41 protein-coding genes, 2 tRNA genes, 1 pseudogene and 2 CRISPR repeat arrays (1 of these 46 running past the window's edge) are annotated in these 57,671 nt (G+C 47.9%); of the genes and pseudogenes, 18 read left to right on the forward strand and 26 right to left on the reverse strand.

From position 1 onward, the window contains the following. Positions 1-165 precede the first annotated feature (165 nt). Positions 166-951 carry a fumarylacetoacetate hydrolase family protein gene (locus SPI9445_RS0112040; protein ID WP_017305002.1) on the forward strand — a complete coding sequence of 262 codons (786 nt, stop codon included), beginning with the start codon at positions 166-168 and terminating at the stop codon, positions 949-951. Here the strand turns inward: SPI9445_RS0112040 and SPI9445_RS0112045 are convergent. Then, a complete protein-coding gene (locus tag SPI9445_RS0112045) occupies positions 948-1,775 on the reverse strand; it encodes an ABC transporter permease (protein ID WP_017305003.1) in 828 nt (275 codons plus the stop codon). The genes SPI9445_RS0112040 and SPI9445_RS0112045 overlap by 4 nt on opposite strands. A 232-nt stretch (positions 1,776-2,007) precedes the next feature. On the opposite strand from SPI9445_RS0112045, the gene SPI9445_RS0112050 reads away from it, so the two are divergent. Then, positions 2,008-3,447 carry an adenylate/guanylate cyclase domain-containing protein gene (locus SPI9445_RS0112050; protein WP_033373995.1) on the forward strand — a complete coding sequence of 480 codons (1,440 nt, stop codon included), beginning with the start codon at positions 2,008-2,010 and terminating at the stop codon, positions 3,445-3,447. 77 nt (positions 3,448-3,524) lie between these two features. After that, a tRNA-Phe gene (locus SPI9445_RS0112055) sits at positions 3,525-3,597 on the forward strand. Between the two features lie 202 nt (positions 3,598-3,799). Here the strand turns inward: SPI9445_RS0112055 and SPI9445_RS0112060 are convergent. From SPI9445_RS0112060 to SPI9445_RS0112080, 5 genes are all read right to left on the reverse strand, one after another. Beyond that, entirely contained in the window at positions 3,800-4,102 is a 303-nt protein-coding gene (locus SPI9445_RS0112060; RefSeq protein ID WP_017305005.1) for a helix-turn-helix domain-containing protein, read from the reverse strand. Between the two features lie 250 nt (positions 4,103-4,352). Then, positions 4,353-4,435 (reverse strand) — tRNA-Leu (locus tag SPI9445_RS0112065). Continuing rightward, complete coding sequence (locus SPI9445_RS28510; RefSeq protein ID WP_026079739.1) at positions 4,414-5,295, reverse strand: M48 family metallopeptidase; 882 nt, start codon at positions 5,293-5,295, stop codon at positions 4,414-4,416. Before SPI9445_RS28510 ends, SPI9445_RS0112065 begins: the two co-directional genes overlap by 22 nt. Before the next feature lie 24 nt (positions 5,296-5,319). Next, positions 5,320-5,739 (reverse strand): tetratricopeptide repeat protein, encoded by a 420-nt coding sequence (locus SPI9445_RS0112075; RefSeq protein WP_017305006.1) that lies wholly within the window; start codon positions 5,737-5,739, stop codon positions 5,320-5,322. 199 nt (positions 5,740-5,938) lie between these two features. Then, complete coding sequence (locus SPI9445_RS0112080; RefSeq protein ID WP_017305007.1) at positions 5,939-6,295, reverse strand: HesB/IscA family protein; 357 nt, start codon at positions 6,293-6,295, stop codon at positions 5,939-5,941. Positions 6,296-6,571: 276 nt separating this feature from the next. Between SPI9445_RS0112080 and SPI9445_RS0112085 the strand changes: the two genes are divergently transcribed. Next, entirely contained in the window at positions 6,572-8,269 is a 1,698-nt protein-coding gene (locus SPI9445_RS0112085; RefSeq protein WP_017305008.1) for a DUF6930 domain-containing protein, read from the forward strand. A gap of 197 nt (positions 8,270-8,466) precedes the next feature. On the opposite strand, the gene SPI9445_RS30555 is transcribed toward SPI9445_RS0112085, so the two are convergent. Beyond that, the gene (locus SPI9445_RS30555) at positions 8,467-8,619 is read right to left on the reverse strand and encodes a hypothetical protein (protein ID WP_017305009.1); all 153 of its coding nucleotides are present in this window, start codon (positions 8,617-8,619) and stop codon (positions 8,467-8,469) included. Positions 8,620-8,982: 363 nt separating this feature from the next. On the opposite strand from SPI9445_RS30555, the gene SPI9445_RS0112095 reads away from it, so the two are divergent. Then, positions 8,983-10,317 carry a sensor histidine kinase gene (locus SPI9445_RS0112095; RefSeq protein ID WP_017305010.1) on the forward strand — a complete coding sequence of 445 codons (1,335 nt, stop codon included), beginning with the start codon at positions 8,983-8,985 and terminating at the stop codon, positions 10,315-10,317. A 31-nt stretch (positions 10,318-10,348) separates the two neighbouring features. Next, a complete protein-coding gene (gene mgsA / locus SPI9445_RS0112100) occupies positions 10,349-11,632 on the forward strand; it encodes a methylglyoxal synthase (RefSeq protein ID WP_017305011.1) in 1,284 nt (427 codons plus the stop codon). On the opposite strand, the gene aroA is transcribed toward mgsA, so the two are convergent. The 5 genes from aroA to upp form a co-directional block, all read right to left on the reverse strand. Further along, positions 11,618-12,973, reverse strand: a complete 1,356-nt coding sequence (gene aroA, locus SPI9445_RS0112105) for a 3-phosphoshikimate 1-carboxyvinyltransferase (protein WP_017305012.1) — start codon at positions 12,971-12,973, stop codon at positions 11,618-11,620. The genes mgsA and aroA overlap by 15 nt on opposite strands. A gap of 124 nt (positions 12,974-13,097) precedes the next feature. Then, complete coding sequence (locus SPI9445_RS0112110; protein WP_017305013.1) at positions 13,098-13,853, reverse strand: Uma2 family endonuclease; 756 nt, start codon at positions 13,851-13,853, stop codon at positions 13,098-13,100. Between the two features lie 39 nt (positions 13,854-13,892). Further along, positions 13,893-14,585 carry a Uma2 family endonuclease gene (locus SPI9445_RS0112115; RefSeq protein WP_017305014.1) on the reverse strand — a complete coding sequence of 231 codons (693 nt, stop codon included), beginning with the start codon at positions 14,583-14,585 and terminating at the stop codon, positions 13,893-13,895. 321 nt (positions 14,586-14,906) lie between these two features. Then, positions 14,907-16,341: a CRISPR direct-repeat array (repeat unit 37 nt; unit sequence GTTTCAATACCTCATAGGCATTATAGGTGATTTCAAG). 467 nt (positions 16,342-16,808) lie between these two features. After that, positions 16,809-17,117, reverse strand: coding sequence for a ssl2009 family thylakoid membrane protein (locus tag SPI9445_RS0112120; RefSeq protein ID WP_017305015.1), 309 nt, complete (start codon positions 17,115-17,117; stop codon positions 16,809-16,811). 51 nt (positions 17,118-17,168) lie between these two features. Continuing rightward, positions 17,169-17,822 (reverse strand): uracil phosphoribosyltransferase, encoded by a 654-nt coding sequence (upp, locus tag SPI9445_RS0112125; protein ID WP_017305016.1) that lies wholly within the window; start codon positions 17,820-17,822, stop codon positions 17,169-17,171. A gap of 411 nt (positions 17,823-18,233) precedes the next feature. Between upp and ilvA the strand changes: the two genes are divergently transcribed. From ilvA to SPI9445_RS0112145, 5 genes and pseudogenes are all read left to right on the forward strand, one after another. Continuing rightward, positions 18,234-19,745, forward strand: a complete 1,512-nt coding sequence (gene ilvA / locus SPI9445_RS0112130; RefSeq protein ID WP_017305017.1) for a threonine ammonia-lyase, biosynthetic — start codon at positions 18,234-18,236, stop codon at positions 19,743-19,745. A gap of 204 nt (positions 19,746-19,949) precedes the next feature. Next, positions 19,950-22,532: a PAS domain S-box protein gene (locus SPI9445_RS27595; RefSeq protein ID WP_017305018.1), complete on the forward strand. Its 2,583-nt coding sequence runs from the start codon at positions 19,950-19,952 to the stop codon at positions 22,530-22,532. Positions 22,533-22,677: 145 nt separating this feature from the next. Beyond that, positions 22,678-22,767: pseudogene (locus tag SPI9445_RS32105) on the forward strand (cytochrome ubiquinol oxidase subunit I); the annotation flags it as partial. 47 nt (positions 22,768-22,814) lie between these two features. After that, on the forward strand, positions 22,815-23,675 hold the full coding sequence (gene rsmH, locus SPI9445_RS0112140) for a 16S rRNA (cytosine(1402)-N(4))-methyltransferase RsmH (RefSeq protein WP_017305019.1): 861 nt from the start codon (positions 22,815-22,817) through the stop codon (positions 23,673-23,675). 734 nt (positions 23,676-24,409) lie between these two features. After that, positions 24,410-25,639 carry a zinc ribbon domain-containing protein gene (locus SPI9445_RS0112145; protein ID WP_017305020.1) on the forward strand — a complete coding sequence of 410 codons (1,230 nt, stop codon included), beginning with the start codon at positions 24,410-24,412 and terminating at the stop codon, positions 25,637-25,639. Positions 25,640-25,777: 138 nt separating this feature from the next. Here SPI9445_RS0112145 and SPI9445_RS25325 read toward each other — a convergent pair whose 3' ends face one another. Then, on the reverse strand, positions 25,778-25,930 hold the full coding sequence (locus SPI9445_RS25325; protein WP_017305021.1) for a chlorophyll a/b-binding protein: 153 nt from the start codon (positions 25,928-25,930) through the stop codon (positions 25,778-25,780). A 337-nt stretch (positions 25,931-26,267) separates the two neighbouring features. On the opposite strand from SPI9445_RS25325, the gene SPI9445_RS0112155 reads away from it, so the two are divergent. Next, on the forward strand, positions 26,268-27,008 hold the full coding sequence (locus SPI9445_RS0112155) for a cytochrome c biogenesis protein CcdA (RefSeq protein WP_017305022.1): 741 nt from the start codon (positions 26,268-26,270) through the stop codon (positions 27,006-27,008). A 1-nt stretch (position 27,009) separates the two neighbouring features. After that, positions 27,010-28,353, forward strand: coding sequence for a cytochrome c biogenesis protein (locus tag SPI9445_RS0112160; RefSeq protein WP_017305023.1), 1,344 nt, complete (start codon positions 27,010-27,012; stop codon positions 28,351-28,353). A gap of 56 nt (positions 28,354-28,409) precedes the next feature. On the opposite strand, the gene gatB is transcribed toward SPI9445_RS0112160, so the two are convergent. Both gatB and SPI9445_RS0112170 read right to left on the reverse strand, forming a co-directional pair. Further along, positions 28,410-29,912: an Asp-tRNA(Asn)/Glu-tRNA(Gln) amidotransferase subunit GatB gene (gene gatB, locus SPI9445_RS0112165; RefSeq protein ID WP_017305024.1), complete on the reverse strand. Its 1,503-nt coding sequence runs from the start codon at positions 29,910-29,912 to the stop codon at positions 28,410-28,412. A 141-nt stretch (positions 29,913-30,053) separates the two neighbouring features. Further along, positions 30,054-31,991 carry an FAD-dependent oxidoreductase gene (locus tag SPI9445_RS0112170; RefSeq protein WP_026079740.1) on the reverse strand — a complete coding sequence of 646 codons (1,938 nt, stop codon included), beginning with the start codon at positions 31,989-31,991 and terminating at the stop codon, positions 30,054-30,056. A gap of 807 nt (positions 31,992-32,798) precedes the next feature. On the opposite strand from SPI9445_RS0112170, the gene SPI9445_RS0112175 reads away from it, so the two are divergent. The 4 genes from SPI9445_RS0112175 (at position 32,799) to SPI9445_RS25330 (ending at position 39,942) form a co-directional block, all read left to right on the forward strand. Then, a complete protein-coding gene (locus tag SPI9445_RS0112175; RefSeq protein ID WP_017305026.1) occupies positions 32,799-34,319 on the forward strand; it encodes a sensor histidine kinase in 1,521 nt (506 codons plus the stop codon). 42 nt (positions 34,320-34,361) lie between these two features. Next, the gene (locus SPI9445_RS0112180) at positions 34,362-34,733 is read left to right on the forward strand and encodes a response regulator (RefSeq protein ID WP_026079741.1); all 372 of its coding nucleotides are present in this window, start codon (positions 34,362-34,364) and stop codon (positions 34,731-34,733) included. Between the two features lie 31 nt (positions 34,734-34,764). Further along, positions 34,765-36,921 (forward strand): EAL domain-containing protein, encoded by a 2,157-nt coding sequence (locus tag SPI9445_RS0112185; protein WP_017305028.1) that lies wholly within the window; start codon positions 34,765-34,767, stop codon positions 36,919-36,921. An 87-nt stretch (positions 36,922-37,008) separates the two neighbouring features. Next, entirely contained in the window at positions 37,009-39,942 is a 2,934-nt protein-coding gene (locus SPI9445_RS25330; RefSeq protein WP_202803688.1) for a response regulator, read from the forward strand. An 83-nt stretch (positions 39,943-40,025) separates the two neighbouring features. Here the strand turns inward: SPI9445_RS25330 and pruA are convergent, their stop codons facing one another. Further along, complete coding sequence (pruA, locus tag SPI9445_RS0112195; protein WP_017305030.1) at positions 40,026-42,995, reverse strand: L-glutamate gamma-semialdehyde dehydrogenase; 2,970 nt, start codon at positions 42,993-42,995, stop codon at positions 40,026-40,028. A gap of 276 nt (positions 42,996-43,271) precedes the next feature. Further along, positions 43,272-43,556, reverse strand: coding sequence for a YiaA/YiaB family inner membrane protein (locus SPI9445_RS0112200; protein WP_017305031.1), 285 nt, complete (start codon positions 43,554-43,556; stop codon positions 43,272-43,274). Between the two features lie 407 nt (positions 43,557-43,963). Here SPI9445_RS0112200 and SPI9445_RS0112205 point away from each other — a divergent pair, with 407 nt between their 5' ends. Beyond that, positions 43,964-44,173 (forward strand): hypothetical protein, encoded by a 210-nt coding sequence (locus tag SPI9445_RS0112205; protein ID WP_026079742.1) that lies wholly within the window; start codon positions 43,964-43,966, stop codon positions 44,171-44,173. Positions 44,174-44,189: 16 nt separating this feature from the next. On the opposite strand, the gene SPI9445_RS0112210 is transcribed toward SPI9445_RS0112205, so the two are convergent. From SPI9445_RS0112210 to SPI9445_RS0112255, 9 genes are all read right to left on the reverse strand, one after another. Beyond that, positions 44,190-45,092, reverse strand: a complete 903-nt coding sequence (locus tag SPI9445_RS0112210; RefSeq protein ID WP_017305033.1) for an alpha/beta fold hydrolase — start codon at positions 45,090-45,092, stop codon at positions 44,190-44,192. A gap of 136 nt (positions 45,093-45,228) precedes the next feature. After that, positions 45,229-48,311: direct repeats of the CRISPR family, unit length 37 nt; unit sequence GTGATCAACGCCTAACGGCGATCTAAGGTTAACTCAC. Between the two features lie 351 nt (positions 48,312-48,662). After that, a complete protein-coding gene (locus SPI9445_RS0112215; RefSeq protein ID WP_017305034.1) occupies positions 48,663-50,087 on the reverse strand; it encodes a Ni/Fe hydrogenase subunit alpha in 1,425 nt (474 codons plus the stop codon). A gap of 51 nt (positions 50,088-50,138) precedes the next feature. Beyond that, a complete protein-coding gene (locus SPI9445_RS0112220; RefSeq protein WP_017305035.1) occupies positions 50,139-50,687 on the reverse strand; it encodes an NADH-quinone oxidoreductase subunit B family protein in 549 nt (182 codons plus the stop codon). Between the two features lie 62 nt (positions 50,688-50,749). Next, positions 50,750-51,466 (reverse strand): bidirectional hydrogenase complex protein HoxU, encoded by a 717-nt coding sequence (gene hoxU, locus SPI9445_RS0112225; RefSeq protein WP_017305036.1) that lies wholly within the window; start codon positions 51,464-51,466, stop codon positions 50,750-50,752. A gap of 210 nt (positions 51,467-51,676) precedes the next feature. Continuing rightward, complete coding sequence (locus tag SPI9445_RS0112230) at positions 51,677-52,738, reverse strand: Acg family FMN-binding oxidoreductase (RefSeq protein WP_017305037.1); 1,062 nt, start codon at positions 52,736-52,738, stop codon at positions 51,677-51,679. Positions 52,739-52,751: 13 nt separating this feature from the next. Further along, complete coding sequence (locus SPI9445_RS0112235; RefSeq protein WP_017305038.1) at positions 52,752-54,362, reverse strand: NuoF family protein; 1,611 nt, start codon at positions 54,360-54,362, stop codon at positions 52,752-52,754. 108 nt (positions 54,363-54,470) lie between these two features. Next, positions 54,471-54,995, reverse strand: a complete 525-nt coding sequence (gene hoxE / locus SPI9445_RS0112240; protein ID WP_017305039.1) for a bidirectional hydrogenase complex protein HoxE — start codon at positions 54,993-54,995, stop codon at positions 54,471-54,473. A gap of 659 nt (positions 54,996-55,654) precedes the next feature. Beyond that, the gene (locus tag SPI9445_RS28520; protein WP_202803689.1) at positions 55,655-56,566 is read right to left on the reverse strand and encodes a peptidoglycan-binding domain-containing protein; all 912 of its coding nucleotides are present in this window, start codon (positions 56,564-56,566) and stop codon (positions 55,655-55,657) included. Positions 56,567-56,616: 50 nt separating this feature from the next. Further along, positions 56,617-57,671, reverse strand: partial view of a hypothetical protein gene (locus SPI9445_RS0112255; protein WP_164674435.1) — the 3' end only. 1,078 nt of this gene lie beyond the right edge of the window; 1,055 of the gene's 2,133 nt are visible here — the last part of the coding sequence; its start codon lies beyond the right edge, outside the window; the stop codon is at positions 56,617-56,619.

Raw genomic sequence — 57,671 nt, forward strand, 5'->3', positions numbered from 1 at the left:
GGATTGGTGCTGTTCCTCCAATTGAATGGGTGGGGCAACAAGCCGGATCTTATCCTAACATTTTTTGGCGGCTTATGCCCTCGCTCAAACTTCCCCTGAGTGAAAGTAGCCTAGGCGAGACTGTTCTATAATTATCCTTTAAATTTACAGGCAGTTTCTAGACTTATGGCGCAACGCTACGTTCGAGTGAGTAGTTCTCAAGGACAAACCTTTTATGGTTTGCTTCAACTCAACCGCAGTGTTCAGGTATTGGATGCTCCGCCTTGGTTGGGAGGGAGGGCGACGGAGTTAATTTTAGAGGTGGATGATTATACCCTCTTGGCTCCCTGTGCGCCGTCTAAAATTGTGGCGGTGGGGAAGAATTACGCTGCTCACGCGGCGGAAATGGGAACCCCGGTGCCGACGGAACCTCTGTTGTTTTTGAAGCCACCTACGGCGATTATTGCGGTGGGGAAGCCGATTATTTATCCTCCCCAATCGCAACAGGTGGAATATGAGGGGGAGTTGGCTTTAGTGATTGGCGATCGCACTTCTCAATGTTCTCCCGAACAGGCTCAGAGTCGGATCTGGGGCTATACCATCGCCAATGATGTCACAGCGCGGGATTTACAGCGCAAGGATGGCCAGTGGACTCGGGCGAAGGGGTTTGATACGTTCTGCCCTCTGGGGCCTTGGATTGTGCGAGAATTGAGCGCTGGGGCGCGTCTGCAAACCTTTGTCAATCAAGAAACCAGCCCCCGTCAATCGGTTTCTACAGAACAGATGGTTTTTGCCCCCCATATTTTGGTGTCCTATATTTCCCAGATTATGACGCTCTTGCCGGGGGATGTGATTCTCACGGGAACGCCTGAAGGGGTGGGCCCCTTGGAGGTAGGCGATCGCGTGCGGGTGGAAATTGAGGGCATTGGGGAACTAGAGAACCCCCTACAGGGGAGTCCTCGTGGGGTTTAGTCCTGTTGGTGGGAGAACCGATAGGCCCCCCAAAACGCCAAGGCAATGGCTACGGCTAACAAAATGGGGAAGGAATACCAAGGAAACTGGTTGAGGGGCATATAGGCGGCGGCTCTTAAACTAATACTGGTATAGGTGAGGGGGAGGCAGTAGACAATCACTTTGAGGACGGCGGGGAGGGTGCTGGGATCAAAAAAGGTGGCTCCGAGGAAGGACATGGGAACAATGAGGAAGTTGTTATAGAGACCCACACTTTCTAGAGATTTGACGCTTAATCCGGTAATCACCCCTAATCCGGCAAAAACGGCGCAATTTAGGATGAGAATGCCTAAAAATAGGGGATTAAGGAAGCTAAAAATTTTCCCAGTAAACAAAATCGCAATGATTAACACCGAAGCTGAGGTCATTAAGCCCCGGACAATCCCCGCCAACATTTTCCCTAAGTATAAAGCGAGGGGATGAACGGGCATGAGCAGTAATTCTTCAAAGGTTTTGGTAAAAAGGCGATCGCCACAAATAGAGAAAGTTGTTCCCCCAAAACTAATGGTCATGGACGATAAGGCCACCATACCGGGTAAGATAAACTCCAAATAAGAATCCCCGGCCGGAGGGGCCATCGCCCGATCTAGCGCACTGCCTAGCCCCAAACCAAAGCCGATAATATAGATTAGGGGGGAAATTAAGCCCGTCGCAGCAACTTGGGCAATGCGTACCCGTAAATCTAGCCAGTCTCCCCAGAAAATGGTCAGGGTATCAGACCAGAGGGTTTGTAGTTGGGAGCGTTGGGGGAGGGATTGCAGAGGGAGAGAGAGTTGAGCTTTCACCTGTTTTTGTTCAATCTGAGGTTGTCTTCATATTAATTTACAAGTTCCGCCCCGTTGGGGCAATGGAAATTTAGGTTTTCCGACCGTTGCCCCCCATCCAAGCCCTAGGGATGGGGCTAGAAAAGGTCATATCATTTCCCCGGATAGACTTGCGATCGCTGTCCTCCCTGTAATAATTAAGAATCAAGGGTGCTATGAGAATATCTGATTGCCAAGTAGGGGGAGAACCGTTGTGTCGAGAGAAGATCAGCCAGACTCGCTCAGTGTAGATTCGGCTTTGACTGCCTTTTTTGAACTTTCCCCGGATCTTCTTTGTATGCGGAATGACAAGGGATATTTTACCCGCCTTAATCCCCTGTGGACGAAAATCCTCGGCTGGAGTTTGGAGGAGTTGCGATCGCGCCCTTGGGTCGATTTTCTGCACCCCGATGATCTCGTAGCCACCCTAGAAATTGAGGACCGTTGTCATCACACGGCTACACCGATCAAACATCAAAACCGCTATCTGTCCAAAAATGGCGGCTATCGTTGGTTATCTTGGCGTTTATCTCCCTATCAACAAGGCCAGAGTGTGGGGATTGCCGAAGATGTCACCGAAAACTACTGGCAAAGCCGTGAACTCTACCGCGCTGGGATACAAGAAGCCCTCAAACTACGAGATCAGGCCATTGCCGCCAGTAGTGTGGGGATTGTCATTGCCCATACTCGTTTGCCCGATATGCCCTTAATTTACGTTAACCCGGCCTTTGAGCGCATTACTGGGTACAGTGCCGAAGAAGTCTTAGGCCTCAACTGTCGTTTTCTTCAATGTCCAGAAACCGATCCAAATGAATTGCAACGACTGCGGGAGGCCATTAAGGCGGGAAAACACTGTACCGTTACCCTACTCAATCGGCGCAAAGATGGCACCCCCTTCTGGAACGAGTTAACCATTTCCCCGATTTATAACTCTCAGCAAGAACTCACCCACTTTGTTGGAGTCCAAACTGATATTAGCGATCGCATTAACGCTGAACAAGCTCTGCGCCTAGAAAAAGCCAAATCTGAACGCCTCCTGCTCAATGTTCTCCCCCGTTCCATTGTCCAAGAGCTTAAACAGTGTCAAGGAACTCTCGCCCAACAATTCCCCGAAGTCAGCATCTTATTTGCGGATATTGTGGGATTTACCACCTTAGCCGCCCAGATGCAGCCTCTGGAATTAATTAGTCTGCTCAATCAAATTTTTTCCGCCTTTGATGAACTCGCCGATCGTCATGGGGTGGAAAAAATCAAAACCATTGGGGATGCTTATATGGTAGCCAGTGGTTTACCTGTAGCACGGGATGATCACGCGGAGGCGATCGCAGAAATGGCACTAGATATGATCACCGCCCTCCAATCCTTCCGCACCCGCCAAGGAGTCCCCCTCCATATTCGCATCGGTATCAACACCGGAACCGTTGTCGCCGGGGTCATCGGCACCCGCAAATTTATTTATGATTTGTGGGGGGATGCGGTTAATGTGGCTTCACGCATGGAGTCCTCCGGTTTACCCAGCCAAATCCAAGTCACCGCCGCCACCTACGAGCGCCTACAAGAGAAATATCAGTTGGCGCAACGAGGGGTGATTACCGTTAAAGGGAAGGGTAAAATGACCACCTATTGGCTCACCGGACGCAAGGATGGGGAGTGAAAAAATATTTGGCTAAAGGGCTTGTCAAGAGGCGTGGTTTTTGCTAGATTGATAAAGCAGTGAAAAAACACTGTGTCGCCAGGATAGCTCAGTTGGTAGAGCAGAGGACTGAAAATCCTCGTGTCGGCGGTTCAATTCCGCCTCCCGGCATTCCACCTCCTAGCCTAATAGATAAGCCATTGTATTCTCTAAGTGACAGTAGGCTTAGTCAGTCTAGGTTTAGTCAGTCTAGGTTTAGTCAGTCCTTGCTCGTCCCGATCTTTGACTTAAAATGCCGCCTCGGGTATCAAGCTGTCTTCCCGAGGCGTAGGGTTGCTATGGTGGGAGGGGATAATTGTTCCCCACGGCGAATTCACTCTAAGCCATCCTCAGAAGCTTGATCCATTGGGACTAACCTAAATTCAACGGTATAGCCGACACTCGCGGCAATGCCTGCAATGGTTTCTAGGCGAGGAGACTGTTTCCCCGATTCAATGCGGGCAATGTGGGATTGTTTAATCCCGGCTTTTTCGGCTAACTCTCGTTGAGTCAAGGCTAAAGTTCTGCGCATTTCTAGAATGGCTTTGGCTACATCAAAGCGAGGCTTGATTCTCTGATATTCCGCTTTCCCTTCTAAATCTGCCAGCAGTTCAGCCTTGAGTTTCTTTAAGCTCATAACCCAATTCTCTCCTGATTCGATAAATTAAAGTGGGCAAGGAGAGACTTGAACCTTAGCCACAAGCTTTTAACCCCCAGTCCCACCCTATTTTCACTCTTTTGCGGTTCAGCGTTAAACGAATTAGTTTAAACCTAACCCGTTTCTAACGAAAACCGCTCACGAAAACCTGTGAAACTAGAATGAAACGGTTGTGAGCGAGAGTTGAGTGAAGCCTAAATCCCTTGGTTTAATGGGACTTCAACTCGTATGGGCAAGGAGAGACTCGAACTCTCATGACCAAAGGCCGCTACATTTTGAGTGTAGTGCGTCTACCAATTCCGCCACTTGCCCGTGACTTTTGACTTAGCTTCGCCATTATAACCTAATGTGGGTTTTTCTAGCAACCCCTGATAATTTTGTGAACTCGCCCAATGATCAATTTCCCGCGCTCGTAGGACGGGGACAGGATGGGTGAGTTGGGCGGTTTGGGCGGCTTTGAGGAGTTGACCAAACTCACTTTCGCTGATGGCATCGTAGGCTTTAGCTTGGGCAATAAAGGCATCTAGGTTAAGTTGGGGGGCGAGACTGGGAGAACCTCCGGCGAGTTTCATTAAAACGGACATGACCACGCGAGGGTTTTGGGTGGCGAGGAGGGCGGCGCGATCGCAACTAAATTCCGCACACCGCAACCAAGCCAGCATGCGTTCTTGTAGAGACTGGGCAACGACGGTTCCCCAAGTGGGCAATAATCCCGACGCTAAAACCAATAAATTCGCCAAGGTTAAATACACCCCATGCTCACACTTGAGATGCCCTAATTCATGGGCAATCACCGCCTGAATTTCCTCGGGGGTGAGCATTTCAATCAGGGAGGTATGCAAAACAATAAAGGGCTGTTTCCCCCGCATGGCGAAGGTGTAGGCATTGGGAACCGGGTTTTGCTGTACATAAAGTTGTGGAGGCTCCACATCCAACACCTGAGAGGCTTCTTGTAGGAGGTGATAAAGGTGGGGGAGTTGATTTTCGCCCACCAATACACTGGAAGCAATGTTATTGAGATACAGCACTTGTTCGGCCAAGGACCCCAATAGGTTACGCACCAGCAAATCCAAACCGGGCAACTGTTTTAGGGCTTGGGTGGCTTCTTGATCCAAGGGATGGCGGAATTGATCGGCTTTGAGTCCAATCAGTGGCGTTTTGCTGAGAGTCATGGGAATTAAGCGTGGGTGAATCTATTACTCAAAAAGCCAAGCCTTAAGGCGCTGAAGACTAGCCCAGTCGGGCTTACGGCTTAAACCGTCCTCGATACTTTCGGCTAATTCTTGGCGCACTTCTGAACTGACGCCGATCATTTGTTGAATCACTTCAATATGAGGGCGTACCCCTTTCTGTCCCGCATCCAACATAGCCAACACTAGGTTAACTCGGGCTTGGGGGGCGTTTTTATCGAGTTTAACGCCTTTTTGAGCCGCTTTTAGGGCTTGGTTGGGTTTGTCGGTTAGGAGGTACAACCAAGCCAGACTAGACCAAGCGGCGGCGTTTTTTTTGGCGCGATCGCAAATTTCCTTAAAAACTGGAATTAGACTCTCGGGACTTTCTCCAGCTTTGTAGCGTTCCAGTCCACTTTCATAGAGAGAAGCAACAGATTCAGACATAGTTTTTATTCCCTTTCATGGCGAGAGTTTGGCAAAATTAAGCCTAATCTTCCATTCTACAGCCTTGATTCTCCATTCTCTAACAAGTGAATCCTCCTTCCGCCAGACTAGAAAATGGTTTGTAGTCACCGGACGAAGGAACTGATGACTGGTCAATGTACACAGGGTGAATGAGTCAAGATTGCTCCTGGGCTTGAACCTAAACGCCAAAGGACTTACCACAGCCACAAGTTTGAGAGGCATTGGGGTTCGTAAATTGGAATCCACCACCAATCAGGGCATTACTATAATCCAACATCAACCCATAGAGGTAGAGTAGGCTTTTGGGGTCGCAAATGATCTTAAACCCGTCATAGTCGTAAACTTCATCATCCGGGCGAATATTACTGGGATCTTCAAAATCCATCATGTAGGACATTCCTGAACATCCACCGTTGCGGACTCCCACCCGTAAGCATAAATCACTTCCTTGTTGTTCCCGCAACATCACTAAATGTTTAAGAGCAGCTTCACTCAGTTGAATGCCCTTGGTTTCCGGTTGAATGGCTTGACTCATGGTTGGCTATACTCCTAATCATAATTCGTCAATCATGGGTTTAACGCGAGGTTGGTCGAAACTCCGACCCTGTAACAAGTTAGAGGGGTGGTTTCTGATCTTCCTTGATCACACAAGGCAACAGAGGAAGAATCTGGATCAAACCTATTAGACCCTTTGTTATCCTACAATTTATGTTAGCGAGTTCTTTCAGTCTTGGGGAAGAGTTCCCGGATTCGGACGACTGCTAACACGGGCAAGACCTAAGCCCAAACGCCCTACTAACTGCATAATCTTATGAGTAACTTTCCCCCCAATACCTTGCGCCGTCTGCAAAAGCTCCCTCAGATTCCAAGTGTTTGGGAGGGGGATCGTCGTACTTTAAACGACATTGGAGAGATTCAGCAGTTATCCTTCGATGGGGGAGAATCTTCCACACCCAGCGGGGATTGTATTTTGTGGGTAGATGGTTCTGAAGGAGTAGTGCGCAGTGTGGATCTGGTGTCTTCGGAGATGGGGGTTGAGGCGATCGCACGCTCCCTATTACGAGCCATGGAAAACCCCCAAGGTGTTGCTCAACCCGGCCGACCTCAGAAAATTGTGGTGCGCGATCGCGAAATTCAATTTTTCCTCCGAGGTGCTCTACAGGATCTGGACATCAACATTGACTATGTGCCGGATCTCCCCTTAATTGACGAGTTATTCCGCAGTTTCGCTGCCATGAATAGCGCATCCCCTCCCCGTTTACCCGCCCCCTATCTGGAACTATTATCCAAGGTGGCCGAAGAACTCTGGGATTTCTGTCCTTGGGACTATTTACAAGATCATCAAGTTATCGCTGTTACCCTCAATCAGTGGGACGTTGGAACTCTTTACATCTCCATTATGGGGATGCTAGGCAAAGAATACGGCGTGCTAATGTACCGTTCCCTCGACTCCTTACGGCGCTTCCGGTCTGCTGTCATCCACAACCAAATTGTAGAAGATTTAGAAGAAGCCTTTTTATCCCAAGACTGTTGGTATTTGAATTATGAAAGTAGGCATGACGAAGATCTCGAGGCTGACGACGAAGACTTTGATTTAGGGATTTACGAATTTAGTGAAATTGAGCCGATCTTTGGCAGTGTTCACCCCTACGAAGGAATTCGTCCCTTTTTAGATGAAGAGGAAAGTTTAGCTGTTTATGTCACCCTATGCGCCCTAGCTAAGTTTGTCGAAGACTATGAGGAGGAGTTAACTGTTTTTGACGAAAAAGATTGGCCGCAAATTATTGATAAAATACGCATTTCTTTACCCAAATTTGCCCAAAAAGACAAAAGCCAAACTATTTTAGTGGAAGTGGCGACCCAGCCGGAGTTATCTAAAGAATTTTTAGCCTTGGAAGTCTTGGAGGATGAGAAAGAGGAAGAGACGAACAGCCTGATCATTGACAATAACTTTGTTCCGAATGGTTCAATTGTTAGTTTGGGTTTTCTGCCTTGGAGCTTACGGGAAGAAATCCGCCAACATCCGAAAAAGCATAGTCAAACGGTCGATTTTAAAATTCCTAAGAATTCTGATGGGCTGCCCATTATTTTGCTACAAACTACTCGGTCTAATGCCCAAGAAATGATCAATACTTTGAAGATGGAAGGCGGGTTAAACTCGATTCTATTTAACCCCGGTGTGGATGCTATACGGGATATACAATACGAATTAATCTTGTTGCAAACTCCCCAGGATAGTCTTCATTTAGTCAAAGATGTTGAATCCCAATCTACCGAGCATCAAAACGCTAAGAAAAAATGGCGGCAACGGCTCAAAAAAACAGGCGGAATCTGTGGTTTAGTGATTGCAATGGGGGTAACGGGAGCATCCCGAGGAACACCCGGTCTGACTCAGATTATGGGTCTATTTGAAACTGAGAGCAAAGAAGGAGAAGAAACCGGTTTAGGGTATTTACAGTTAGTTCCCACGTTTGCTCATGATTTTTCTTTCTTGGACTGGGATGACTAAGGCTAGAAAATTAGATCAAAATCCAGAATCCCTCAAAAGCGAACGGGAAAAGTGAAATGCACTTTTCCCGAACGTCTAGCGCTGTATTTTGCCAACAATTACCACCCAAAATTAAAAAGGGATGGGTTAACCAACTCCCTGTGAAGAATACCCCCACTCAATGGAGTGAATCGGAGTGAACCGATTTCAGAACCTCACTAACGGTGAGAATGAGCGGATTTTGAAGGAAGATCACCGGAGAAAGGTTGAACTCCAATGGTGGGATAAGAATCATCACTAGGTCCAAAAATCCGGGCAACCGCTTCAGAAAAATAAGTGTTGAGTTGGTTTAAACGCTGGGAAAGTTTCATAATCTTGCCTCCTGCCTGAGTCTCGCTAACGAAGATTTGTGTTGCTTGAGTGAAACAGGAATCTGTTCCTCATGTCTTCATTATCAAGGTTTTTCTCTCTAGCGACCCACCTTGCCCCTCATTTTGTAATCAATATTTGAAGATATTTGCAATCGTTCTTATTACTCAACAAAACTTATCACTTTAATGAGGGAACGCTCCTAACACATTTTATTGAAATTTGATAAAAATAGCGACTTTTTGTGATAAAACTTGATGAAGTGGTGGAAAAAAATCACAAAGTATTAAGATTAGAAAAGCCTGATCTATTATAACAAATTTAGGTTGCCCTATCCCTTTGCACCAGCAGCACCCAATTCTAATATGTTTCAAGCGACCCGTCGCCGTTTAGCCCTTTGGTATACTGCCGTTACCGCGATTTTGCTCTTGTTATTTGCTACAGGAATGTATACCTATGTTCGCAATACCCTAATTGAACGGATAGACGACACTTTAAAGCACGTTGTGGAAGTGGTGGAACGGTCTTTAGTGATTGAAACCTTTGCTGCCGGAGAGGGAGGAGATCGGGTGAATGTTGAGGCGAGTTTTCGCAATAATGCCCAAGTGATGGAGGATGATCACATTGACCTAGAGTGGTTTAGTCCTACAGGGGAACTCTTGTGGTCTACCTTTTCCGCTCCTCCTCTAATTCCCTTACAGGTCAATCGTACAGGCAAAACGATTTATCTTTCTAATGACAATTTATTACGTCAAGTGACCCAACGAGTGGAACAAGGTCGCCAAGTGTTGGGATATTTACGAGTCAGTCATCCTTGGTTTGAGGTGACAAAACCGACCCGGCAGTTAGTGATTGATTTAGTGATTTGGACGAGTTTTATGGTGGTTTGTGTGGCGGCCATTGGTTGGTTTCTCTCGGGATTGGCGATGAAACCAATTTTGGAGTCCTATCAAAGTCTGAAACAGTTTACGGCCGATGCGTCCCATGAGTTACGCAATCCCATTGCGACGATTCAAACGAATGTACAGATGGCGTTAACCTATTTGGATCAAGATCCCCAATCTCAACAGCGACAGTTACGAGTGGTGGAACGTTTAACTCAACGGTTGGGTCGTTTGGTCAATGATTTATTATTTTTAGCGCGTTCTGATAGTGGGATTAGTGTCACCCATGCTCAGGCTTTGCCCTTAGATGCGTTATTAATTGAGGTAATCGAGGAACAACGGGTTTTTGCGCAACAGTGCGATGTGTATTTATGTTTACGCATTGCAGAACCAGAAACGGAGGGAGAGGATGTGTTTGCCGTGTTGGGAGAGTGGGATCAATTGGCGCGTTTGTTCACGAATTTGATTAGTAATGCAATTGAATACACGGCCTTAGAACGGACAGGGCAGGAGGGGGAGGCCTTAGTTGAGGTGATGTTAGGACGGGTGAAAAAGGATCGTCGCCATTGGGGGTTACAGGTTCAAGTGCGGGATAATGGGGTGGGGATACCCGAGGCGGCATTACCCCATATTTTCGATCGTTTTTATCGGGTGGATGCGGCAAGATCCCGTCATGGGTTGTTTTTGACTGGTTCGGGATTGGGGTTAGCCATTGCTCAGGCGATCGCACAAAATCATCACGGCAACATCGCCGTTGAAAGTGTGCTAGATCAAGGAACAACCTTTACGGTCACGCTTCCGGCCTTGCCGGAGTAAGCGATAAAACCCTAAATACTAATCACTCATTATGCCCGCAACCATTGCTCTCATTGCCCACGATAATAAAAAGGATCAAATGGTGGAATTCGTCAAACGCCATAAAGCCTTACTGCAACGTTACCCCCTGATTGCCACGGGAACCACAGGACAACGGATTCAAAACGCTACGGGACTTAAGGTAAATGCCCTCTTATCGGGGCCTTTGGGAGGAGATGCGCAGATTTCGGCTCAAGTGGCTGAGGGTCATGTGAAAGCGGTTATTTTTTTAATTGATCCTCTCAATGCCCAACCCCATGAACCGGATATTCAAGCCTTACAGAGGATTTGTGCGGTTCATAATGTCGCCTTGGCTACTAATGTAGCTACGGCGGAATTTATTTTGGATCATCTACGACACAATCAAATTGCCCATTTAATTTTTAACCCGGTTTCGGGTCAAGGAAATGCTCAAGAAGAGTTAAATCTGATTAAACAAATGCTGACTCCGGCGATGAGTTTGGTGCTGCATGAAACCCAGCCAGATGTTTCGGCCGAGGAGTTGGCGAAAAAGGCGATCGCCTCTCAAGCAGATTTAGTCATTGCGTCTGGGGGGGATGGCACGGTGTCCCAGGTGGCGGGGGTTTTGATCGGGACAGAAATTCCTTTAGGTATTATCCCCCGGGGAACCGCCAATGCTTTTGCTATGGCTTTGGGTATTTCTCGCCTCAATCCCATTGCCCATGCTTGCGAGGTCATTGTAGCGGGGAAAACCCGCATTGTGGACACAGCGCGCTGTAATGGTTTACCGATGATTTTATTGGCAGGGGTAGGCTATGAGGCGGAAATGGTAGAACAGGCGAACCGGGAAGCGAAAAACCGTTGGGGGGCGCTGGCCTATATTATGGCGGGGTGGCAACAAATTGACCGGGGGATTTTGTTTGAGACGGAAATCACGGTGGATGATACGGTGCGCCAGTTTGAAGCGGGGGCGATTACCATTGCTAATGCGGCACCTCCCACCTCGATTTTAGCCCAGGGCAAGGGGCAGGTGGTTTTTGATGATGGAGTCCTTGATGTGACCATTGCCACGGCTACGGGCAAGCTAGAGGCCGTACAGTCGATGTTACAGCTTCTAGGTTCGGCGTTGGTGCAAGTGGAACCCAATCGCCCGGATATTGTCCACATCCACGCCCAAAAAATTAAGGTGACGGCCAATCCTCCCCAGAAAGTGGTTTTGGATGGGGAGATTATTGGCACGACACCTGTTGAGGTGGAATGTTTGCCCCAAAGTTTAACGGTGCTGTGTCCGGTGGGGGAATCAGTGGCTCAGTGAACCGCTACAAATCTGCTCTAGGGTTTCGATAAAGTTGGGGTAGGATATGGCGGCGGCTTCGGCCCGGTGGATGGTGGTGGGGGTGGGGGCGGTGAGGGCGGCAATGGCTAAACTCATGGCAATACGATGATCGGTATAACTATCTACCTTAGCTCCGGTGAGGGGGGTTTCGCCGCTAATTTCTAGGCCGTCGGGACGTTCGGTAATCTTGGCCCCCATGCGGTTCAGTTCGGAGGCAGTGACGGCTAGGCGATCGCTTTCTTTGACTCGTAACTCGGCGGCATCCTCTATGAGGGTGGTTCCCTGCGCACAGGTGGCGGCCACGGCCAGGATGGGGATTTCATCAATCAGGCGGGGGATTAAGTCTCCGCCGATGGTGCAGCCCTTTAAGGCACTAGAACGAACGCGCAAATCGGCGACGGGTTCCCCCGTAACAAGGCGCTCATTTTCCCGCTCAATATCGGCACCCATGAGGGCAAGGGCTTCTAAAATCCCGGTACGGGTGGGGTTCACCCCTACATTTTCAATCACCAATTCGGAACCCGGTACAATGGCGGCCGCAATGAGCCAAAAGGCGGCGGAACTAATATCTCCGGGGACAATCACTTTCTGTCCGGTTAGGCCTCCGGTTTGTCCGGTAATGGTGACGCTACAGGTTTGGGGATCTACGGTTAATTGCGCGCCAAAGGCTTTTAACATCCGTTCGCTGTGATCTCGGGACAGGGAGGGCTCCGTGACGGTAGTTTGTCCCTCGGCGGCCAGCCCGGCGAGTAATATACAAGATTTAACTTGGGCGGAGGCAATGGGGGAGTGGTAGTGAATGCCTTGGAGGGCTTGACCTTGAACCGCTAGGGGGGCGAGGGAGTTGTTTTGACGGCCATAAATGTGGGCGCCCATTTGTTGTAAGGGTTTAATCACACGGGACATGGGGCGCGATCGCAGGGAATCATCCCCTGTCACCACAAAAAACCGTTCGGGCTGGGAGGCCAACAAGCCCAACATCAGGCGCATAGTGGTTCCAGAATTGCCCGCATTGAGCAGATCCGGGGGTTCTTGTAAGTGACCTAGACCGATTCCCTCTACGGTGACAGAATGGCTATTGAGGGGGGAAATCTGCGCCCCCATTGCTCGGAAACATTCGGCGGTACTGCGGGGATCTTCACCCAGTAAGAGTCCTTCAATGGTGGTGGTTCCTGATGCGATCGCCCCCAACATCAAAGCCCGATGAGAAATCGACTTATCCCCCGGAATCTTCACCCTCCCCTGTAAGGCTAAACCTCCCTTGGGGGGCGTAATAATTAAATCTTGATGGGGGGCATTGGGAACAAGAGCAACTAGCATAGATTTTAATTGAAGGAGCAACAGGCATCTCCTATCAGTCCGCTAACACTACCCTCTTACCATTGCTAAAACAGGGTTTTAGGAGATGCCTAATGATTAATTATCAAGGATCAGGGGGGAATTCTCAAGCGTCTGGATCTACTCCCAAAGCTCGTAACTGTGCCGCTAAAGCCTCCGCCCGTTCCCGTTCCCGCTCCGCCCGTTCCCGTTCCTGTTCCGCCCGTTCTCGTTCCTGTTCCGCCCGTTCTCGTTCCTGTTCCGCCCGTTCCCGTTCCTGTTCCGCCCGTTCTCGTTCCTGTTGCCAAGCGACCCGCAACTCCTCCGGCAAGAGCAACCGTTCCCCCGTATCTCCCCGATAAAAACTAATTAACCGTTCCTCCACCGCCAAACGTAGCCCCAACGCCACACTATAACTATCCTCAATCAGTCCATACACCTCATTCCCCAAACGATACCCCCGCAACTGTTCAGGAATCCATTCCCCTCTCGGGTCAAATAGCCAATACTCTTCTACCCCCAACTGCTCATAAAGAGTCTTCTTAAACTCCATATCCTGACTCCGGGTACTCGGTGAGGTCATCTCAAAAATTACCGTCGGGACTTCCCCTTCTTCCCAAATCTTATAGTTATCCCGCCCACCGGGAGACACATTGAAAATTACCATCACATCAGGAGCAACACGCAAGCGAGGAAACCCTTGAGAATAGTAAAGAAATTGGTCTGCTAATACCGTTGCTTGACGACCACTCAGGTATTGTCGTAACACTTCTAGGGTCATCAAAATTGCATACATATGATCGTATGTCTCCGCCAAAGGTTCACCGTCCTCACTGGGATAAATAACAGTAGTTGATTCTTCTAAAGATAGAATTTGACTCATAGCAGTTGTCCATTATCAGTACATAGTAGTAGTCCATTCTCACGCCTCCGGCTCCACCCCTAAAGCGCGTAACTGTGCCGCTAAAATCTCCGCCCGTTCTCGTTCCTGTTCCGCCCGTTCTCGTTCCTGTTCCGCCCGTTCCCGTTCCTGTTGCCAAGCGACCCGCAACTCCTCCGGCAAGAGCAACCGTTCCCCCGTATCTCCCCGATAAAAACTAATTAACCGTTCCTCCACCGCCAAACGTAGCCCCAACGCCACACTATAACTATCCTCAATCAACTCATACACCTCATTCCCCAAACGATACCCCCGCAACTGTTCAGGAATCCATTCCCCTCTCGGGTCAAATAGCCAATACTCTTCTACCCCTAACTGCTCATAAAGAGTCTTCTTAAACTCCATATCCTGACTCCGGGTACTCGGTGAGGTCATCTCAAAAATTACCGTCGGGACTTCCCCTTCTTCCCAAATCTTATAGTTATCCCGCCCACCGGGAGACACATTGAAAATTACCATCACATCAGGAGCAACACGCAAGCGAGGAAACCCTTGAGAATAGTAAAGAAATTGGTCTGCTAATACCGTTGCTTGACGACCACTCAGGTATTGTCGTAACACTTCTAGGGTCATCAAAATTGCATACATATGATCGTATGTCTCCGCCAAAGGCTCACCGTCCTCACTGGGATAAATAACAGTAGTTGATTCTTCTAAAGATAGAATTTGACTCATAGCAGTTGTCCATTATCAGTAATTGACACTCTCACCGCCAAGCTAGGCTGTGGCCGGAGTTTCTTGTTTAATTGAGCGCCGCTTTCTAGCACCAGTATTTCTACTTTTACGCTTCGAGTCTTACGCCCTCTCCACAAGCTTTAAATTCTGCGTGTCCCGCCGTATTGGCTGACAGGATTCTAATACCTTCCTCATCAGTTGGTCGCAATTTATCTCACTGTTAAGCTGCGTTTTAACAGTGAGATAAATTGCGACATTTAGGCTAAACATTATAGCTCATTTCAAGACAGAATGGCAATGGATCTCAGTGAGGAGGTCAGTGTTTCAATACCTCATAGGCATTATAGGTGATTTCAAGAATTGAAACTGATTTCCACGGAGGAAAGCTGTGTGTTTCAATACCTCATAGGCATTATAGGTGATTTCAAGGGCTGGCGGCGGGCAAGTACCTGCCAACGTGCAGTTTCAATACCTCATAGGCATTATAGGTGATTTCAAGCGTCTATGGTGAGAATTACCTAGGTTTTGATGTTGTTTCAATACCTCATAGGCATTATAGGTGATTTCAAGGGGTTTGTATAGCCCCGAAGAAATGGGGCAACAAGCTGTTTCAATACCTCATAGGCATTATAGGTGATTTCAAGTAATGATGGCGGGGGTTTTAGGAAATTTATAAAAGTTTCAATACCTCATAGGCATTATAGGTGATTTCAAGTTTCTTAGAATTAGCGTTCATTGCTCTATATAATGTTTCAATACCTCATAGGCATTATAGGTGATTTCAAGGCCATTTCTGGGCATCAGGGGCGGACAAGTGCCGGTTTCAATACCTCATAGGCATTATAGGTGATTTCAAGCCTATAGTGTTGCTGAATTGATGGTAAAAAATACCGTTGTTTCAATACCTCATAGGCATTATAGGTGATTTCAAGTTCTGAATCTTTTGGATAGTTCTTAGAAGCCCCGTCACGCACGTTTCAATACCTCATAGGCATTATAGGTGATTTCAAGTGGGATGAGGGTAACTACCGCAACTACTGCGGTAAAAAGTTTCAATACCTCATAGGCATTATAGGTGATTTCAAGGATGACTGAAGAGGACGCCGTTAATAAAGCAGAGAGTTTCAATACCTCATAGGCATTATAGGTGATTTCAAGTATGACTGCAACCATCCCGCCCTCCATTGGGCAGAGTTTCAATACCTCATAGGCATTATAGGTGATTTCAAGTCTGCTTACAGCCGCCCGGGAGCGGGATCAGCTTGTCGTTTCAATACCTCATAGGCATTATAGGTGATTTCAAGGGGAGGCACTCAAGCAGTTGCTGGGGGGTGGGGAATGAATGTTTCAATACCTCATAGGCATTATAGGTGATTTCAAGTAGTCTCCCGTATCCGAGGCATACCACCACTGACCGGTTTCAATACCTCATAGGCATTATAGGTGATTTCAAGGGAACTAGCGAAGGTGAGGGGCGGGAATAGCCGAGTGTTTCAATACCTCATAGGCATTATAGGTGATTTCAAGGAATCACTGAATTCGGGAGATCACAAAATTCGAGGTTTCAATACCTCATAGGCATTATAGGTGATTTCAAGCCAACCTTCTTGAGTGGCCACTAACTCCCGCCTTCTTTTCCGTTCCCCATGTTTCAATACCTCATAGGCATTATAGGTGATTTCAAGCGCCAACTTTTGGAGCTTATCAATCTGACACTGAGTTTCAATACCTCATAGGCATTATAGGTGATTTCAAGAGCGGCAGCCCGAAAACCTTATCCTGTGTAGATTTCCCGCTTGATTTGCGCGACACCCACAGATAAACTATAACACAGCCTCCCCGAAAACACAACAAATCGCTGAAACCCTTACTCCGTAAGGTGCGCGACACCCTCTGACCCAGAACTGCCTTCAAACCCAGTCCAGCCCTACCTTTCCAGCCATCCTCACCTGAAGGGAAAAAAACAGCCACCCCGTCGCGCTATTCCAGAAAGCCCAGAGAGGAGCAAGGCAAAACGCAATGGGGGGGCGTGCAACCTTAACTTGTTAAGCTTGTGTGCATTTTGTCAAGCCCCAGATATAGCGTCCAACAAATTGGGCGACACTATTTATAGGGTCTTCAATTTTGGACACAACCGCATTTTCCCGACTCCCAATGCCTTGACTTATAACTTAGAGCCTTAACTTGTCAAGATTGGGGGGTGTGGGATAGAGCCACCTTATCTCAATCCGGCGTTTCCTCGTGGCTCAACTCCCCATAACTGCCATTCACCGAACTTAACTGTTCTCGCACATCATCAATGGCTAAATTTAACTGAGCAATTTTATGTTCTAGGCTGCGGCGAGCGTGTTCCATACCTGCCTCAGAGAGTTCTGAGCCTTCCCCAGAGGAACCATTGCGGGAGGGGGACTCACTGGCATCAGAATCCCCAGAACGTCGAGATGCCGCCAGTGCGCCTACAATGCCGCCCACAATACCGCCCAGAATCACACCTGTTAAAAAACCACCTGTAAATCCGTCTCGTTGACTCATAATTGAATGATCCTCAATACCCCTTTTCTATTCTATCCTCTCTCACAACGGTTAGAGGGTGCCAAAAGCGCGATCGCCTGCATCTCCTAAACCCGGTACAATATAACCCTGGTCATTCAAATCTGGGTCAATCATGGCCGTGTAAATAATTAAATTGGGATTATACTGGTTGATTTTTTGCAGCGCGGGATGAGCGGCCACCACCGAGATAATTCTAAACAGTTCCGGATTGGCCCCCCGTTCAATTAACGCTTCTAAGGCCGCAATCATAGAGCCTCCTGTGGCCAACATGGGATCTAAAATTAAAATCCGGGTGTTGGAGTCAATGGTTTCCGGCAATTTATTCAAGTAACAAGTGGCCTCTAACGTTTCCTCATTGCGCACTAAGCCCAGATGATAGGTCGAAGCGAGGGGGAGCAGGGTTTGTGCGCCATCCAACAAGGCCAAACCTGCCCGTAAAATCGGCACAATCGCCATGGGGGGTTCCGGATTGATTAACGTTGCTTCACAGGGGGCGAGGGGGGTTTCTAAGACAATATCCTCCGTAGGCAGCCAGTTCCGACTGGCCTCATAGGTTAACCAACGCCCCAATTCCGTCATCGCACTTTTGAAGAGAACAGAGGGAGTATTGCGATCGCGGGCAACCCCCAGCCAGTGTTTAATAAGGGGATGTTCGGGGACGTATACGCGCAGTTGTGAAGTCATGGAACAGCAAATTCAAAAGGTTCTGAGTCCCTGATCATACTGCTTTTCGGGCAATGATGGATAAACCCTGCCCAAAAAACAACAGAAAAAAACCCAGCCTTTTTACTGGGTTTTTGCACCAACCAACTTCGGTCAAGTCAATAAGCTCAGAAATCGACGAACTCTTCTGGTTCAAACCAAATCGAATCACGAGTTCTTAAATCCCAAAAGCTTTATATCTTGCCTTGTTTTCCCTGCTTACAGTCTCCCAAATCTCTATCCGGATGTATAGGCCAAACGGCGGATCTTTACCAAAACCTAATTCTAGGGGGAATTCCTGTAAAGCTACCGTGAAGTTACTCTCGGAAAACTCGCCCCCCTTGTTTGGTACAATAATACACTGCGCTTAACTTCTACTCACACAGTAAATCCATGCCCTCTGACTATCTTGAACGCATCCTGAATGCTCGGGTTTACGATGTTGCTCAAGAAACCCCCCTCGAACTCGCTCCTAATTTATCACGCCGCTTGCAGAATCAACTCTTTTTAAAACGAGAAGATATGCAGTCGGTTTTCTCCTTCAAATTACGGGGAGCTTATAACAAAATGGCTCAACTCCCCCCCGATTTGCTCGCTCAGGGGGTGATTGCCGCTTCAGCCGGAAATCATGCCCAAGGGGTGGCTTTAGGCGCTCATCGTTTGGGAACAAGGGCTTATATTGTCATGCCTGTGACCACCCCCCAAGTCAAAATCAACGCCGTACAAGCGCGAGGGGGTGCGGTTATTCTCCACGGCGAAACCTATGATGATGCTTACACCTACGCCTGTCAATTGGCCACAGAAAAGGGCTTAACCTTTGTTCATCCCTTTGATGACCCAGATGTAATTGCCGGACAGGGTACCATCGGCATGGAGATTTTACGGCAATATCAAAAGCCCATTCATGCCATTTTTGTGGCCATTGGGGGCGGGGGGTTAATTTCTGGGGTGGCGGCCTATGTGAAACGCTTGCGACCCGAAATTAAGATTATCGGGGTGGAGCCCTTAGATTCCGATGCCATGTATCAATCCCTGAAGGCAGGGGAACGGGTGCGTTTGCCCCAAGTGGGCTTATTTGCCGATGGGGTGGCCGTGCGGCAGGTGGGGGCCGAAACCTTTCGTCTGTGCCAGCAATATGTAGATGATATTGTGCGCGTGGGAACCGATGACACTTGCGCAGCGATTAAGGATATGTTCGAGGATACCCGATCTATTGTAGAACCCGCCGGGGCCTTGGCGATCGCCGGAGCCAAAGCCTATGTCGAACAGACGGGAATTGAACACCAGACTCTAATTGCTATTGCTTGCGGGGCCAATATGAATTTTGACCGTCTCCGTTTTGTGGCGGAACGAGCGGAATTAGGGGAACAACGAGAGGCCATTTTTGCCGTCACGATTCCCGAAAAACCGGGCAGTTTGCGACAATTTTGTGATTGTTTAGGCAAGCGCAATTTAACCGAGTTTAATTATCGCATCGCTGACCAAACCGAAGCCCATATTTTTGTCGGGGTACAGGTAGAAAATCGCGCCGATGCCGCTAAATTAGTCGAATCTTTTGAGTCCTTTGGCTTAAAAACCCTAGATTTAACGGATGATGAATTGACCAAGCTCCATCTCCGCCACATGGTTGGAGGAAAATCTCCTTTAGCTCATCATGAGTTATTGTATCGTTTCGAGTTTCCGGAAAGACCCGGTGCTTTAATGAAGTTTGTTGCGTCGATGAGTCCCGATTGGAATATTAGCTTATTTCACTATCGGAATAATGGGTCAGACTATGGACGGATTTTAGTCGGGATGCAAGTTCCTCCCCATGAAATGACTCAATGGCGGGCTTTTTTAGAAACATTAGGTTATCGCTACTGGGATGAAAATGATAATCCCGCTTATCATTTATTTCTCGCTTGATTTAGAACACAATGCGGTAAGGATGACCCTTCCTTACCGATTAAGCAATAATTACTATTTTATTAATTTCCGTTTCCACTATCCCAGAACCTAACCTATCATTCGGATATCTAGCGAGTCTTAATGAGAGGCAAAACTCGTTTATTAACGCTATAACAATTTCAATCATCATAAAAATCCTCTGATTAAAAGAAAAATAAAATAATGTTATTCCCCCGTCAAGTAGGTTTCCCGGCTGACAGTCCTCACAGTCCCTCTGATGTGGACAGTCAGACCCAAGATCCTTTATTTTCCGCCCACTTAGCTGGTTTTGAGCGCAATAATCCCAGCTTTCAAGCCCTATTTAAAACCATTAGTGAGGGCTTATTGATCATTGATGATCAGGGTTTTACTTTGGCTGCAAACCCGGCCGCTTGTCAATTATTGGGATTAACGGAAGATTATTTAACGACTCACCAACTGGCAGATTTTATCCCTCCCGAGTTTAACTTTGCCCAAGCTTGGCAGGACTTCTTAAGTACAGGTCAAGCGTCGGGAAAATTCCAACTGGTGAACAGTCGGGGAGAACAGAAAGCGGTGGAATATACCGCCACGGCTCATTTTTTGCCTCAAGTTCATCTCTTGACCTTGCGAGAGTTCACCCCTCGGGATAATTCAGGGGATCTCTTGCGAAAAATTGCCCGTCATATTCCGGGGGTGATTTATCAGTTTGATCAATATCCCGATGGTCGTTTAGCTTTTCCCTTTGCCAGTGAGGGGATATGGGATATTTATGGGGTGACTCCTGAAGTGGTGGAGGAAGATGCGACTCCCCTTTTGCAATTACTACACCCCGATGATGTTGTTCAAGTTACCCGTTCTATTCAAGAATCGGCGGAAACCTTAAGGGAGTGGCATTGTGAATATCGCATCTGTCACCCCGATGGTAGAATCCTGTGGGTGGTGGGTCATGCCACACCCCAACGGGAAAGGGATGGGACGATTACTTGGTTTGGCTATATTCGGGATATTACCCCCACGAAGGAGACAGAAAGCGCGTTACGGGAGAGTGAAGCCCAAACTCGCGCCCTCCTTGAAGCGATTCCTGATATGATGATTCGGTGCGATCGCCAAAGAATCTTTTTAGATTTTAAACCCTCAGCCCAAGTCGCCTCCCTCATGCCGCCCGAGGCATTTCTGGGTAAAAGAATTGATGACATTCTACCCCCTCCCGTTGCTCAACAAACCGGGGAAGCCATTGATCGGGCTTTGGATACCCAACAAATCCAAGAATTTGAATATGAACTCCCCACCCCCGGAGGAATCCGCAGTTATGAAGCCCGTTTAGTCGTCTGTGGCGAGGATGAGGTATTTTGCATGATTCGGGATATTAGCGAACGCAAGGAGGCAGAACATCAACTTCAAGCTTTACTCAGTCGTACCCAACTGTTAAACCAAATCAGCACAGAAATCCGCAATTCTTTGGATCTCGATACCATTTTACACAATGCGGTGAATGCCATTTTTGTAGAATTAAATGTCGATATTTGCGTTTTTGGCTGGTATCGCCATGATTTAGATCCGCCCTGTTGGGAAATTGTGCAGGAACAAAAACACCCAGAACTCGCCAGTTGGCTAGGAATGTATAAAATGAGTGATTTTCCTCAACTCTATGGGCAGTTGTTAAATAAAGAACTGTACTATGCTGATATTAGTCAGTCAGAGGATGAGACACTCAGGACTTTTTGTGAGGATGCGGGAATTGCCCTATATTTCGCTTTACCTGTACACATGGGCAACCGTCAAGGTGCTTTTGAAATCGGGCGGATTAAGAATGATTGTCCTTGGCAGGAGGATGAAATTAAACTGTTGGAGAGCATTGGGAATCAAGTTGCGATCGCCATCTACCAAGCCCAACTTTACCAAGAATCTCAAACCAAAACCCAAGCACTGGAAAAAGCCTATCACGACCTGCAACAAACCCAAATCCAACTGATTCAAGCCGAAAAAATGTCCAGTTTGGGGCAATTAGTGGCCGGAGTTGCCCATGAAATTAATAATCCAGTTAACTTTATTTACGGTAACTTAACCCACACCTCTGACTATATTCAGGATTTATTTGAGTTAATCCAACTCTATCAATCCATTTATCCTGACCCCCATCCCCAGATTGAAGAGTTCATAGAAGAGATTCAACTTGATTTTGTGATGAATGATTTCCCAAAAACCATTGAATCTATGAAAAATGGGGCGTTACGCATTCGGGATATCGTAAAATCTCTGCGCACCTTCTCCCGAGTGGATGAAGCAGAATATAAGACGGTTAATTTACATGATAATCTCGACAGCACCTTAACAATTGTGCAGAATCGCCTTCATCATCAGGGACATTTTCACTATATTGAAGTCACTAGAAGCTATGGCATTTTGCCTAATATCACTTGTTATAGTGGCTTATTAAATCAAGTTTTTATGAATTTATTAGTCAATGCTTTAGATTCTATTGAGGAGCGGCAAAAAAACAGTTTAAATGGAGAAAATTATGTGGGTCATATTACGATTACAACCCAGCAATTCGCCCCAGATTGGGTATCTATTTCTATTGAAGATAATGGAATGGGTATTCCTTTAGAGGTTCAACAAAAAATGTTTAATCCCTTTTTTAGCACCAAACCTGTAGGCAAAGGAACGGGAATGGGATTGGCGATTAGTTATCAAATTGTGACCCAAAATCACCAAGGTCATTTACATTTTTCTTCAACTCCGGGGGTAGGGAGTGAGTTTGTGATTGAGTTACCTGTAGTGTGAATACTCTCTCTAAGCCGATCAGCTAGTTTGAGAGCATTCCCGCGCCATATTTCTGGTGATGGTCTTAAGCTGATCAAAAACAAGAGAAATTGTGCCAGTGTTGAACAAAATTAGCGACGCATTCCCCCACCTCGAAGTGGGGGTTGTTGCTCCTCTACAAATCTATGTAGGTCACTTAAGCGGGGAACAAGTCCAAGAATATCAACCCACCAAATTAGCCACTATGGAAGCGCAAGGGGCAACCTTGACGGATAATGGGGACAGTTACCTGTTACCTCGATCATGTCTAGTTCCTCTCCCTCGTTTGTCCATATTCCTGTGTTGAGTCAAGAGTTAATCACTGGCTTAGACGTTAAGGCGGGGGGATATTATCTAGATGCTACTGTGGGGGGGGGAGGTCATACGGCTTTAATTTTAGCGAGTGCGCCTGATGTGCGGGTGATGGCCCTGGATCGGGATGGGGAGGCGATCGCACATTGTCAAACCCACCTCCCTAACACGGTTCAATTCTGGCAGGGCAACTTTGCGGAATATCGCCCCCTCAACACCCCATTTGATGGGATTATCGCTGATTTAGGCGTAAGTTCCCCCCAATTTGACCACCCCCAACGAGGATTTAGTTTCCAACAGAGCGCCCCCCTCGATATGCGCATGGATTGCCGTCAATCCCTCACGGCTGCCGATATTATTAATCATTGGGCTGAATCTGAACTGGCGAACATCTTCTATCACTACGGAGAGGAACGTTTATCCCGTCGCATTGCTCGGCGCATTGTGGAAAAACGCCCCCTACAAACCACGACTGAATTAGCAGATCTCATCGCCAGCGTGGTTCCCCCCAAATATCGTTATGGGCGCATCCACCCCGCCACTCGCGTTTTTCAAGCCCTCCGCATTGCCGTTAACGGCGAATTAGAAGCCCTAGAACAGTTTTTGACTCAAGCCCCCACTTGGCTCAAAACAGGGGGCAGAATCGGCATAATTAGCTTCCACAGTCTCGAAGATCGTTTAATTAAGCACAGTTTCCGCAACAATGAACAGTTAAAGGTTCTCACCAAAAAGCCCATCATGGCACAAGCGGAAGAACAGGCGCAAAATCGCCGTTCTCGTTCTGCTAAATTGCGTTTTGCTGAACGGATTTGAACCAAAATAGCGACATACTCCCCCACTTTGCGCTCTCGCAGGTGGGGAGACAGGATAGAAGGAAGGAGCAAGCTTAACGGATTCCCCTTTCCTCAACTTCCATAGAATCCAGCCACTTAAAAAACTGTCTCAATATCCCACCATCCCCGAAAATACAGTGTTAGAGTTTAATCATCGATAACGTCTAGAGTTGAGTTTTATCGATTCCCTTGTCCTGAGTTTATCCTCTCTCTAGCAATCCTAAATTAGTTCGGGCGTGCTGAATAACTCTACTCGTGGGGCTAGGGAACAGGGAACCGGGGGGAGTCGGAAAAAGGCTAGCCTTTTTGATTCTTTATCCCTAAAACCTTGCACTTTCTCGCTCCCAATCGAAAGTCCTAGTAACAGTGCTTAGAGGGATATTTAGCAAACCCTAGTTCTAGTCGGGGGGATTCCTGAATTCCCTCTAGGATGGGGGTTAAAGTGCCAAAAATATGACAACTGAAATAGGATTGCTTTGACTAGCTCAACCTAATCATGCGATCGCACTCAATCATCCGCTTTGACTAGGAAATAGGGTCATGTTGACCACAGTTTAGCGGTGGTTGGTTGAGTGGCGCGTTTCCCTACACCCAACCTATAGATAACCGGCTTTTTTCTATTGCATTGCAAAGTCCAGTCAAGCACTGGAACGGTGCGATGGATTGGGATGTGTTCACCTTCTATCCGACTTGTAACAACCCTCTAAACCCGATATGTTTACAAAATTAACCCGTTGGTTCAGTCGATTTTTTAACAAATCTAGCACCATCAATAACGAACCAATTAATAAAGTCAGTTTAATTATCGTTATTGCCATTGATTTGTTTATTTTAGGCAATGTCTTCTGGGGACTAAGTGATATTGGACAATGGCACTTGAGCGCCGGGGAACAATATCCCTGTTATTATGCTTGGGATGCCTACCGCACAGAAACCCCTGAGAATAAAGATTTCGAGACGATTCGCTCCTCAATTCAGGTTGATGAGTATGGTTTATCAAATCCCTATCCTAACGAATTAAAACGATTAGGTTCTGTCTCGGAAGTTTGTTTGAATTATCGTAAAATTCAAGACAGAATTAATACCCCAGCTAATCAACAAGTGATTCGGGTCATCACGGAAAAACAGACGAATATTAATGACCTAGAATACAAAAATCAACGGATTCGCAGTCAATATGATTCTACCCTGTTAGAACAAATTGCTGGGCAACCTCGGGATCTTTCCATTAATACCGTTGAAGCGGCACAAGCCAAACAAAATCTAGAGGAAAACAACCGCCAAATTGCCAGTATTAAGGGAGAGATTTCTACAATACAAGAAGAGTTACTCGCACAACCTGCAAGTGTTGAATTCCTCGCTCTTTTAAATGACGACACGACCTTTAATCAGTTACAAAAAGACTATAAGCACGCGGCTTATTGGTATCCTAGCCTTCAATTTGCGTTACAAGCAGCCTTTTTGTTACCTCTGATTGTTCTCGCCCTGTGGGTGCATAATTTCGCCCAACGGAAAAATTACGGTCTGGTGGCATTGATGAGTTGGCATTTGCTGATCATCTTCTGTATTCCTCTCATTCTTAAAATCTTCGAGGTTCTCCAATTTGGGATCATTTTTGATGTTTTAGTACGAGTTTTGACCCGATTGTTAGGGGGGTTACTGTTCCTGATCAGTTATGTCTATATTTTGATTGTGCCGTTAGTCGGTTTTGGCATTATCAAATTTTTCCAAAAGGTGGTATTTAACCGTAAATTGCAAGTAACCAACCGAGTACAAAAGGGCAAATGTATGAATTGCGGGAAGAAACTACGCGGGGATGAGTCCCACTGTCCCCATTGTGGTTATTATCAATATGTGGAATGCCCCAATTGTTTACATTTAACTTACAAATATTTATCTTATTGTAAGGTTTGTGGTCATCCCCAAACGGACTATCATGAATAATATTTTCGGAAATTCATCCCTCTAGGATTTGCCTAACCCAAACAAAAAACTGGACGAGGGTAGCAACCCGATCCAGTGTTTGTTAGGAGATTATTCCGAGATTGATTTTTTCTGAGATTGACAGAGGTTAGTGGGAAATTACATTAAGCCCCAGAAGTGCAGCAGACCTTTCCCACTGACCAATTCAATGATTAGGGCGGCAGCAAAGCCAATCATGGCTAAACGACCGTTCCAGTTCTCTGCACCTTCGGTAAAGCCGAATTTAAAGGAGTTGCGTTCTTGATTTTCCATGTCAGCCTCTCGTGGTTCAATGTAAAGAGTTCTGTAACTAAAGTTAACAAAAATTTACAGAAACGGCAACTTACAGGCTCATTTTTTGTCAACAGCCCCACCCACAAGGGGATGGGGTCTTTAACATAAATTTTTCTTATATATTGAGGGAAGCAAGCCCTAAATTAAGTTATGGTAGGGGGAATTCATGAATTCCCTCTAGGATTCCAAGAAGATTACTCTGGCTTGAGTATGTTGGCTGAAGAGTGTTGAGTCGCTGTTCTGAGCGGCGGAACGCGCTAGGATCAAGGATGGACGTTCCAGCGCCTGAGATTTGATAATTGATGATTGATAATTTATGCTAGATACTCTGCACACCCAACTCTATAACTTGTCCCAATTTGCGGATCAATTAGTCTTGCAACAACTGAGTCATCTGACTTGGTTGAGTTTGGGGGTGATTTTGCTGGCGGGATTGCTCACCAGTTTGACCCCCTGTATGTTGTCTATGTTGCCCATTACGATGGGGTATATTGGCGGGTATGAAGCAGAAGGACGGGGAAAGGCGATCGCACAATCGATCTGGTTTGCCCTTGGACTGGCCACAACCCTAGCCGGACTGGGCATTCTCGCCGCCTCCCTCGGTCGGGTTTATGGTCAAATTGGCGTAGGTTTACCCATCCTTGTGAGTTGCGTTGCCATTCTCATGGGCTTAAACCTCCTCGAATTAGTCCCCCTTCGGTTCCCCAACTGGGGCGGCACCGATTGGATTTCCCCAGAATTACCCCACGGATTCCGTTCCTACCTCTTGGGGTTAACTTTTGGTTTAGTGGCTTCCCCTTGTAGCACCCCCGTCCTCGCCAGTTTACTGTTTTGGGTCAGTCAGTCTCAAGATTTAGTCCTGGGGGCGAGTCTCCTATTAGCCTATGCAGTGGGTTATGTTGCCCCCTTAGTGTTAGCGGGTAGCTTCACCGCTTCCTTAAAAAAACTCCTAGAACTCCGTCGCTGGTCGGGTTGGATTAATCCCGTCAGTGGTGCATTATTAATAGGGTTTGGGGTCTTTTCCCTGCTCTCTCGTCTGCCCTTGGGTTTAGCGTAATATGACTTCTTCCACACTCCCCTCTCCGGTTAAAAAAGCTTGGCGTAGTAGTTTAAAGGCGATCGCAGATTTACGTCTGGCCATTATCCTCCTCCTACTCATCGCCCTGTTCAGCATTAGCGGCACCGTCATTGAACAGGGTCAAAGCCTATCCTACTATCAAAGCAACTACCCCGAAGATCCCGCCCTCTTTGGCTTCCTCACCTGGAAAGTCCTCCTCCTCCTAGGACTTGACCACGTTTACCGTACCCCTTGGTTCCTCTCCCTCCTCGTCTTCTTTGGCAGCAGTTTGACCGCTTGCACCTTCACCCGTCAACTTCCCACCCTCAAAGCGGCCAGAACGTGGAAATTTCGCACCCAAGCGGCACAATTTGAAAAACTCGCTCTTAGTGCCGAACTGGACAGAGGCTCCCTCAACTCCCTAATTCCCCTCCTCGAACAATACAACTACAAAGTTTTTCACCAAGGAGACGCACTCTATGCCCGCAAAGGCATCATCGGACGCATCGGCCCCATCGTCGTCCATGCCGGAATCCTCATCGTCCTTGCGGGGGGTATTTGGGGGGCCATGACAGGGTTTTTTGCCCAAGAAATCGTTCCCAGTGGGGAAACCTTCCGCGTCCAGAACATTATTGATGCAGGCCCCTGGGCAGGGGGGCAAATCCCCCAAGATTGGGGCGTAAAGGTGAATCGTTTTTGGATTGACTACACCCCAGACGGCAACATTGACCAGTTTTATTCTGATCTCTCCGTAGTGGATGAACAGGGGGCAGAACTGAAACATCAAACCATTGCCGTGAACACCCCCCTCCGTTATGACGGTGTAACCTTTTATCAAACCGATTGGGGCATTTCTGGGGTGAAAGTGCAATTAAATAATAGTCCCGTGTTTCGCTTGCCGATGGCTCCCCTGCCCGCGTTACAAGGGCGCTTTTGGGGAACATGGGTTCCCACGAAACCGGATTTAAGTGAAGGGGTTTCCTTGTTAGCGCGAGATTTACAAGGAATCCTCTTAACCTATGATCGTCAGGGGCAACTGATGGGGGCTGTGCGGACAGGACAGGGGATTGAGTTACCCAATGGGATTACTTTAAAGGTGGTAGAGTTAATTGGCTCTACGGGGTTACAAATTAAAGCAGATCCCGGCGTTCCCATTGTTTATGCTGGATTTGGCTTATTAATGGTGGGTGTGGTGATGAGTTATTGGTCCCATTCTCAGGTTTGGGCGTTGCAAAAAGGCGATCGCTTTTATTTAGGAGCCAAAACCAACCGCGCTCAAGTTGCCTTTGAGCGGGAAGTGTTACAAATTCTAGAAAAAGTTTCTGAACCTTTGCAGGGTGCATGAGCAAGCCCTAGGTAAATTGCCTCCCCCCGCAAGCAGAGGTATTCAGCAGACCCTAATTAACCTTTCAATTTTTTACCTAACAATTGATTAGTTAATTTTGGGTCAGCCCTGCCGCTGGTTTCCTTCATTATTTGCCCCACAAAAAAGCCCTGTAACTTGGTTTTTCCGTTGCGGAATTGTTCCACCTTGTCGGCATTTTCTGACAAGATTTTATCAATAATTTTCTCCAGTTCCCCCGTGTCGGAAATTTGGATCATGCCCTTACTTTCCACAAACTTCTGGAGAGAATCAATCGGGGTGGTGAGTAATTCCGGCAAGATTTCTTTAGCAATTTTGCCGCTAATCGTTCCCTGATCAATTAAGTTCACCAATTCCGCTAAAATAGACGGCTTTAAGGCAATTTCCCCAATGGATAACTTCTCACTGTTCAGGTAGGCGGCAATGTCCCCCATTAACCAGTTTGCTACTTGTTTGGGGTTAGCATTTTGGGCAATTGCACTCTCAAAATACTCCGCAATCTCCCGATCGTCCGTCAAAACTCGTGCATCATAGGCCGAAAGTTCTAACTCCTCCTCATAACGATGGCGTTTTTGGGCGGGTAATTCGGGTAACTCTCCCTTCCATTGATTCATCTGTTCAACAGACACTTCAATGGGGGGTAAGTCCGGTTCCGGGAAGTAGCGATAATCGCTAGAACCTTCCTTACTGCGCATACTAACCGTTTTTTGACTCCCCTCCTCCCAGAGACGAGTTTCTTGGACAATTTTTTCCCCGGTTTCTAAACATTTAATTTGCCGTTCAATTTCGTAGTCAATGGCTTTTTGAATGGCACTAAAAGAGTTCATATTTTTAATTTCTACCTTCGTGCCGAACTCTTTTTGACCTATAGGACGAATAGAAATGTTCACATCACAACGTAAGGAACCCTCCTGCATATTGCCGTCACTGATGCCTAAATAACGCATGATGCGGCGTAATTCTTGGCCATACTCGGCGGCTTCCGCCCCGGTGCGGATGTCGGGTTCTGAGACAATTTCTAAGAGGGGAACCCCAGCACGGTTAAAGTCTACTAGGGAGTGGGTGGATCCGGCAAGGCGATCGCTTCCCGCATGAACTAATTTCCCCGCGTCTTCTTCCATGTGTAATCGAGTGATGCCGATTTTCTTCCGTATTGGTTCATCCCCCGGTTTTTCGACTACTTCAATTTCTAGCCAGCCATGTTCAGCAATGGGTAGATCATACTGGGAAATTTGGTAATTTTTGGGCAAATCGGGATAAAAATACTGTTTGCGGTCAAATTTACTATAGGGGGCAATTTGGCAGTTTAAGGCGATTCCGGCTTTAACGGCATATTCCAGCACTTTCTCGTTTAAAACAGGCAAAACGCCGGGGTAGCCTAAACAAATGGCGGAAATGTTGGTATTAGGGGGAGTACCGAAGGCTGTAGAAACGGGACTGAAAATTTTCGTCTCGGTGTTCAGTTGACAGTGGGTTTCTAAGCCAATCACGGCCTCGTATTGGGTAGAAGTGGCTTTTTTTTTCGGTGCTGCGGTTGCCATTGGGATTCTCTAAAAAAATCGAGGACAGTCTCTAGGGTTGATCCTAGCACGATCTCGACTAGGGAACGGGGAACAGGGGGGCAGGGGAGAGGAAGAGACGAGGAATTCAGACTTATTCCCTATTCCCTATTCCCCGACTCCCTAAATCCGAAACATTCCACTGGGATTGACCGAGAGGAGCGATCGCCGTTTTAACCCCTCCTGATGTAAAATCCCGTTAGCGGCCAACAGTCCACTACTTACCGCCCGTTCCATTAAGCCACAGGGAAAGGGCATTTTGATCCAATCCCCCGCCAACACCAAGTTAGAAATAGGGGTGATGGTTTCAGGACGAGTGGCATAACTTTCCGGGGGATAACCGGAAAAGTTTTTCTGATTCACTAACTCCTTGTGCAGGATTTTCGCCTCTTTTAACTCCGGCACAATTTCCCGCAATTCCTGTTCAAAGGTTGTCAGTAAAGCCTCTTGGGTGGGGAATTCCTGCTCTTTATAACAATAAGCGTGTAATTCCACCACACTACAGCCTGTTCGTTCGGACCACTCCATAAACTGCCGTTGAATGCGATGGTAAAGGGTAATACTATCCGTTAAGGCATACCCCGAAAGAGAGGCAAAATTACTATGTTCCCAAGGGAAATCCCGATCTAACCAAAAACGCCCTACAGCAAAGGGATCCGACACCGCTAAATTCTGCACCGCTTGCCGAAATTGCTCATCCACCTCCCCCGTCATTAACCCCACTAAATGGCGAGTCCCCGGAACATCGGCCGCAATCACATAATAATCCGCCTCTACCATTTCCTGTTCCTCTGGAGTGGGGGGATTTTGGGCGATGAGTTGAGCGCCTTCCTCCGTCGTCTCGGCAATGCGGAAACGGGCTAAATCACGCTGGGCGGGGCCTTGGATGACTCGTCCCTCCTGATCATAGCGCGCCCCATGACAGGGACAACGAAAACCGCCATCGGCTTGGGGTTGTACTGTACAACCTTGATGGGTACAAGTCAGGGAGAGGGCAGTTTCTGGGGTTTGGGCGCGAAAAACGCGATCGCCTGCTCCATAATAGACCGTTTTCTCGTCACTCAATTGGGGGTTTTTCGCCACCCAAAAGGGAACATCCCCATAGAATGATGACCCCTTTTGATAGGTCAGTTGGCTAATTTTGCCCCCATTACAGTGAATTTGGGACACATTGGCCTCCGACACCATTTCCCCCCCATTGCGTTCAATGGCGGCAATAATCGGTTCTACTAAGCTGGTTCCCATATCATCCCTTGTGCCGTTAAAGGCTAATCCTTCGGGATTGCCGAAGAAATAGAAGTGGAAAAACTGCAATAATTCCCCCGCACTCAACACATCGGGGGCGTTTAAACTGGACTTGGCAAAGGGGAGGAAATAGAGATCATATAACCCTTGAGGGAAGCCTTCCGCTACCCATTCCGCCACGGTTTTATGATCGTATTGGTCAAAGGTGCGGGGGATTTGAAAGCCTGTAATAGCGCGGAAAACCTGTAAATGGTGCCAGTCGGTTAGGTTAATTCCCCAGTTGAACCGATTGGGAGAGGCGATCGCTAAATCTACAATATTCCAAGGAAAGGCCGAGTGACTGGGGCGAAACACCTCCGGTTGATAATTCCCCCCCCGAAAGACCAACGAATAAAACTCTAACGATTTAAAATTCTCCTCAATCGCCAACTCCGCCACAATACTCTTGAGATTGTAGTATTGGGGGAAAAAGCCGTGAAAGCCGTGTTCCATGCGGAAGGTATCCCCTCCCACTTGAATCCTCCAACTGGCAATCTTTCCCCCAAAATTGGGCGATTTTTCCAGTAATTTCACCTTAAACCCTCGTTGGCTGAGTTCATAGGCACAGGCCAACCCCGCTAAACCCCCTCCCACCACGCACACCGTTTTCTCCCGGTCCAAGTGTGCGGGTAAATCCAGAGTGTCCGGTTGATGAACTGTAGGTTGCGGTTTCGTCACACGAGAATAGCCAATCCCTGCACCAACAGCCCCCAGTCCCATAATTTTTATTGCAGTGCGTCGTGAGATTGGGGCGGTAAAATTAGATAGTTGAGTCATGAGTTCGACAAGATCGGTACATCTTTAGGCGGCTGTCTTAGCGATGTTCCGGCATTCCCCGCCCATCGTTTGGGACAACCCTTCTCAGGTTATGTAAATTTGTTTGAAGTTATTTTAAGGGATATACAGACATTTTGCGGGGAACGGTGAATAGTGAATCGGGTGTCGGGAGCAGGGGGAGCAGGGGGGCAGGGGAGCAGGGGAGCGGGGGAGCGGGGGAGCAGGGGAGCGGGGGAGCGGGGGAGCAGGGGAGCAGGGGAATAGTGGCTAGTGAATAGCCAAAACTCTTTTATTTTAGGGAACGGGGAACAGGGAACAGGGAACAGGGGGAGGGAAAATCCGGTTGTGTCCAAAATTGAAGACCCTATAAATAGTGTCGTCTAATTTATTGGACGCTATATCTGGGACTTGACAAAATGCACACAAGCTTAACTTGTTAAGGTTGGGGAATAGGTAATGGGGAATACTAATCGACTCCCGACTCCCGATTTCCTAGGGCGCAAGCATTGCGCCCCTACACCGACTCCCGACTCCCGACTCCCTATTCCCCGTTCCCCGTTCCCTTAACCTGTCACAAAGTCTTAATAATTTGCTGACACAATGGAAGAAAACTAAACAGAATCTTCAAAAAAAGTTCGGTCTTGAAGCCGATAAAATGAAAATTAGATAAAGTCCTGTAAAGCTTACGGAATTTTCTCCGGTTACGGGGTAGCTCAAATAACCACCCCTTTGAATTAGCGGCTAAACTGAGGATAAGAAAACTTTAAGTTTTATCCCTTAAGTTTTCTTCCTTGGTGCTATCCGTCGATGGAGTCAGTTCATCCCGCCGAATTGTTAATCACTGGACATCCCCATCCCCTTGAGGAGGCAACCCCCCTAATGTTTCATCTTTCTTCCGACACAGCCTTACACCAAACTACTGAAGTTTCCCTATCCCCTCTCGACTGCAAACAGCAGAAAATGCCTAATCCCCTGACCATTGCCTCACCGGTTTCTCTCCTTGATCATCTCCTCATCCAACTAGCCCAAGCCACCACCCTAGATCGGTTAATCTCCTCAGAGGTCATGCTGCCGTTAATGGCCTATAGCGACGTGAAATCCGTGTTTTTATTATTATCAGAAGCCAAAGGTTGGCGGGTGGGGGCGATCGCCCACTTCTCCACATCGGGTAAACCTGTTTTACAAATCCCCTCTCACTCCGAAGAATCCCCCTCGGTTCTCAACTCCCCCATCGTGCAGAACTTGCTCTGGGATCCGAAAGTGAGCATTTTAGAAAACCTGGAAGATCATCCCGATTATGGCCGAGATCCCTACATTCCTCATCAGGGAATTAACGCCCTCTGTCGTTTCCCCTTGCAACAAGGAGACGAACAACTTGGATGGTTACTCTTTACCCATGATCAGCCCTCGGGACACTTTACAGGCGATCGCCTAACCCAACTGCACCTAATCAGTTATCATTTTGCGATCGCCCTCCAACGCACCCACCTCACCCGCACCCTCCAAAAGACTCAGACTGAACTGAAACTCATGCAGGAGCGAGTCATTGCCCAGGAAAAACTCGCCTCCCTCGGTGCCCTCACCGCAGGCATTGCCCACGAAGTTAAAAACCCCCTCAACTTCGTCAACAACTTCGCCGAACTCTCCGTAGACCTCACCCAAGAACTCCTAGAAGAACTCGAAACCTTTCAAGATAAAATCGACAGCGAAACCTGGGACTACCTTGAAGAAATCCTCAGCGACCTGCAACAAAACGTCCAAAAAATTAACCATCACGGCAAACGCGCCGACAGCATCGTTAAAGGAATGTTGCAACAGTCCGGAGGCAAACCCGGAGAACGGAAACTCACCGACATTAACGCCCTGCTCCAAGAATACGTTAACCTCGCCTACCACGGAATGCGCGCCAACGATTCCACCTTTAACATCACCCTCAATGAACAATACGACCCCGAAGCACAACCGATCTTTGTTGTCCCCCATAACCTGAGTCGCGTTTTCCTGAACCTGCTCAATAACGCCTGTTACGCCGCCCACGAACAGAAAAAACGCCTCGGTGAAGACTTTTCCCCCATCCTCTGGGTCAAAACCCAAGCCTTCGACCAAGCCCTAGAAATTCGCATCCGGGACAATGGGATAGGCATCCCCCCCGAAATCCGCCAGCAAGTCTTTCAACCCTTCTTCACCACCAAACCCGTCGGCATTGGGACAGGATTAGGGTTAGCCATTAGCTATGATATTATCGTGGAAGAACACAAGGGAAGAATTGAGATCAACAGTGAAATAAACGAGTACACTGAATTTGTGATCACCCTGCCCACTCATTAGATTTCCCATCAACCCTGTTTTACCCCCAAGTCTAAAATGATGCTGAAAATTATGGTAGTTGATGACGAAGAAGATATTAAAATTCTTTTTCGACAGAAATTCCGTAAAGAAATCAAAAAAGGAGAGGTAGAATTTGAATTTGTCCACTCTGCCCAGGATGCCATAGAATACTTAAAACGAGAAGGGGCTGATCCGGTTTTAATTCTGTCAGATATTAATATGCCCGGGATGACAGGGATTGAACTACTGAAAGTCATTAAAGGCAACTTTCCTGATTTAAAAGTATTTATGGTAACAGCTTACGGAGACGAGAAAAACTATCAACTTGCCCAACAATATGGGGCTGATGATTACCTCAATAAACCCATTGATTTCGCAGCCCTAAAAGAGAAAATTATTAGTCTATCCTCTTAAACATTTTTCATCCTAAGATTCAGGGGGGGCAATGCCAGCCAAGATTTTGGTGGTTGATGATGATCCAGATTTTCCGGCACTCATTCGCCAGGTTTTTCGCAAAAACATCCGTCAAAAAGACTATCAATTTATTTTTGCCCTTAACGGTCTAGAGGCCTTGCATCACATCCGTCAAGATCCCGAAATTGATATGATTTTGACGGATGTTAATATGCCCCAAATGGACGGCATGACCCTGTTACAAAAAATCGCAGAAATGCCCAACCAAACCACTAGCACCGTTATTATGTCGGCCTACGGGGATTTGGAAACCATTCGTAGTGCGATGAATTTAGGGGCCTTTGATTTTTTAACAAAACCGCTCAACTTACAGGATTTAGAAATTACCACCCGCAAAACCTTAAAACATATTCAACAGGTTAAACAGGTTTTACAAGATAAAGAAACCGCCCAAAAGTTACGGGATGACCTGACCAAAAAAATAACCTTACGGGAAAGTGAAATGCGCTATCAACGGCGCTTTAGGGCTTTAATTGAAAACTCCACGGATATTATTATTATTCTCAATATTGAAGGGGCTATCACCTATGCTAGTCCTTCTGCGTTGAGGGTGTTAGGAGATATTGTGCAACCTAAAAATCTCGTAGCGTTTGGTTCTTTGCTCCATCCTGATGAGATTACTTCGGTCATTCAACGGATGGAAAAAGTGCAAGAACAGCCCGGAGAGAAAGAACTAATCAGTGAATTACGCTTAAAAACCCGCTTTGAAACTTGGAATATTTTTGAAGTGGTTTTTACCAATCTTTTACAAGATCCTGATGTCGAGGGAATTGTGGTGAATTGTCATAATATCACTGACCGCAAAATTGCGGAAGAAAAGTTTTTATATGATGCACTCCACGACTCCTTAACTCGCTTACCCAATCGGGCGTTATTTATGGATCGTTTATCCCAAGCTTTAGCCCGACAAAAACGCCATCCTTCGTCTCAATTTGCCGTTTTATTTATTGATTTAGACCGTTTTAAAGTCGTCAATGATAGTTTAGGGCATTGGGGCGGGGATCAACTATTAGTAGAAACCGCCAACCGTTTACAAGAGCAGATGCGCTACGATGACACCATTGCTCGATTAGGAGATGATGAATTTGCCATTTTATTAGAGTCGGTCAATACGGCTCAAGATGCTAATAATGTCGCCCAACGTTTACAGATGAAGTTACAACTTCCGGTGATTATTAATCAACAGGAAGTCTATACTAGCGCGAGTATTGGGATTGTCTTCCCCAATGGACAGTATGATGCGCCCTCGGATATTTTGCGCGATGCTCATACGGCTATGTATCACGCCAAAATCCAAGGTAAAGCCCGACAACAGATGTTTGATGTTACGATGTCGGCGGATAATTTAGCCCGTTTGCAACTCGAAATTGATTTAAGACGGGCGAAGGAACGGGAAGAACTTCAGGTTTATTATCAGCCCATTGTGAACTTAAAAACGGGACATTTAAGCGGTTTTGAAGCACTGATGCGCTGGAAACATCCCCATCGCGGGCCGGTGAGTCCGGGGGCGTTTATTCCCTTGGCGGAGGAAACGGGGTTAATTGTGCCGATGGGATGGTGGATTTTACAAGAAGCTTGTGAACAAATTCAGGTTTGGGGGGAAGAGTTTCCGGATTCTGCCCTGACTATTAGTGTGAATTTATCGGGGCGACAATTTTCTCAGCCTCAATTAGCGAAGGAGGTGGATAAGATTCTCAAGGCAACGGGGGTTAATCCTCAACGGTTGCGTTTAGAGATTACGGAAACGACGATCATGGAGAATGAAACCATTGTGGCGCAAACCCTCCAAGATTTGAAGGCGATGGATATTCAGTTAAGTATTGATGATTTCGGCACGGGGTATTCTTCCTTGAGTCGTTTACGGAGTTTTCCCATTGATACGTTGAAAATTGATCGCTCCTTTGTGATGAAAATGGAACAGGAGCCGGAGAATTTGGAGATTACCCGAGCGATTATCCGCATGGCTGATAGTTTGGGGATTGAGGTGATTGCAGAGGGGATTGAGCATCAGGAGCATTTACAACTTTTGCGCAAGTTGCGCTGTAAGTATGGACAGGGATATTTGTTTGCGAAACCTTTGGCGGCGGAGGATGCGATCGCCTTATTGCGTAAAAATCCAACATGGTAAGCGGGTGAGGGCGCAAACGTGCTGAACTCCTGTGCAAGGGGTTGGATAGACAATATATTCTTAAAGGAAAGGCAAGTGAGAGCGTGAATGATGCCCGCCAAGATTCTGGTTGTGGATGATGAACCTGATTTAGAAGCCCTTTTGAGCCAAAAATTCCGGCGGAGAATTCGGCGGAAAGAGTTGGTGCTGATTTTTGCGCAGAATGGGGTGGAAGCCTTGGCACGACTGGAGAGGGAACCGGATGTGGATATGGTGTTAACGGACATCAATATGCCCCAGATGGATGGCTTAACCCTGCTGACTCATATTAATGAGCGTTATCCTTTGATTAAGACGGTGATTTTGTCGGCCTATGGGGATATGGAGAGTATTCGCACGGCCATGAATCGGGGGGCTTTTGATTTTTTGACTAAACCTCTGAATTTTGAGGATTTGGAGATTACGACGAATAAGACGCTACAGGCGGTTGCTCAAATTAAGAAGGCGGCGGAACAGGAACGCCTTGCCCAACAGGCCCAAGCTTTACAGGAAAGTGAACGACGACTGACGCAGTTTTTGGAGGCGGTTCCGGTGGGGGTGTTTGTGGTGGATGCTCGCGGCCAGCCTTATTATGCCAATGCTAACGCTTTGTCGTTGTTGGGGAAGGATTTACCGGGGGTGTTTGGCTTGCGGGATTCGTCGGATTATGAGGTCTATTTAGCGGGGGAGGAACAACGGTATCCCAAGGAACGCCAGCCGATGATTCGGGCGTTGGGGGGGGAAAGTTCGACGGTGGATGATATGGTGTTGCGCATTGCGGATCGTTGGATTCCTCTGGAGGTGTCGGCAACTCCGATTTATGATGAGCAGGGGGAAATTATTTATGCGATCGCCGCCTTTAAAGATATTACCCAACGCAAGGAGGCGGAAACCGAGCGGATTCGCTTTACTCAGGAATTGGAAGCTAAAAATGCCGATCTTGAACGGTTAGATCGCCTCAAAGACGAATTTTTAGCCAATACCTCCCACGAGTTGCGCACCCCCCTTAATGGCATGATTGGCATTGCCGAATCGATGTTAGCGGGGGCCGCCGGGCCCCTGAGTGAACAGCAACAGGTGAATTTGTCTATGGTGGTGTCGAGTGGTCAACGTCTGGCGGATTTGGTGACGGATGTTTTAGACCTCTCGAAACTGAAAAATAATGATATTGAGTTAGATCGTAAACCCATTGATTTTAGACAAATTGCTGAGGTGGTGTTAACCCTGTGTAAGCCTTTGGTGGGGGAAAAAGCCCTTGAACTTTACAATGATATTGATCCCGATTTGCCCTTAGTGGATGGGGATGAAAAGCGCTTACAACAGATTATGTATAACTTGATTGGCAATGGGATCAAGTTTACGGAACAGGGATCTGTACGGGTTTCTGCTGCCTTACAAGGAGATTGGCTAGAAATTCGGGTAACAGATACGGGAATCGGGATTCCCCCAGCTAAGTTAGAGGTGATTTTTCACTATTTTGAACAGGCCGATGCTTCCATTTCCCGGGAGTTTGGGGGGGCTGGACTCGGGCTAAGTATTACCAAACAGTTGGTCGAGTTGCACGGGGGGAAAATTGAGGTGCGATCGCAACAAAATCAAGGCTCTGAATTTATCTTTACCCTCCCCATCAGTCAGCAAAGTTGGTGCGATATTTCCCCCATTCAACCCATTGCCATCCCCCGTTCCCAATCCCTCATCCCGACTCAACGTTTAATTTCTCCCATTATTGTGGCAGAAAATTTTAAAATTTTAGTCGTAGATGATGACCCGATTAACTTACAAGTTATTATCAATCATTTGTCTTTAGAAAGTTATCAAATTATCCCTGTTCGCAGTGGAAAAGAAGCCCTCACTTTATTAGCAGAAGGACTCCAACCGGATTTAATGTTATTAGATGTCATGATGCCCAAAATGTCCGGTTATGAAGTCTGTCGCCGCATTCGGGAAACCATTCCTATGAATGAATTACCCATTGTTATGTTAACGGCCAATACTCAGGTTTCTGAGTTGGTGGCTTGTTTAAATGTGGGAGCCAATGATTACTTAACAAAACCTTTATCTAAAAATGAGCTACTGGCACGCTTAAAAACCCATTTAGAATTAGCTAAAATTAACAGTGCTTATAGTCGCTTTGTCCCTCGGGAGTTTCTGCGTTTTTTGGGCAAAGATAGCATTGTCGGAGTAGGTTTAGGGGAGTCGGTGCAAAAAGAGTTAACGATTCTGTTTTCTGATATTCGTTCCTTTACCCAACTTTCTGAACAGATGACTCCCGATGATAATTTTAAGTTTATCAATGCCTATTTAAGCCGCATGGAACCGGCTATATTAGAGAATCATGGCTTTGTTGATAAATATATTGGTGACTCGATTATGGCTTTATTTGGTCGCAGTCCTGATGATGCTATTCATGCGGCTATCTCCATGTTAGAAATTCTCAATACTTATAATTTAACCCGTCAAAGACCCAATAGACCTCCCTTAAGAATTGGAGTCGGAATCAACACCGGATCCGCCATGCTGGGAACAGTTGGAGGTGTTAATCGTATGGAAACAACGGTGATTAGTGATGCGGTCAATATTGCAGCTCGTTTGGAGTATTTTACTAAAATTTGCGGAACTTCGGTGTTAATTAGTGATCAGACATTTTTGGGATTAGAAAGTCCTGAAAGTTATCATTATCGGTTTTTAGGAAAAGTACAAGTGAAGGGGAAAAATCAACTGATTTCAGTGTTTGAAATTTTTGATGCGGATGAAGCGGTTTTAAGGGAACATAAAAACCGAACGAAAACCCATTTTGAGGAGGCCGTGATGTATTACTATGGCAAAAATTTGCAGGTGGCTCATGAAATTTTTGGAGAAATTCAGGCTGATGGCTGCCGCGATCAGGTGGTTGATTTATATGTCCAAAGTTGTGAATATTGGCTACAACAAGAAGGTCATTTAATGCCCGAGGTGATCACCCCATTTTTAAGTTACAACTGGGATATGGGCAAGTTACAGTGAATCGGGAGCAGGGGAGCAGGGGAGCGGCAATCTCCCGACTCCCGACTCCCCATTCCCTAGCCTAGTTATTCAGCAAGCCCTAATTACTCTGCGCCTTCAATGGGGGCAAACCCTTGACGCTGGATGTTTTCCGTCACGCTGCGGGGTTCGAGGAACTGTAATAAGTAGTCGGGGCCCCCGGCTTTGGAACCGACTCCAGAGAGTTTGAATCCGCCAAAGGGTTGACGGGCGACGATGGCTCCGGTGATGTTCCGGTTGATGTATAAGTTGCCGACTTCAAAATCTCGCCGCGCTTGCTCAATGTGGGAGGGGGTGCGGGAATATAATCCCCCGGTGAGGGCGTAGTTGGTGCCGTTGGCTATGGCTAAGGCTTGCTCAAAGCTGGTGGCTTTGATGACGGCTAAGACGGGGCCGAATATCTCCTCTTGGGCAATGGTGGCATCGGGGGAAACGTCGGAGAAGATGGTGGGGGGGATGAAATAACCTCCGCTGGGGGTGGGGCTTTGGAAGGCTAGGGTGGCTTCCTGTTTGCCTTTTTCGATGTATTCTAAGATGCGATCGCGGGCTTCTTGATCCACAACCGGCCCGACGGTTGTACTGGGATCCTCGGCTTTCCCCACGTTTAAGGATTTTGTCGCCTCAATTAAACGGTGCATAAAGCTTTCATAAACGGGTTCTAACACCACGACACGGGAACAAGCGGAGCATTTCTGCCCGCTATAACCAAAGGCAGAAGCGACGACACCCGCCACAGCTTGATCTAAGTCGGCGCTTTCGTCCACAATGATGGCGTTTTTGCCCCCCATTTCCGCAATCACCCGTTTTAGGTGTTTTTGCCCCGGTTTCAGTTTGGCGGCTTCGGCGTAAATATAACACCCTACGGCTTGGGATCCGGTAAAGGCGATGAGGTGAACGTCTTTGTGTTCCACCAGATGAGCGCCAACGGTGGGGCCATCGCCGGGGAGGTAGCTAAAGACTCCGGGGGGAATGCCTGCCTCTAGGAGGATTTCGGCGATTTTGGCGGCAATAATGGAGGATTGTTCGGCGGGTTTTAGGAGGGTACAGTTTCCGGTGACGAGGGCGGCTACAGTCATGCCAACGGCGATCGCAAAAGGAAAATTCCAGGGCGAAATCACCACCGCAATCCCGCGAGGCTGGTAGGTGTAGCGGTTGGTTTCCCCGGCTAAATCATAGTTATACCCCTGATCTAACCGTTCCATTTCGTCGGCATAGTAGCGACAAAAATCAATCGCCTCGGAAATCTCTGCATCGGCTTGGGGTAAGATTTTCCCCACTTCTAAACAAATCCAAGCCCCCAACTCAAAGCGCCGTTGTTCCATGATATCCGCCGCCTTACGCAGCACGCCCGCCCGTTGACGGACTGGGGTATTCCGCCAAGCGGGAAAGGCGGTTTTCGCGGCGGCTAGGGCTTGCTGGGCTTGTTCTAGGGTGGCATACCCCACCTTACCCACTAACTGCTGGCTGTTGGAGGGATTGAAACAGTCTACAATCTGGGAACTTTCCACCCATTCCCCATTGATTAAGGGGCGGTAGGTATTGCCCAAACTGGCGCGCACTTTGACGAGGGCTTGTTTAGCTTTCTCCCGCAGGGCGCTGTCTGCATAGTCGGTGTCGGGGGCGTTGGGATAGGCGGATTTAGCAATCAGGGGGGCTTCCTCCTCAAGGTGGGGGGCGGCAATCAGTTCCTCAATGGGGCGTTCTTCCATATTCTGGCGGAGGAAGGAGGAATTAGCTGTATTTTCCAGTAAACGGCGGATGAGGTAGGACATTCCTGGCAGTAAGTCACCATAGGGGGCATAGACGCGCACCCGATGCCCCCGTTTAACGATGGCCTTGGCGAGGGCTTCCCCCATGCCGTATAAGACTTGATATTCAATGGCACGGGGGGGAATTTGCAGGGTTTCTGCGATCGCCATTGCCCGGGCTTGAGTGCGCACATTATGGGAACCGATGGCCGCGTAGAGATACTGATGATTCTCTAGCAATAACTGCATCACCCGTTCATAATTCTGATCCGTAGCCGCTTTTTGGTTAAAAACGGGCTGTTTCCAGTCTTTTTGAATCGCAATAATCGTTTCTTGATCCCAATAAGCCCCTTTCACTAAACGAATGGTAATCGGAGTTCCCCGTTGTTTCGCCCATTCAATTAAGCCTTTCAAATCAGCCTCGGAATCCCGCAAATAGCCTTGTAGGGTGACACCAATATCACTCCGGGTGCGGAATTCTTCCTCTAGGAGCAATTCTTTGAGGATAGCTAGGGTAATCTCCTTATAGCGGTATTGTTCCATATCAAAGTGAATCGCCGCCCCCACTTCTTGAGCGCGACGGAGTAGGATCCGAATGCGATCGCACACCTTCGCCTTACTTCCCTCCGCATCTAGAGGATCAAATTGAGAGTAAAACGCCGTTAACTTCACCGAAACTTGAACCTTGGGTAACGTTTCCCCCCCCGCTTGGTCAATTTGCTCCACCGTTGACCATTTTTGGGCCGCTTCACTTAACGCTGTAATTAACTCTAAATAACGATCTAAATACAGGGCGGCCTCTTCTTCCGTAATCACCGCCTCCCCCAATAAATCAATGGTAAACGTCATTTTTTCCTTGCGCAGACGTTCCACCGTTTTAATCACTTTCGGGATACTTTCCCCCGCAATATATTTATAAGCCAACGTCTTCACCGACTGTTCCACCGTCGTAGCAGCCAGTTGAGCCGGGGCTGAATTGGGGTCGGCAAAATTGAGCAAATTCTTCAACATGGCGGGTAATTCCACCGTCTCATCACTCATATATTCCTGCAAGTGACGAGCAATTTCCGTTTTAGAACGTAAAGCAGGCAAACAGTCAATAAAACTAAACAATTGGTAACGTAAACCCGGATTCGCCATCGCCCAGTCCATGAGTTTATCATCTAGACGCATTTGGTCGCGGACTTGGGCAAAAAAGGAACGTTTTTCCCGCGTTTGGGAAATTAATTCCTTAGCGATTTCTTGGGTTTTTGCTTCATACTGAGTCTGAGGAATTTGAGTAACCACAGTTTATTTAACTCCTATGGATTGGCACAAAATAATGAGGCGACAAACTTTTCATTTTACCTGAAAAAGGGGGATCTCCCCCATTTGCCCCGTCCTCCTCACCCCACTGATATAGTACTATTGTGCCATCTTGCGACCATTTCCCCAAACAAAATCCCGATCTATTTAGACCGGGATTGCTCTTGTCCAATCTGTCTTTCTTTCACTATCAATCAACTGGGTCAAATCACGAGGAGGGGAATCATCCCCACTCTAGGTCAGGGTAGGAATGAAGTCTCAACGCATAACTCCGTCATGTTCTGCCAAAAGCCGTTCAATTCTCGCCTCATCTAACCGGGAATAAATCCGTTTCGATTCATGAATGTCCCGCGTCGTTTTAGACAAACTAATCGTAGAGCCAACCGTAAACGCTAATCCCATCCCCATAAAGCCCTTTGTCCAGTTATCCACAGGCAAATTCAAGATACCGATACCCATTGCAGAAACCGAAATAATAAAAGCCGCCCAAGTTTGAATAATCCAAGCATTACTATGATCTTGTTGCGTTAATTCTTTTGACATTGCCTTTCAACCTTGCTTTAATTAAGCCTAAAGCTGTCATGCTTTAATATTAGCCTAAGACCCGTTTAAAGTTCCCACTATTGTGTCACTTTTTTAACTGGTCTTAGTGCAACACTGGGGTCAGCAATTATTAATCATTCATTATCAAGCCTCTCTTGCCCCTAATCTTTGGCGAGAGATTTTTTAATATCATGTAACGGTCAACTTGTCAAATTGTTTCATTTATTCACACTGGCTGGTTTCTTGTATAGACTTGTTGCAAATTTGGGGATTCTTCGTACAGTTTCCCGTCCGATCCGCTATCTTGGTTAGGGAGATACCAATTATTAAGAGTTTCTTAAGATTTTGTAAGCGTATTGTCCCAACCTTGCACTGTGGCTAAACCTTCATTGGACTTGAACAACGCTATGACACCAATAATGCTGCGTCAACTCTGGTCTTTAATTGAAAACACCCAAGCGGACTTAATTCTGCAACAAGATGACTCCAGCTTGGTAAACTGGCTGTTGGCGAAACTCCGGGAAGTGCGATCGCTGGAAGGGGAGGAAAGCCAAGCGATCAGCCATTACTTACAAACCAAAACCTCCCTCATTCGCGATTTAGCCGCCCAACGCTAAAGACTCTGATCTCAAATCAAAGGATCTTCTGCTGGAGAATCCAATCTCGGATTAACTGATTCACCTGATCAGGATCTTCATCATGGGGACAGTGGCCGGCTTTGAGAAAAAATTCCGTTAACTCGGGATAATACTGGCGGAATTTCGCCGATCGTTCCTGGGCATTCATCCAAGGATCTCCCTCCCCCCAAATCATCAACAGGGGACAAGTTAACTGTCGCAACAGCACATCATTTTTTTCCCCCTGGGGTGACTTAAACACCGAGGCAAACACTTCCACCGCACCGGGATCACAAGACGGGCGATAAATATCCTCCACTAACTGATCTGTAACGGCGCTTTGATCGACATAAACTTTTTCTAGGGTTTTGCGAATATTGCGGCGCTGGCGGACATACTGGAAGAGGAGATAACTCGCCCAAGGTTGAAGTAAAACCGAACGCAGGGCTTTCCCTATTTTTTGCTGCATCGTCGGGGTTTTTTCCGCTTCATTGGGGTCTGTAAAAGGGCCTGCACTGTTTAATAAAATCAGACCTTTCGCCGATTCCGGTCGTTGGGCGGCTACACAGAGGGAACTATAGCCCCCAAGGGAGTTCCCGGCTAAAATAACAGGCTGACCGATCACGGTTTGAATAAAATCATGCAGTTGATCCCGCCATAAATCGCCGCTATATTGCCGATTGGGCTTACTCGAACGTCCAAAGCCCAACAAATCAATCGCCCAAACCTCAAAATGATCTTGTAGTCCGCTTAAATTTTTGCGCCAGTGGTCTGTTGATGCCCCAAATCCGTGAACCAAGAGGAGAGGAGGGTGTCCTCCTTTAACTTGTCCGGTTTTGACGTAATAAATGGACTCTCCCTGCCATTGCCAGTAAGCCCCGGGGAGGGTTAGGTTTTCTGCCGTTGCCGTTGCCTGCATGACTGCCCTAAATGTTAAGTTACGTTAATTTATATTTTGTATTGTAACGCGATACAGTTTAGGCAAGAAGCCCCTAAAGTAGGGTTTTTGGCTTAGGCAAGACTCCCCCTTGAGTGAGATACAGCCCAGTGCGCTTGTGATCAACGCCTAACGGCGATCTAAGGTTAACTCACTTTAATCGCGTCATGGTACGGTTTCAAAATGAAAGAGTGATCAACGCCTAACGGCGATCTAAGGTTAACTCACATTGCTTCGATTAAATTCCAAAAAGTGCTTAAAGTGTGATCAACGCCTAACGGCGATCTAAGGTTAACTCACGCTTTCTTAAATTCCTTTTTCTTTGCTTTTTTAGGGTGATCAACGCCTAACGGCGATCTAAGGTTAACTCACACAAGAGGGACGGGAGTTTGACCAATCAAAAGAGCATGTGATCAACGCCTAACGGCGATCTAAGGTTAACTCACAGCTGGAATCGGAGGAGTGGGAGCAAGCCCACCAATTGTGATCAACGCCTAACGGCGATCTAAGGTTAACTCACTGGTGGTAAATAGCACATCCCCCGGTTCATCCTCGTGATCAACGCCTAACGGCGATCTAAGGTTAACTCACGTGTTTCGGGCTGGCTAATCCCGGGATTCAAGACACGTGATCAACGCCTAACGGCGATCTAAGGTTAACTCACATTACGGGGTTTCCTATCGGATAATCCTGAAAACGTAGTCGTGATCAACGCCTAACGGCGATCTAAGGTTAACTCACGGGGAGTAAGATTTTGTCACCATTCACCCAACATTGTGATCAACGCCTAACGGCGATCTAAGGTTAACTCACTGCTTAGGGCGAGGGATTTTATACAATCCCCTTTTGTGATCAACGCCTAACGGCGATCTAAGGTTAACTCACCAAAGGGAGCTAGCTTATTCCAGCAATATCGCATCCGTGATCAACGCCTAACGGCGATCTAAGGTTAACTCACACCGGGGGAGGCAGAAAAGGAAGAAACAAAAGAGCGGTGATCAACGCCTAACGGCGATCTAAGGTTAACTCACCTGGTGTCCGGGTCGATACCCCTATCCCTGAGTTGTGATCAACGCCTAACGGCGATCTAAGGTTAACTCACGACCATAAGCACGACGCAACCAGTATAAATGAGCCTGTGATCAACGCCTAACGGCGATCTAAGGTTAACTCACATTAGTAACACGCCGTCCAATGTCCAGATTCGGACTGTGATCAACGCCTAACGGCGATCTAAGGTTAACTCACCGCGGATTAGAAAAACAGCGATACCGAAAAATAAAGTGATCAACGCCTAACGGCGATCTAAGGTTAACTCACTTAGGGCATGACCGTCTTTTTTATCGTTCGGTTCGCGTGATCAACGCCTAACGGCGATCTAAGGTTAACTCACGGTCTTTGGATTTTGAGCCCTCCTTTTTTTTCTTGTGATCAACGCCTAACGGCGATCTAAGGTTAACTCACGAACTAACACTTAGTCAGGGATTTACTCAATGTGGGTGATCAACGCCTAACGGCGATCTAAGGTTAACTCACATCCTGGTAAGAGTCGGAAGCCAAATGTATAAACGCGTGTGATCAACGCCTAACGGCGATCTAAGGTTAACTCACGCTCCACAAATGGGGCAAGACTCGTCGCTATATGTGGCGTGATCAACGCCTAACGGCGATCTAAGGTTAACTCACGCTAATCGCAGGTGAGTAGATTTTTTATTGAGATAGTGATCAACGCCTAACGGCGATCTAAGGTTAACTCACATCCGCCGGACGATTTTTCACCTAACGACGGTGATCAACGCCTAACGGCGATCTAAGGTTAACTCACCCACAAGGAAGTGAGGCCACACAAGTATAAAATAGTGATCAACGCCTAACGGCGATCTAAGGTTAACTCACATTAGACAAACTTATGAACATTATGAACACTAAGTGATCAACGCCTAACGGCGATCTAAGGTTAACTCACAAGTCCGTCAGTCTTGCAAAAATGGTTCTGACGTTGCGTGATCAACGCCTAACGGCGATCTAAGGTTAACTCACTCCTTACCCCCTTAAAGCTCCCGCCATCTTTGAAGTGATCAACGCCTAACGGCGATCTAAGGTTAACTCACCGATAACTCGTTCGATGTGATATTCGGCGTTATTGTGATCAACGCCTAACGGCGATCTAAGGTTAACTCACATCCTTCCACCCAATTCCTGATCAGGCTTGGTGTCGTGATCAACGCCTAACGGCGATCTAAGGTTAACTCACACTAATCTGAAAGTCCCAAATTTTCGTACACTTCAGAGTGATCAACGCCTAACGGCGATCTAAGGTTAACTCACTGAGCCAGCCTCCGCACATTCTGAGGAGTAATGTGTGATCAACGCCTAACGGCGATCTAAGGTTAACTCACCATTTTTTTGTTGTTGTTACTGTTGTTGTTGCTGTATGTGATCAACGCCTAACGGCGATCTAAGGTTAACTCACAGGAGTAGGGTGAGAATAAGCGAGGATCAAACCACCGTGATCAACGCCTAACGGCGATCTAAGGTTAACTCACTCCGATTCAGGGGCATCTATCCCACAGAACCGTAGTGATCAACGCCTAACGGCGATCTAAGGTTAACTCACGGGAGATAGAAAGACCGCACCTAAAGGCAGAATGGCAGGTGATCAACGCCTAACGGCGATCTAAGGTTAACTCACATGATGTCCTAGGTGAATAGGGGGATAGGGGGAAAGTGATCAACGCCTAACGGCGATCTAAGGTTAACTCACGTAACGGTCTTTTGAACAACGAACGCGGCTCCCAAGGTGATCAACGCCTAACGGCGATCTAAGGTTAACTCACAGAATCAGAAGAATCAGAAGAAGGAAGAGAGTAACGTGATCAACGCCTAACGGCGATCTAAGGTTAACTCACGACTCACAGGACGGAAAAAAACGTTATCCGTAACAAGTGATCAACGCCTAACGGCGATCTAAGGTTAACTCACACAGGAACAGGATCAGACGGAGGACTCCCAATAACAAGTGATCAACGCCTAACGGCGATCTAAGGTTAACTCACACTACTACTTTTTGGAGTTTTGTTGCTACTCACACCGGTGATCAACGCCTAACGGCGATCTAAGGTTAACTCACAGTGGGAGATTTTGCGATCGCCTATGTCAGCCACGTGATCAACGCCTAACGGCGATCTAAGGTTAACTCACAGCACCCGCCAAAACCCTTACAGGACAACACGCCTCAGACAGTTTTGCAAGCACCCCCAGCAATCCAACCAAATCAAACCCATTCTACACCATTTTTCGCTCAATTGCAACAGCCCAAACCCAACCCCCATCAAGGGTTCAGGATTTTGCAAGCACCTCCCGACCACACTAAATCCCCTCTAAGCCTTACCCAATAACACTTACAGCCCTTTTTCTCCCCCTTTTTCCCCCAACAGTCACCAGGTGCTTGCATTTTTTCCCCAACAGGAACAAAAAAAAACCACACCCTCCAAGAGTGTGGCGTTCAGAACAACTGAGGTAGAAAATTCAAGACTTCCACCGGAAAAAATCCTAACGGCGGTAAACCTCATTTAACAGCGCCCCATCGGCACCAATTAATTCAACGTGCAAGGGCATTTGTCCGGCCGCGTGGGTGGAACAACTCAGACAGGGGTCAAAACACCGGATCCCGGCCTCCACGCGGTTTAATAAACCTTCGGGGATTTCGTTACCGTGAATATAGTGTTTCGCAATTTGCGTCACGGTTTTATTCATGGCGAGGTTGTTTTGTCCTGTGGCAATGATGAGGTTTACTTTTTGAATTAAACCGTTTTCGTCCACTTTGTAATGGTGGAATAAGGTACCGCGAGGGGCTTCACTCACTCCTACGCCTTCGAGTTCGTTAATTCCCGCCTGGGCGCGCACTCGTTCCGATACTACATCGGGATCATCCATTAACTGCTGGATTTTCTCTAAGGCGGCGAGAATTTCGATTAAACGGGCGTAGTGATAGAAGAAAGAAGAGGTCGGAAGGCCACCAGCGCGATCGCGCATTTCCCGCAATTCCCGATCGGCTGCTTCCGTGCCGATGTGATCACACACATTTAAGCGGGCTAAAGGCCCCACCCGATAAATCCCGTCAGGATAGCCCAAAGGCTTGTAGTAAGGAAACTTGAGATAAGACCAAGGCTCCACCGCCTCACCGATAAAGCTGTGATAGTCGTCCTCACTGAGATGATCGGCGATAATATTTCCGTCACTATCCCGGAAGCGCAAATGGCCGCCGTAGTGTTCCCACTCGCCATTTTTGCCCACTAAGCCCATAAACAACGAGGGAAACTTACCAAATTCCTCGGTTTCGGTGGTGAAACGGTCTAATAGTTGTTTGAACAGATTTAAGGCCGTGTAGAGCGTCTCAAAGGACTCTGGGAGGCGTTCCCGAATCCAGGTGCGTCCTTCTTCCGATAAAGGCGATCGCACCCCACCCGGAACCGCCCAGGCCGCGTGAATTTTCCGCGCCCCCAATTTCTCAATAATCGTCTGACCAAATTGGCGTAAACGAATCCCCGCACGGGCTAAATCGGGATCCGCCGCAATCAAACCAAACACATTCCGCGTCGCCGGATCACTATCCCAGCCTAATAAAAAGTCAGGACTACTTAAGTGGAAAAAGGACAGGGCATGGGATTGAGTAAACTGGCCTAAATTCATTAAACGGCGCAATTTTTCCCCAGCCACTGGCACCTTCACCGCCAATAATTTATCCCCCGTTTTAGCGGCCGCTAGTAAGTGACTCACCGGGCAAATCCCACAAATGCGCGCCGTAATCCCGGCCATTTCCGTGAAGGGTCTACCTTCACAAAACTTTTCAAACCCTCGATATTCCACTACATGAAACCGAGCGTCTTCTACTTCCCCGGCATCATCTAAATAGATGGATATTTTGGCATGACCTTCAATGCGAGTTACCGGGTCAATGACTACAGTTTTCGCCATAATGTTCTCCTCTGAAAAATGCTAATCAAGTGATGAGAAATGCCTAAAAATTTAGCCAAACTTAATCATTTCTCGTCCTTCCATTTTGGGCTGTTCCCCATGTAAAAGCGGCTCAATCGTGGCTTTAATTCTGTCCGCAGAGGGAGGACAACCGGGCATAAAAATGTCTACTTTGACTAATTCATGAATGGGGGTTACTCGGTCCAATAATTCCGGCACAATTCCGGGAGCATAGGGTAACTGTTGATTACAGTCACCCAGTTCTAAATAACCCCGTTTTAACACCGCTTCGGCTGTGCCTAACATATTCCGCATGGCCGGAACATTGGCCGTTACCGCACAATCTCCAAAGGAAATCAGCAGTTTTGTTTTAGCGCGAACTTCTTCTAAAAGTTCTAGGTTTTCTTGGTTAGCGACGGCCCCTTCCACTAAACAAACATCCACATTCTCGGGATATTCCTTCAAATCACACCCCACAGGACTATAGACCACATCCACATATTGCGCGAGGTCGATCAGCCATTCATCCATATCTAAAAAGGACATATGACAACCAGAACAACCAGCTAACCAAACGGTGGCGAATTTTATTTTTTCCATTACTTTGACTCCCATTTCCTTGGTTTAATTGATAATTGATAATTGCCCAAGGGGCTATTCATTTAGCGCGTCCATTGTCCTTGTTCCCGTGCGGTGACAAGGAATTCTAATTTTTCGCGATCGCCTGCTTTCTCAGCCGTTGTGGTACCCTTACGGAAAATCGCCCCCGTTGGGCAGGCATCGACACACTTTCCGCAAGATGTACAAGCGTCCACCTCGCCCCAAGGTTGATTCATCCCCGAGACAATATAACAAGCGGCTCCCCGTTGGGCGACATCCCAAACGTGCGCCCCTTCCACCTCATCACACACCCGCACGCAACGAGTGCAGAGAATACAACGGTTGTGATCAATGCCAAATTGAGAATGGGAAACATCTACCCCCCGATCCGGGAAGCGGTAGGTAAAGCGACTGTGATCCATGCCCACTTCCACCGCCACATCCTGCAACTCACAGTTATTATTCGCCACACAAACGGAACAGACATGATTCCCCTCCGCAAAAATGAGTTCAACCGCCATCCGTCGGTATTCTTGCAATTTGGGGGTATTGGTGGTAATTTCCATCCCTTCCGCCACTTGGGTGACACAGGCGGGTAGGAGTTTGTTAATCCCTTTGACTTCCACCAAACATAATCGACAAGCGCCGACATCCGAAACCCCTTCGAGGTGGCACAGGGTAGGAATGGGAATCCCGGCCTCTTTGGCGGCATCGAGGATCGTTTTCCCCTCTTCAATGGCAATGGGTTGATCGTTAATGGTGAGTGTTTTAACTGACATGGTGCTGTTTCTCCTGCTTCAGGAATACTGGTTCAAGTGGGCTTTAACTCCTTTCCTGTCTTCCCCCGTTGAGTAGAATCCCCCTAAATCCCCCTTTGTAAGGGGGACTTCCGGATTTTCCCCCCGTCTTGTTCCCCCCTTCCAAAGGGGGGCTAGGGGGGATAGTTCCTAGATTAGGGACTGATCTTCCCCCCCCTTCCAAAGGAGGGGCTAAGGGGGGATAAACTCCCCAGGGGAATGACGGGGAGTGGGAGGAAGCGGAGCGCCGAGGGGATACCCCAGACGGAAAAGGAGTTGAGGAAAGGAAGAGGGACAAATTTGTTGGATGACTTGCTCCCGTAAGGCTTGCACTTCTAGGGGTTGATTGAAAAACGAAGCACGCACCCCCCACAGTTCGGCCTGTAATAACAGGGCGCTGAGGGCTTGCCCTGTGGCTAACCAAGCGTCAGGAGTATCGGTTTCCGTCACCAATAGGGCAAGGTGGGGGGCATTGGCGACTAAGGTTTGATCCTTCTGGGCTTGACTGTCCCCTAAGTCTACCCAACGAATCAGTTGGGCAACGAGGGGGGTGACAAAATCAAAGGCGGGGGGGATGCCTTGGGCATAACTGGGGATGCCATCGTGATCCTTGTTGGTGCTGGGTTTAATCCAACGGCTCAACTCTTGGCGAAATTCAGGGTTTGCCATTTGGATGCGATCGCCTTCTCCCACCCATTCCACCATCAACCAACGGCGTTCTGGGCTATCCAGCCAAAGCAACGTCACCCCCTCCTCGGCCACCACCTTCTCCAACCCCTGCAACTGTTCCCCCGTCAACGTTGCCCGCTCACCCCCCTCCTCAGTCAGAGGGGATGAGCCTTGATAAGGGCGGCGATCGGTGCGACGAGTCAGGATAGCTTGACAACGTTCTAACGCCTGCTCATCCGGGGAACAAGTTTCCCCAAACTCTAGCCAAGCCAAGAGATCCGCCTGTTCCGGATCCGGAAACGTCGTCACAGCCCCCCCATAGCCAAAAGCCGCCAAGGCCACCCGCAGATTAAACAACGCCGCCCCACAACTCATGATTAGAGCGCGATCTTGAGGATCCACCACCGCTAAGGAGCGCTGACGATCCGCATAGAGCGCCATTTTCTCCCCCACCACCCCAAAACGCCAGGGCTGGGTATTGTGACCGGAAGGGGCTAAAACCGCATAATTCCAGAGGTAATGCCACCGTTGGGAGGGTGTTCCCTCCTCGGGAAAAGCTTCTAGGGTAACTTGCCAAGGATCCATAATGACGAACCTCCTAAACGGGTACCTTGCCGTTTTGAGGTTGTTTCAACAGTTCCAGATACTCCTCCTTAAAGTAACGCAAGGTGCTTAACACGGGGTTCGGTGCCGTCATGCCCAAACCGCATAAGCTGGTATCCTTGACCATGTAACAGAGGGCTTCCATCTTCTCGATATCCTCAGCCGTGGCTTGACCTTTGAGAATCTTGGTCAAGAAACTATAGAGTTGGACGGTTCCCGTGCGACACGGAACACACTTCCCGCAGGTTTCCCCGCGACAGAATTCCATATAGAAGCGGGCGACTTCTACCATGCTGGTTTCCTTGTCCATAACTACCATGCCCCCAGATCCCATCATGGAGCCAATTTTAACCAAGGAATCATAGTCTACGGTGGTATCTAAGAGGGAAGCCGGAATACAGCCCCCAGAAGGCCCTCCCGTTTGCACGGCCTTCACTTCTCCATCGGGAACCCCTCCGCCCATTTCTTCCACAATTTCCCGTAGGGTAATCCCCATCGGGACTTCAATTAAACCGTTGTTGCGGATTTTCCCAGTCAGGGCGAAGATTTTCGTTCCTTTACTCTTCTCTGTGCCAATACTGCTGTACCATTCCGCGCCCCGTTTAATAATATTGGCAATATTGGCAAAGGTTTCCACATTATTGATTAATGTGGGACATTGCCAGAGGCCTTTTTCGGCGGGGTAGGGGGGGCGAGGAACAGGATTCCCCCGTCCTCCTTCGATGGATTGAATCAGGGCGGTTTCTTCCCCACAGACAAAGGCTCCGGCCCCAATGCGGATATCTACTTTAAAGTCGAAGGGGGAGTTAAAGACTTGGCTGCCGAGGATGCCGTATTTTTTGCCCTGTTGAATGGCTTTTTGGAGGCGCTTGATGGCCAGGGGATATTCTGCCCGCACATAAATGTAGCCGTGGGTGGCTCCGATGGCATAGCCTGCAATGGCCATTCCTTCAAGAACTAAATGGGGGTCACTTTCAAGGATACTCCGATCCATGAAGGCGCCGGGATCTCCTTCATCCCCGTTACAGATCACGTATTTCTGATCGCCGGGCATCTTGGCTACCGTTGCCCATTTAAGGCCGGTGGGGTAGCCACCGCCCCCTCTGCCGCGCAGTCCACTGCTAGAGACTTCCTGCACGACGGTTTCCGGGGTCATTTCATACAGCACCTTATGCAGGGCCTGATAGCCTCCTAGGGCGATATAGTCCTCAATGCGTTCTGGGTCTACTTTGCCGCTATGTTCCCGCACCACGCGCATCTGGCGGGCAAAGAAGGGGTGTTGACTGTCCCCTTGGACGGCTTCGGCGGTTCCCCCGTTGAGGGCGTGGATAATGCTGCCTGCGGTTTCTGGGGTGACTTCTTCGTAGAGGGTATCCATTGGGTCAATTTGGACGAGGGGGCCGCGGCCACAAAAGCCCATGCAGCCCACGCCGACTACTTCGACGCGATCGCCCATTCCCGTTTCTTGAACCGCTTTATCTAGATTGTCCTTCACGCCCAAAGAATTGGCCGCTTGGCATCCCGTCGAAGTGCAACAATGCACCCGAATCTCTTTCCGTTTGGAGCGTTCTTGTTCTGCTAGGGCTTGTAATTCTGCTAAATCCATTATGGTGTTCTCCTCCTATCCGTTATGGGGTAATAGGTAATAGGTAATAGGGGGTGTGGGGGAATTGAGTTAAGTATTCCCGACTCCTGATTCCCGACTCCCGACTCCCTATTCCTGCCATTCTTTAATCCGGGCTAACGTGCTTTCAGGGGTCTGTTTCCCGGCTACTGCGCCATCTAAGACCACAGCCGGAGCAATCCCACAAGCCCCCAAACAACGCGCCGCCATGAGCGAAATTTCCCCATCTGGGGTGGTTTCTCCGACCTCAATTCCCAGTTCTTCTTCGAGTTTTTCTAAGACTTTGCCACTGCCTTTTACATAACAAGCCGTCCCCATACAAACCACGCAACTATGGGCTCCACTAGGTTTGAGGGAAAAGAGATGATAGAACGTGGCCACCCCATAGACGCGACTGAGGGGAAGTTTGAGCGATCGCGCTATATAATCCAGAACTTCCGGTTCTAAATAGCCAAAAGACTCCTGTGCCTTATGTAATACCTCAATCAAAACATCTTGGCGATAATGATTCCGCTTCATGGTTATTTCCAGCACCTTGAGGCGTTTATCATCCTTGACTTTTTTATCTGACCCTTGAGACGGGGTAACGGCATTTTCTGTTACAGTCTTGGGCATTTTTTTAGATCCTTCGTAACTCTATCAGTGATCAGTCTCAACCGAACAGTTCAACTCAAAACAATTCCTCTGATTAAAACCAGATAAGCCACAGGGAAATTATCTAGACTCCCCTATCACGCCCTGTTTTTCCTTGTTTTTGTTGGTTGTTCCCGCTTGAATAACTGTTAAAAAAACACGAAACAAGCCACCTTATTGGGTGTTTCTTTAGGCACAGATCCAAGTCTAGTTACATTTTGCCTCTACGCTCTCACAAACTCAGAGAAATTTAGGATCATTCCAGAATTGCCAAGGCTTTCACAACAACTCAGTTGTTTATTCCCCCCCATCTTGTTCCCCCCTTCCAAAGGGGGTCTAGGGGGGATAAATCAACTCAGTGGGAATCGCTAGGTTTTTCCCTTCCGTGAGTAGAATCCCCCTAAATCCCCATTCCACAGGGGGACTTCCGGATTCCCCCACCCGGAGCAGAGTTATTCAGCACGCCCTACCTAGGGTCTGCTGAATAACACGCCTATGCTAGGCTCAACAAGGGAACAGGGAACTCTTAACAGGGAACAGATCATCTAAAACTGGCACGATTGCCTATTCCCGACTCCCGACTCCCGACTCCCGATTCCCCAACTCTCGGACTTATTCAGCACGCCCCACCTATTCCCTCCTCAACGCCGCCGCACCTGCACCGCCGGAACCCACAAATTCAAACTCGTGCCATCCAAACGGTACCATCCCGCTAAACGCTCCTCTACTCGAACCTTCGTCCCATCCGCCAAAGCCGCCCCCACAGGCACAGACTCATAATTTGGACCCGCCCGCACAATAGCCCCACTCCCCGGGGCAATTATTTCCGCATTCGCCATTTCACAATCCCGAAAAACCCGCGCCTCCGTTTCTCCACCCGGATTAGAACTCACCGACGGACTCGGATTATTCATCACCCTTCCCCCTGTCCCAATCCCCAGCGCCGTCAACGTTTCCGCCCCCACCTTCCCATCAACATATTCCAGCCCTTGCGCCCGTTGAAACGCCAGCACCGCCTGTTCCGTTTGCACCCCAAACACCCCGTCAGCCCCCGTCGGTCCCACATCATAGCCTAATGCCACTAAACGCCTCTGCACCGTCTCCACCAACGGCCCCCGCGCCCCCACCGCGAGAAATCCCCGTTCACCCAATCCCACATCCCCCCCACTATTCCCATTCCCCGACGTTCCCCCCGTCGTCACTTCCTGCCCGATAGTATAGGGGCCAAACAGCCAATTTCCATTCTCCAACTGTAACCAAGTCCCTTGGGCGGCCACCACGTCCACCCGTTGACCGTTGCCCAAACAAGTCACCGTCCCAAACTCCATCCCCGGCCCCCTGCGCACATTCAAGCACCCCCCATGAGGCGTTCTCACTTGGTGCACAGTTGCCCAAGACACATCGGGAGGAAGCAAAGCCGAGAGCGCAAGGGTCATTACAAACGGATAGAACCAAACGCGAGGCGGAAAATCTAGCCATTCAAGAGACATTGACCCAAACTCATCAGACCCAGAACCAAGCTGAGAAACATAGGAATAAGCAAAGGTATCCATGAGACACTCCGCAACAACCAAAATTTAGGGGGACTTCCTCCATTTTGCCATTAAATTTCAAGATGACTCACATCGCGCAACAATTGCACCCAATCATGATGGCGAGTGGGTTCTGATTCAATGCTCAATAATTCTAGGAGATGGGACATCTTATTGAGAGTCTGAGAACTTTCCATCGAACTTGACAAAGAACTATCGAGCAAATTGGCTAATTCTTGATACTTTATAAAGTTCATCTGATCATTTTTGCGCCAGCTAATCCCAGAACGACTGAAGGCTACCCCCTCGTGATCATTCCCCTTCGTGTCAATATAAGCCACAACTCTATCCTGTGGTTTAATCGTTAGCCAGTTTCTCAAAGCATAGGAAAACTTTTCCAAATCAACATTAGGAGCTATTCCATAATCACCCACCTTGAGTTTATCCTCATTGGCTACTAAATACTCGTACAAAGGATGACCCAAAAAATATTCATCCACCGTATAAAGACGCGCTTCAAGCTGCTTCAGAATAGACCCATCCCGTTTCTTGTTTGCTTTTAAAGCATCCCAGACCAAAAGGCCAACGGCAAAGGCTACTAACGCCGTCCCCCCGGTCATAACACTCACACCTCCCAAAGCCGCCATTAGCGTACTAATGGCGGCCGCACCTGCTAATCCTTCACCCACTCCAAAGACCGTTAAGGCTGTCAAGGCCGCATAAGTAGCCCCAAGCCCTGCAATCACTCCGGTTCCCATCGCTACCCCAAGATTTTGATAATCTTCCGCATCCATTTGGGCTACTAAGGCCACAGACAATAATCCTGCGGCTCCAATCAGCGCGGCTCCTCCTGTGACGACAGTTAATCCTCCCAACATTCCCAAACCTCCGGTCGCAACCGAACCCCCTCCTAACCAGGCTAAAGTTGCGTTAGTCGCCGCAGCACCGGATAGATTACTAATAGCAATACCTGTCCCCGCTTCGACTCCTACGGCGCTTAAAAGTCTGGTGGAAAGTGGAACAATCGCTGCACCTGCCCGTTTTGAGTCCTCCATTTTATCTGTAACTTGGTCAGTCAAATTAATCAAAGCTGCGATGCTTTCTTGCCATTCCTTGGATTTTTCAG

The sequence above is a fragment of the Spirulina subsalsa PCC 9445 genome (assembly GCF_000314005.1).
Taxonomy (GTDB): domain Bacteria; phylum Cyanobacteriota; class Cyanobacteriia; order Cyanobacteriales; family Spirulinaceae; genus Spirulina_A; species Spirulina_A subsalsa.

What these genes read in the sequence shown, in the direction of transcription:
- SPI9445_RS30555 (WP_017305009.1), bottom strand. Translation starts at nt 8,619, where the DNA reads ATGAAACTTTCCCAGCGTTTAAACCAACTCAACACTTATTTTTCTGAA.
- upp (WP_017305016.1), bottom strand. Translation starts at nt 17,822, where the DNA reads ATGACTTCACAACTGCGCGTATACGTCCCCGAACATCCCCTTATTAAA.
- SPI9445_RS25325 (WP_017305021.1), bottom strand. Translation starts at nt 25,930, where the DNA reads ATGGAAAATCAAGAACGCAACTCCTTTAAATTCGGCTTTACCGAAGGT.
- hoxE (WP_017305039.1), bottom strand. Translation starts at nt 54,995, where the DNA reads ATGCCCAAGACTGTAACAGAAAATGCCGTTACCCCGTCTCAAGGGTCA.
- SPI9445_RS0112235 (WP_017305038.1), bottom strand. Translation starts at nt 54,362, where the DNA reads ATGGATTTAGCAGAATTACAAGCCCTAGCAGAACAAGAACGCTCCAAA.
- SPI9445_RS0112080 (WP_017305007.1), bottom strand. Translation starts at nt 6,295, where the DNA reads ATGAGTCAAGCCATTCAACCGGAAACCAAGGGCATTCAACTGAGTGAA.
- rsmH (WP_017305019.1), top strand. Translation starts at nt 22,815, where the DNA reads ATGTCTAGTTCCTCTCCCTCGTTTGTCCATATTCCTGTGTTGAGTCAA.
- SPI9445_RS0112120 (WP_017305015.1), bottom strand. Translation starts at nt 17,117, where the DNA reads ATGAGTCAACGAGACGGATTTACAGGTGGTTTTTTAACAGGTGTGATT.
- SPI9445_RS25330 (WP_202803688.1), top strand. Translation starts at nt 37,009, where the DNA reads ATGATGCCCGCCAAGATTCTGGTTGTGGATGATGAACCTGATTTAGAA.
- SPI9445_RS0112115 (WP_017305014.1), bottom strand. Translation starts at nt 14,585, where the DNA reads ATGAGTCAAATTCTATCTTTAGAAGAATCAACTACTGTTATTTATCCC.
- SPI9445_RS0112175 (WP_017305026.1), top strand. Translation starts at nt 32,799, where the DNA reads ATGGAGTCAGTTCATCCCGCCGAATTGTTAATCACTGGACATCCCCAT.
- SPI9445_RS0112185 (WP_017305028.1), top strand. Translation starts at nt 34,765, where the DNA reads ATGCCAGCCAAGATTTTGGTGGTTGATGATGATCCAGATTTTCCGGCA.
- SPI9445_RS0112040 (WP_017305002.1), top strand. Translation starts at nt 166, where the DNA reads ATGGCGCAACGCTACGTTCGAGTGAGTAGTTCTCAAGGACAAACCTTT.
- SPI9445_RS0112160 (WP_017305023.1), top strand. Translation starts at nt 27,010, where the DNA reads ATGACTTCTTCCACACTCCCCTCTCCGGTTAAAAAAGCTTGGCGTAGT.
- SPI9445_RS0112085 (WP_017305008.1), top strand. Translation starts at nt 6,572, where the DNA reads ATGAGTAACTTTCCCCCCAATACCTTGCGCCGTCTGCAAAAGCTCCCT.
- SPI9445_RS0112060 (WP_017305005.1), bottom strand. Translation starts at nt 4,102, where the DNA reads ATGAGCTTAAAGAAACTCAAGGCTGAACTGCTGGCAGATTTAGAAGGG.
- SPI9445_RS0112215 (WP_017305034.1), bottom strand. Translation starts at nt 50,087, where the DNA reads ATGGCGAAAACTGTAGTCATTGACCCGGTAACTCGCATTGAAGGTCAT.
- SPI9445_RS0112170 (WP_026079740.1), bottom strand. Translation starts at nt 31,991, where the DNA reads ATGACTCAACTATCTAATTTTACCGCCCCAATCTCACGACGCACTGCA.
- SPI9445_RS0112200 (WP_017305031.1), bottom strand. Translation starts at nt 43,556, where the DNA reads ATGTCAAAAGAATTAACGCAACAAGATCATAGTAATGCTTGGATTATT.
- SPI9445_RS0112145 (WP_017305020.1), top strand. Translation starts at nt 24,410, where the DNA reads ATGTTTACAAAATTAACCCGTTGGTTCAGTCGATTTTTTAACAAATCT.
- mgsA (WP_017305011.1), top strand. Translation starts at nt 10,349, where the DNA reads ATGCCCGCAACCATTGCTCTCATTGCCCACGATAATAAAAAGGATCAA.
- SPI9445_RS27595 (WP_017305018.1), top strand. Translation starts at nt 19,950, where the DNA reads ATGTTATTCCCCCGTCAAGTAGGTTTCCCGGCTGACAGTCCTCACAGT.
- SPI9445_RS0112095 (WP_017305010.1), top strand. Translation starts at nt 8,983, where the DNA reads ATGTTTCAAGCGACCCGTCGCCGTTTAGCCCTTTGGTATACTGCCGTT.
- SPI9445_RS0112075 (WP_017305006.1), bottom strand. Translation starts at nt 5,739, where the DNA reads ATGTCTGAATCTGTTGCTTCTCTCTATGAAAGTGGACTGGAACGCTAC.
- hoxU (WP_017305036.1), bottom strand. Translation starts at nt 51,466, where the DNA reads ATGTCAGTTAAAACACTCACCATTAACGATCAACCCATTGCCATTGAA.
- gatB (WP_017305024.1), bottom strand. Translation starts at nt 29,912, where the DNA reads ATGGCAACCGCAGCACCGAAAAAAAAAGCCACTTCTACCCAATACGAG.
- ilvA (WP_017305017.1), top strand. Translation starts at nt 18,234, where the DNA reads ATGCCCTCTGACTATCTTGAACGCATCCTGAATGCTCGGGTTTACGAT.
- SPI9445_RS0112205 (WP_026079742.1), top strand. Translation starts at nt 43,964, where the DNA reads ATGACACCAATAATGCTGCGTCAACTCTGGTCTTTAATTGAAAACACC.
- SPI9445_RS0112210 (WP_017305033.1), bottom strand. Translation starts at nt 45,092, where the DNA reads ATGCAGGCAACGGCAACGGCAGAAAACCTAACCCTCCCCGGGGCTTAC.
- SPI9445_RS28510 (WP_026079739.1), bottom strand. Translation starts at nt 5,295, where the DNA reads ATGACTCTCAGCAAAACGCCACTGATTGGACTCAAAGCCGATCAATTC.
- SPI9445_RS0112220 (WP_017305035.1), bottom strand. Translation starts at nt 50,687, where the DNA reads ATGGAAAAAATAAAATTCGCCACCGTTTGGTTAGCTGGTTGTTCTGGT.
- SPI9445_RS28520 (WP_202803689.1), bottom strand. Translation starts at nt 56,566, where the DNA reads ATGGATACCTTTGCTTATTCCTATGTTTCTCAGCTTGGTTCTGGGTCT.
- SPI9445_RS0112155 (WP_017305022.1), top strand. Translation starts at nt 26,268, where the DNA reads ATGCTAGATACTCTGCACACCCAACTCTATAACTTGTCCCAATTTGCG.
- aroA (WP_017305012.1), bottom strand. Translation starts at nt 12,973, where the DNA reads ATGCTAGTTGCTCTTGTTCCCAATGCCCCCCATCAAGATTTAATTATT.
- SPI9445_RS0112230 (WP_017305037.1), bottom strand. Translation starts at nt 52,738, where the DNA reads ATGGATCCTTGGCAAGTTACCCTAGAAGCTTTTCCCGAGGAGGGAACA.
- SPI9445_RS0112110 (WP_017305013.1), bottom strand. Translation starts at nt 13,853, where the DNA reads ATGAGTCAAATTCTATCTTTAGAAGAATCAACTACTGTTATTTATCCC.